The organism is Streptomyces sp. HD (genome assembly GCF_028369295.1).
Classification (GTDB): domain Bacteria; phylum Actinomycetota; class Actinomycetes; order Streptomycetales; family Streptomycetaceae; genus Streptomyces.
The window spans coordinates 56,695-113,769 of sequence record NZ_JAQMYP010000018.1 but is presented as its reverse complement, the minus strand read 5'-3'; the positions used below and the strand labels follow the sequence as shown (position 1 = coordinate 113,769).

Below are 57,075 nucleotides of genomic sequence, written 5' to 3'. Positions count from 1 at the left end.
CGTCTGGTCGCCCTCCCATCTGCCCGAGACGCCCGCGCCGCTGTCCTTCCCCGCCGAGACGCTCCTGAAGGAGACCAGCGACTTCTGGCGACGTTGGAGCGCCCAGTGCCGTTACGAGGGGCCGTGGCGCGACGCCGTCATGCGCTCCCTGATCACACTGAAGGCGCTCACCTACGCCCCCACAGGCGGCATCGTCGCCGCGCCGACCACGTCCCTGCCCGGCTGTATCGGCGGGCAGCGCAACTGGGACTACCGGTACTGCTGGCTGCGCGACTCCACCCAGACCCTGTCCTGTCTGCTGCGCAGCGGCTACCGCGAGGAGGCGGCGGCCTGGCTGGACTGGCTGGTGCGGGCCATCGCGGGCGATCCCGCCGATCTGCAGACCGTCTACGGCGTCGGCGGTCAGCGCCTGCTGCCGGAGACCGAGGCACCCTGGCTGTCCGGCTACGAGGGTTCACGGCCCGTCCGGTTCGGCCACTTCGCGATGAACCAGTTCCAGCTGGACGTCTACGGCGAGGTCCTGGACGCCCTCTGCCTGTCGCTGCGGGCCGGGATCCCGATGCCGGCCCATGTGTGGAGCCTGGTCGAGGCCCTGATGGGCTATCTGCAGCGCCACTGGCGGGAGCCGGACCAGGGGCTGTGGCAGGTGCGCGGACCGGGGCGGCAGTTCGTCCACTCCAAGGTCATGGCCTGGGTGGCCGCCGACCGCGCCGTGCGGATGGGCGAGTTGCTCGGCCGCAACGGCTCCTCGGGCGAGTGGCGTGCCATGCGCGACGAGGTGCACCGGCAGGTGTGCCGGGAGGGATGGGACGCCCGCCGGCGGTCCTTCGTGCAGTCCTACGGCTCCTCGGCCCTGGACGCCTCGGCGCTGCTGATGCCCCGGCTCGGCTTCCTGCCGGCCTCGGACGAGCGGGTGCGCGGCACCGTCCGCGCGATGCGGGGGCTCGACCACGGCGGCTTCGTACGGCGATACGTCACGAACGGCGACGGCGCGCACGAAGTGGACGGCGTGGACGGTATGGACGGCGTCGACGGCGCATCCGACCCGGAGGGCGCGTTCGTGGCGTGCTCCCTCTGGTATGCCGACGCCCTCGCCACGACCGGGCGTCCGGAACAGGCCCGGGACGCCTTCGAGCGGGTGCTCGCCATCCGCAACGACGTCGGTCTGCTGTCGGAACAGTGGGACCCGGACACGGGCCGCCAACTGGGCAACGCACCCCAGGCGTTCAGCCATATCGCCCTGGTCGAGACGGCGTTCACTCTGAGCGCCTCCGGCCTCGACGCTTCCGGTCCCGACGACTGACGGCCGGCGACTGATGCCGGTACCGGCGACACGGGCTCCGCACCGCCGGTACTCAGCGCCACCGCCGATACCTCAGTGCTTCGGGTTGGGACGGCGCGCCGCGCCCGCGTACCCGTGCGGATTGACCTGCTGGAACCGCCAGGCGTCCCGGCAGATGGCCCCCAGGTCCCGCCTGGGCCGCCAGCCCCAGTCACGCGCCACGGCGCTCGCGTCGGCGACCAGTTCGGCCACGTCGCCGGGACGGCGGGGCACGACGTCGTACGGAATCTCCCGGCCGCTCACCTCGGCGAACGCGGCGATCACTTCCAGGACCGAACTGCCCCGGCCGACGCCCAGGTTGTACACGCGCATGCCGGGTGCGTCGGTGAAGTGGTCCAGGGCCACTCGGTGCGCCTCGACCGCGTCCATGACATGGAGGTAGTCGCGGACCGCGGTGCCGTCGGCCGTCGGATAGTCCCCGCCGAACACGCGGAGCCGCTCCTGGCGGCCTATGGCCACCTGGGCGACGTACGGCATCAGGTTGTCGGGGTCGCCGGCCGGGTCCTCGCCGAGCAGTCCGCTGGGGTGGGCGCCGACCGGATTGAAGTACCGCAGGCACAGCACCGAGTACTCGGGGAGGTGCCGGCAGACGTCGGCGAGGATCTGCTCGCACCGCAGTTTGGAGGCCGCGTACGGGTTGGTGGGCCGGGCGGGGGTGTCCTCGTCCAGCGGGCCGTGGCCGGCGTCGCCGTAGATCGAGCAGGACGACGAGTAGACGAGCTGGTACACCCCGTGGTCCTGCATGGACCGCAGGAGGGCGGTCAGGCCTCCGACGTTCGTGTCGTAGTACTCGACGGGCATGCGGGTCGACACACCCACGGACTTCATACCGGCGCAGTGCACGACGGCGTCAACGGCGTGCCGGTCGAACACGGCCGACAGGGCCCGCCGGTCCCGGATGTCCAGCTCGTAGACGGCGCCGACGAAGCGTCCGGCGATGCGTTCCACGCGCGGGAGGACCTGCGGGGAGCTGTTGGAGTAGTCGTCGACGACGATCACCTCGTAACCATGATCCAGCAGCTCGACGCAGACATGACTGCCGATGAAGCCCGCCCCGCCGGTGACCAGGATGGTCGAGGGCGGGCCGGGCGATCCGGTTCCGATGCCGAGAGGGTCCACCGGTACCGGCTTGCTGGGCGCCATGGCACGAGGTCTCCTGACTGTGACCCGACGCCGTACGTTTACGACGTACATGTACAACCCTGCCCCCATTCCCCGCGGGCGTCAAGGCGGGCCGCCCAACGGTGCGGGTTCACCAGTGGCCTGGCGAGACCTCCGATCACCCACGTACGGTGTGATCTTCCGCACCCACTCTTCGCAAAGGCGGTCCCAGATGGCCCTGTTCGACCTCCCGCTCGACGAACTGCGCGAGTACCGCAGCAAGTCAGTCGAGCCCGAGGGCTTCGACGCGTTCTGGTCCAAGACCCTCGACGAGGCCCGCGAGCACGATCTGGACGCCCGCTTCGAGCCGGTCGAGACGGGGCTTTCCACGGTGCGGGTGTACGACGTGACGTTCGCCGGGTTCGGCGGTCACCCGGTGAAGGGCTGGCTGCGGCTGCCCGCCGGGGCCACGGAGCCGCTGCCGCTGATCGTGGAGTTCATCGGCTACGGCGGCGGGCGTGGGCTGCCGCACGAGGATCTGCTGTGGGCGTCCACGGGCCGCGCGCACTTCGTGATGGACACCCGCGGTCAGGGCAGCGCATGGGGCAGCGGTGGCGACACGCCGGATCCGGTGGGGTCCGCGCCGGCCTACCCCGGCTTCATGACCCGTGGCATCGAGGCGCCGGAGAACTACTACTACCGCCGGGTGCTCACGGACGCGGTCCGTGCCGTCGAGGCGGCCCGCTCGCACCCGCTGACCGACGCGTCGCGCACGGTCGTCACCGGCGGGAGCCAGGGCGGCGGCATCACCATCGCCGTGGGCGGTCTGGTGCCGGACCTGACGGCGATCGTGCCGGACGTGCCGTTCCTGTGCGACTTCCCGCGCGCGGCGCACCTCACGGACCGCAACCCGTACCGCGAGATCGCCCTCTACCTCAAGACGCACCGGGGCCGCGCCGAGGACGTCATGCGCACCCTGTCCTACTTCGACTGTGTGCACTTCGCGGCCCGCGGCCGGGTGCCCGCCCTCTTCTCGGCGGCCCTGGAGGACCAGACCTGCCCGCCCTCCACCGTCTTCGCGGCCTTCAACGCCTGGGCCCACGACGAGAAGGCCATCGAGGTGTACGACTTCAACGACCACGAAGGCGGCGGCCCGTTCCACGAGGTGGCCAAGCTGGAGTGGCTGCGCTCGCACGCCTGAGAGGGGGCCACGTGGAGACGTCTGAGGCCGCGGAGCGGTTCGTCCGGGTCTGGGAACGGGGCTGGGCCGAGCATGACGTGGACGCGCTGCTGGAGCTCTACGCCGAGGACTGCGTCCACCGCTCGATGCCGTTCCGCGAGCCGCACCGGGGGCGGGCCGAACTGGCCGCGTATCTGACCTGGTCGTTCGCCGAGGAGCGGGTGACCGACGTGCGCTTCTCCGCGCCCGTCGTCGGGCGGGACGGTGTGGCCGTGGCCGAGTTCCGGGTCCTCGCGGAGGAGGGGGGCGCGCCCTCCACGCTCGCCGGCTGTGTGTTCGTGCGCTTCGATGCCGCGGGGCTGGCCGTCGAGACCCGCGACTACTGGCACACGGCCGAGGGGCACCGGGAGCCGGAAGGCGCGCGGTTCTTCGTCTGAGTTCGGTCCGTCCGGCACCTTCCGTCCAGTCCGACCAGTCGGTACGTTCAGAGTGCCCGGGTCGCGGTGTCGCGGCCCGGGTTTCCGACGGACGACGAGGGACGGCCCATGACGGAGCACGAGGCGCAGGTGCAGGGGCACTGCGATCCGCGGTTCGCGGCGGTGCGGACGGCGTTCGAGACGAACTTCCGGGAGCGCGGGGAGCTGGGCGCCGCGGTCACCGTCACCCTGGACGGCCGGACCGTCGTGGACCTGTGGGGCGGCTGGGCCGACGCGGCCCGCGGCCGCCCATGGGAACGCGACACCCTGGTCAACGTGTGGTCGACGTCCAAGGGCCCGACGGCGCTGTGCGCCCACCTCCTCGCCGACCGGGGCCTGCTCGACCTCGACGCGCCGGTCGCCGGGTACTGGCCGGAGTTCGCCGCCGCGGGCAAGGAGCAGATCCTCGTGCGGCATCTGCTGTCGCACCGCGCGGGCCTGTCCGGTCTGCGGGAGCCGCACACGCTCCAGCAGCTCTGCGACTGGGAATTGACGACTCGGCGGCTCGCGGCGATGGAGCCGTGGTGGGCGCCGGGGACCCAGTCCGGGTATCACGCGCTCACCTACGGCTTCCTGGTCGGGGAGGTCGTACGGCGGGTGTCCGGCATGCTGCCCGGGGCCTTCCTGGAGCGGGAGGTGACCGGGCCGCTCGGGATCGACTTCGCGATCGGGCTGCCGGAGAAGGACTCCGGGCGCGCGGCCGAGCTGGTCCACTCGCCGGTCGCGGCGTCCAGTGAACAGGCCGCCGTCTTCGCCCAGTTGGCGCCCGCCGCTCTCGCCGCACTGACCAACCCCGTCGTGGGGGCGGCTCAGGCCAACTCGCCCGAATGGCGGGCCGCGGAGATCCCCGCCGCGAACGGTCATGGCACGGCGCGTGCGGTCGCCGCCCTGTATGGGATCTTCGCGGGCCGCGGATCGTACGACGGGCGTCGCGTGATCTCCCCCGAGGCTGCCGAGCGGGTGCGTGAGGGGCAGGGCAGCTGCCGCGACCTGGTCGTCGGCGCCGGGTTCGAGGACGAGACGGAGGCCGGGCTCGGCCTGTGGCTCAGCGGGCCGAACGGCTCGTACGGGCCCAATCCGCGGGCTTTCGGGCATGACGGCTTCGGCGGCTCCTGCGGACTGGCGGATCCGGAGGCCGGGGTGTCACTGGGCTATGTGATGAACCGGATGGGGCCTCATATCGCCAACGATCCGCGGAAGATGGCGCTGGTCGACGCCCTGTACAGCGCTTTGTGAGGACCGGCCGGCGTGGGCCGTTGTGAGGACCGGCCGGCGTGGGCCGTTGTGAGGACCGGCCGGCGTGGGCCGTTGTGAGGGCCGGTCGGCGTGGGTCGTCCTGACCGAAGTGACAGGCCCCGCCTACGAGTTCGAGGTCCCGTCGGCCGGCCGGGCGCGTACCACCCGCGACTGCCGGGCGAGCGCCACCAGCCTGCCGTCCGCAGACCAGACCGCACTGTCGTCGACCGCCCACCCACTGCCCGCGTGCTCGGTGCGGATCCGGACGAGCGCCCAGCCGTCGTGGGCGCCGTCGTCGAGGGCGTCGGTGAGGTGGACGGTGAGTTCGGCGGTGGGTACCGGGCGTGGGGTGCGCCAGCGGGCGTACAGCGCGGGCGGGAGGGCGTCGGTGAGGGTGACGGCCGTCGGGGCGTCGAGAGGGCGGCCGTCCTGGAAGCGGATCCAGGCCGTGAGCTCGGCCCTGTCGCCGCCGCCGAGCGGGCGGTCCTCGGTGGCGGGGCGGATCTCCAACTGCCGGGCGAACGGCGACAGTTCACCGGAGAGCTCCAGGCGGCGGCAGTCCTGGGGCCCGGGGACCTCCGGGGCCGGATGCCCGTCGTACGACGACCCTTCGCGCCCTGAGCCGAACAGTGCCGAGCCGAGGAGGACGGGTACGCCGTTCTGGTGGCCGGTGAAGAGGCAGGTGGCCGTGCGGCGGCCGGGGGCGGCGGGCGCGGTGCCGGAGAAGTGCAGCGGGCTGTCGTCGACCGGGGCCAGATAGTGCGTGGTCAGCATGCGGACCGGGCGGTCGCCGCAGGCGAACCGGTCACGTACGGCGGCCAGGGCGAGGGCCGCGACATGGCCGCCATGTGCTCCCTCCCAGGACCACCACTGGGGGTCGATACGGATCGCGGTGTCGTTCGTCAGGGTCACGCGCCCACCATAACCACGTGAGTTTGAAAAACAAACCCTCTCGAAGGATCCAAGTTGGAAAGTCCAACCCACTCGCCCCCCGCGGCCCCCGCGACCCTCTCCACCTGTTCAGTCCGGGAGGCGTCGCGCCACCACCATCCGCACCCGCGGACTCCCGTCGCGCCGCCGCCCGAACTCGGGCAGTGCCCGGAGCTCCACCTCGAAGCCGGCGCGTGCCAGCTCGTCCCGCACCTCCCCGAGGCGGAAGGCCCGGTAGTACATGACGAACGGCGGCCGCCACACGGCGTTGCGCACCCGCATGACCGCGTCGAAACCCAGCAGCATCCAGTAGCCGAGGGAGGCCGGACGCTGCGGTGCCACGACGGGGAAGACGAAGCACCCGCCGGGCCGCAGCACGGAGTGGACCTGGGCGAACAGCCCCGGCAGCTCGCGCGGCAGGAAGTGGCCGAACGCCCCGAAGCTCACCACGAGGTCGAAGGAAGGGGCGAACGGCAGAGCACGGGCGTCCGCGCGGACCCAGGCGACGCGCGGCTCCTCCACTCCCAGTCGCACCCGCTGCCGGGCGACGTCGAGCATGCCCGCGCTGAAGTCGACACCGGTGACGCTGCGCCGGCACACCCTGGCCAGCACATCCACCCCCGCGCCCGTCCCGCAGCACAGGTCGAGGCCGTCGTCGTACGGGCCCGTCCGTGCGAGCGCCTTCGTGACGGCGGAGAGCACCGAGTCGGGTGTACGGAAGGGGGTGTGGTCGAACTTCGGGGCGAGCAGGTCGTATCCGCGCTGGACGGACGACAGGGCCTGGACGGCGAGTTCGCGCAGCGAGGGGCCTTCGGGGCTGAACATCCGCGTCACCCCAGCGCGACGCGCTGCTTCAGGACGGCGAGAACCCGCTCGCACCAGCGCAGGTTCTCCTCCTCGAAGGAGATGCCGCGCAGCAGCGTCAGATACGGGCCGACGCGGTCGGACTCGCGCAGGTACTCCTCCTCGGTGCGGCCGTCGAGCATCCGCTCGCGGACACGTTCGTACCGGTCCAGCTTGCCGCGTGCCCACGTCATGCGCTCCTCGATCATGGCGCGGGTCGGCTCGGGATCCCCCATGGCCTGGAGTTTGATCAGGAGTTCGTCGCGCACGGCCGTGGGCCGCCGGGGCGGCTCGGCGGCGAAGGTGCGCAGGTCCTCCCGTCCGGCCTCGGTGAGCGTGAACATCCGCTTGTTCGGCCGCCGTTCCTGCTGCACGAACCGGGCTTCGACGAGGCCGTCCTGCGCGAGACGCTCCAGCTCCCGGTAGAGCTGTTGCGGGGTCGCGGGCCAGAAGTTGGCGAACGAGACGTCGAAGGCCTTGGACAGCTCGTAGCCCGAGGCCTCGCCCTCCAGAAGGGCGGCGAGGACGGCGTACTTGAGGGACATGTGGACACATTAACAGCAGGTGATTATTGTCATCCGCACCTACTCAACTAATTGACTATGAGGTGATCCGATGCGAGCGTTCCGCGAGGCGGTCGAGACAGGCGACATCGACGCCGTCGAGGCCCTGCTGGCCGAGGACGTCGTCTTCACCAGCCCGGCAGTGTTCAAGCCGTACACCGGCAAGCCGATCACGGCGGCGATCCTGCGCGGTGTCGTGCGGGTCTTCGAGGACTTCCGCTATGTGCGCGAGATCAACGATCCGGGCGGCCGTGATCACGCGCTGGTCTTCACCGCTCGGGTGGGCGACCGGGAGATCACCGGCTGCGACTTCCTCCGGGTCAACGAGGACGGCCTGATCGACGACTTCATGGTCATGGTCCGTCCGCTGTCGGGGGCGCAGGCTCTGGCCGAGGCGATGGGGGCGCAGTTCGACCGGATCGCGAAGGAGGCAGCGGCCCGGTCGGCATAGGGCCCGCACCTGGGCCTGCTTCCTGGGCCCCTACGCGGATCGGCATTCCGCGAGCCGCCGTTCGAGGAACCTCCGTTCCGCGTCGTTCTCCACCAGTTCCAGTGCCCGCCGGTACGCCTCGGCCGCCTCCTGCGTACGACCGCTGCGGCGCAGCAGATCGGCGCGGGTGGCGGGGAGCAGGTGGTATGCGGCCAGCGCGCCCTCGGCCTCCAACTCGGCGACCAGGGCGAGCCCCTCCTCCGTGCCCTCGGCCATGCCTATGGCCACCGCGCGGTTGAGGCGGACGACGGCGGAGGGCACGAAGCGGGCCAACTCGCCGTACAGGGCGGCGATGTCGGCCCAGTCGGTGTCCTCTGCGGTGGGTGCGGTGGTGTGGCAGGCGGCGATGGCGGCCTGGATCTGGTACGGCCCGGGGCGGCCGCGCCGCAGCGCGGTCTCCAGCAGGGCGGCGCCCTCGTCTGCCTCGGCCCGGTCCCAGGCCGTACGGTCCTGCTCCTCCAGGGTCACCAGGTCGCCCGCGGCGTCCACGCGCGTGTGCCGGCGCGCGTCGTGCAACAGCAACAGCGCGAGCAGGCCCAGCACTTCGGGTTCGTCGGGCATGAGGCGGGCCAGGACTCGGGCCAGCCGGATCGCCTCGGCGCAGAGGTTCGTACGGACGAGATCGGCGCCTGTGGTGGCCGCGTACCCCTCGTTGAACAGCAGGTAGATCACGCCGAGCACGCCCGTCGTACGCTCGGGCAGGAGGTGTGCGGGCGGTACCCGGTACGGGATTCCGGCGTTGCGGATCTTCCGTTTTGCGCGTACCAGCCGCTGCGCCATGGTCGCCTCGGGGACGAGGAAGGCGCGGGCGATCTCCGGTGTGGTCAGTCCCGCGAGCGTACGCAGCGTCAGGGCGACTCTGGCCTCGATGGGCAACGCCGGATGGCAGCAGGTGAAGACGAGCCGCAGCCGGTCGTCCTGGACGCCGCTGCCGTCGCCGTCGTCACCTGCGTCGTACGACGGTTCGTCGCGGGCGAGCACCGCCACCTCCCGTAGTTTCGCCGCCCCCGCCGCCTCCCGGCGCAGTACGTCCAGGGCGCGGTTGCGGGCGGTCGTGGTCAGCCAGGCTCCGGGGCGGCGCGGCACTCCGTCGCGCCGCCATCGGTCGAGGGCCTGGGCGAAGGCGTCCTGCGCGCACTCCTCGGCGAGGTCCCAGTCGCCGGTCACCCTGATCAGGGTGGCGACGACCTGGCCCCATTCCGCACGGAAGGCCGCGGCCACGGCCTCCTCGATGCCGTTCGTCTCGCTCACTCCCAGACCGGCCGCACTTCCACGGAGCCGCCGCCGAGGGCCGCCGGATGACGGGAGGCGAGGGCGATGGCCTCGTCCAGGTCGGCGACCTCGATGATGTCGATTCCGGCGACGTACTCCTTGGACTCCACGAAGGGCCCGTCGCTGAGCAGCACCTCGTCGCCCTGGACGCGCACCGTGGTGGCGTCGGTGTGCGGCCGCAGACGGGCTCCGCCCTTGACGACGTCGCGGCTGCGGACCTCGTCGATGTACGCGGTGAACCGGGGGTCGTCGGCGATCTCCTCGGGGCTGAGTTCCTCGCCGCCGACCGGCGTGCAGATGAACAGGACGTACTTCATGACCGCTCCTCGGTGGTGCGGGATACGTGTTCGTGTGCGATCAGCCAGCGCAGACCGGCGTCGCGGTAGCCGGTGGTGACGCACATCAGGTCGTCGATCCGCGTGCCGTCCGTGCGGGTGGCACGCAGGCGGACGAGGGCGCGCCCGAAAGCGATGCTCTCGTCGACGTGGACGCGGAGGTCCACTACCTCGCGGGTGACGGGGCCGGTGACGCCGGTGAGCAGTTCCTCGATCGACTTGCGCACGGCGTCGGCCCCGCGGTGCTCCCGGCCGTCGACGAACGCCGTCGCGTCCGGGGCGTAGCAGGCCGTCATCCGGTCGGCGTCACGCTCCCGCGCCGCGCCGGTCAGCTCGGCGTCGAGCGCGCGGATCCGCGCCTCGGCGTCCTCGTCCTCCCAGAACGGCCGCACCTCCATGGCGCCGATGCCGGCCACGGGGTGCCGCGCCGCCGCCTCGATCGCCTCCTCCATGCCGGCGCACTCAAGGATGTCGAAACCGGCGACGTACTCCTTCGTCTCCGCGAACGGCCCGTCGCTGCGCAGCACATCGCCGCCACGCACGCGTACGGTAACGGCCCGGTCCGGGGGCGCCAGCCGGTGGCCGTGCAGGCGTACGCGGCGGTCGCCGAGGTCTTCCACCCAGGGTTCGACGGGGGTCGTTCCCGAGGCGTCCGCGGTGTCGTCGCCGCAGACCAGCAGCATGTACTTCATCGGTCCTCCCGGTCCTCATGAGCTTCCTACACCCCACCGACGAACGGGACCGGCCCGAATCGACACCCGGGCGCCCCGTTTTTTCGAGGTGGCCATGCGCTCAGCCGCCGTGGTATCTTCCAGACAGCACCTGTGTACGCCCGTTCGAGGGCGCCGGTGCCAGTTCTCTCTCAATTCGCCGGTCGGTGTACCGGCTTCGCCTCACCACCTCGTGACCAGCGGTTCTGCCGTACCCGAGGTGATGTTCCGCCGCCCCGAAGGCGCTCCGTTCGCCTTCCCCGAGTCCGCGGCACACCCCTTCCTTCTGCATGTCTCATGCCTTCCGTCCGTGAAAGGACCGATCACCGAATGACCACCACCACACTCGAAAACCCTCCCGTGGAGCAGCAGCCCCCGGTCCGTGCCGTCAGCGGTGTCCTCGACATCGACGCGAACGGGAAGGGGCACCTGCGCGCCGAGAACCTGCTGCCGTCGCCCGCCGACCTTCAGGTCTCCCCCGCGCTGATCCGCCGGTACGGCCTGCGCAAGGGCGACCTCGTCGACGGCGTACGCGGTACCCAGCGCGCCCTCACCGAAGTCGCCCGCGTCAATGGGCGCGCCCCTGACAAGAACCGCCGCCGCTTCGGCGAGCTGACGCCGCTTCACCCGCGGGAGCGGATCCGTCTCGAACACCCGGCGTCCGGTCTGACCGGCCGGGTCACCGACCTGATCGCTCCCGTCGGCAAGGGCCAGCGCGGGCTGATCGTGGCCCCGCCCAAGACCGGCAAGACGGTCCTCCTCCAGCAGATCGCGGCCGCGGTCGCCGGCCATCATCCCGAGTGCCGGCTGATGGTGGTGCTCGTCGACGAACGCCCCGAGGAAGTCACCGACATGCGGCGCTCGGTGCGGGGCGAGGTGTACGCCTCGACCTTCGACCGGGCGCCCCGGCAGCACATCGCGCTGGCCGAGCTCGTGATCGAGCGGGCCAAGCGGCTCGTCGAGGCGGGTGAGGACGTCGTCATCCTGCTGGACTCCCTGACCCGGCTGTGCCGGGCCCACAACAACGCGGCCGCGTCCAGTGGCCGCACCCTGAGCGGCGGCGTCGACGCGGCCGCGCTGCACGGGCCGAAGCGGTTCTTCGGCGCCGCGCGTCTCGCCGAGGAGGGCGGTTCGCTCACCATCCTCGCCACGGCCCTGGTGGAGACCGGCTCGCGGGCCGACGACTTCTACTTCGAGGAGCTGAAGAGCACCGGCAACATGGAGCTGCGGCTCAGCCGGGACCTCGCCTCCCGCCGTGTCTTCCCCGCCGTGGACATCACCCCGTCCGGTACCCGGCGCGAGGAACTCCTCCTCCCCCAGGCCGAGTTGACCGCCGTACGCGGCCTGCGCCGGGCGCTGCACACCCGGGACAGCCAGTCCAACCTGGAAACCCTCCTGGAGCGCATGCGCGAGACGCCGGACAACGCGGCGTTCCTGCGGCGGATCCAGCCGACGCTGCCGACGGACGCGGCGTGACGGCGCAGCCGGTACGCCCTCGAACACCTCAGCGGAGCCAGGCCCTCCGGGCCAGCGCGACGACGCTCAACTCCCGTTCGAAGTAGTCGACTTCCGCTCCCTCCTGAAGGGTCCGGGCGGCCTTGAGTCCCTGCCCCAGCGCCTGCTCCCAGGCGCTCCAGCGCAGCCCCGCAGCGAAGGCCGGAGAGGCCGCACGGGCCAGCTTGACGACGTTCCTGATGTGCTCCTCCGACGCATACGACGTGGACGTGGTCTTGGGCATCCCGTCGGTCCCCGCTGTCGGGGCACCCAGCGCGGCCAACACCGCAGCGGACTCCGCCACCACCCGGTCGGACACCACCGACGGATGGCCCGCCCACCAGGCGTAGTGCTCGGCGGCCCGCGCACGGCGCACCGCGACGGCAGGGGCGTGTCCGGTCAACGGCAGTTGCTCCGCGACCCCGGCCGCCAGCCGGTAGTGCGAGTCGGACGCCGTGACCAACCCCTTGACCAGGAGTTCGGCGACCGCCGTGTCGGCATGGGGGTGGCCCACCAGGGCGGGGAGGTGCACGGGGTTCGGCAGCTCGCCGCCGAGTGCGAGCCCATACTCCAGTGCGGCGCGGCCGGGCTCGCTCGTGGCCGCGAACAGATGATGCAGAACGGCGGCCGGGTCGGCCGGCCAGGGCAACGACACATCCCCCGGCCCCAGCACCGCCGCTGCCTGAACGAAGGACAGTGGCAGCCCGGCGCACTCGCGCCACAGGTCCCTGGCCCACACCCGCTCCTCGTCCGCGATCCACCGGAGCAGGCGGCGGTTGAGGAGCTCCATGCAGGAAGCCTCGTCCAGTCCGCCGAGCACGACGTCCTCCAGAGAGTCGTCGGCGGACGTGGACGCCGTCGCGGGCGTGGGACAGACGAGGACCGCGCACTCGGGCAGGCAGTCGAGAAGCGACCCGAGATCGCTGCCACCGATCTCCAGGTCGTCGATGATGACGATCGCGCCGATGTCACCTGCGAGAGCGAGCAGTTCGCTCTGGCAGGGCCGCTGGAGCGGGCTCCAGTACGCGGCGGTGAAGACGTCGTGGAACAGGTCCTGTGACGTGCGTCGGTTGCCGGACAGCCGGATGACCCCATCCGGTGGGAGGTCGGCGACGTCCTCCTCGATGCAATCGAGCAGTGCTGTGCGACCGGAGCCACGAGGACCGAGGAGCCGGACGCTGCGGCCCCGGGAGAGCATCCGCACGAGTTCCTCGCGCTCGTCCTGTCGCCACAGAGGCGGCATGCGGGGCAGCGGTGGTTCGGGCAGCACAGGAGGGCGAAAGACCTGCTCCCACTCCGCTCGCTGCTGCGCGGTACGTTTGCGGATGGACTGGGCCGGCGGGCCCGCCGAGCGTGCGCGCGCCCTGGTGCTCTCCCCGGGTGCGAACGTGAGCAGCAGGTCCCCGGCGACCAGTGCCGTGCGCCGTGACTTCGAGGAGGGCTCCCGGTCCGGGGCGCGGTCGCCGGTGGGCTGCGACGCCGGGGCGGGCCGCGCACCGCTGGTGATGGAGGTCGGCGAACCGTCGAGACACGCTTCGATGTCCGAGCGCATCGCGTCCGCGGACTGGTAGCGCTCGTCCGGCCGCTTGGCCAGTGCTGTGAGGACGACGGCGTCGGTCTCGGGAGCGACCGCCGGTTCGAGAGAGCTCGGCGGCGGCGGGTCGTCCAAGACGTGCCGGACCACTGTCGACGTCTCGGACTCACCGCTGAAGGGAGGGCGGCCCGTCAGCAGCGCGTACAGGAGACAGCCGGTCATGTACAGGTCGGAGCGGGCGTCCGTCGGCCGTCCCAGTGCCTGTTCCGGCGAACAGTAGTCGGGCCGGGGCACCACGGCCCGGTCGTCGTCCGAGGGATGCGGGGAGCCGAAACCCGTGACCTTCGCGTGCCCGTCCCGTGTCAGCATGACGTTCGCCGGGCTGATGTCGCGGTGCACGATGCCGTTGCGGTGGGCGTGTTCCAGGCCCTGGAGGATGTCGGAGGTCACCTTCAGGGCGTCGGTGGGTGGTAGTCCACGGCCGCTGTCGAGGAGTTCGTCCACAGTGGAGCCGTCCACGTGTTCCATGACGATGTAGGGGACCAGGACTCCGTCGACGTATCCCTCGCCCCTGTCGTGGACGGCGACGATCGCCGGGTGATTCAGCGAGGCGGTCGACCGGACGTCGCGCCGGAACTCCGCCTGGAGGCGCTGGTCGTGTGCGAATTCCGCGCGGAGGGTCATCACCACCACGGTGGAGTCGAGGCGAGTGTCGTGCGCGAGGCGGATCTCCGAGATGCCGTCCTGTCCGAACTCTCGGTCCAGCTCGTACCGTCCGCCGAGGAGATCCACCGTCGGTGCCTGCCGTCGGTCGTTCCCGAAGGGCGTGTGCGCGATCACGACGCGGTACTCGAACTCGGCCCACAACAATGGTCGCTGCTTGGCGCCGATGGCGAGGATCCGTTCGTAGACGTATTCGTAGAGGTCCCCCACGGTGATCAGCCCGTCTCGGTTGGCGTCGGCCTCTCCCGACCGCAGCCCTTCGATCACCAGGCCCGTGAAGCGGGAGGGCGCGGGGTCCAGTTCGCTCAGGTGGTCGCCCTCCCAGGCGTATTCCGTACGGTTCGTGGCCGTGAGTACCGCACGACCGTACCCGGCCAGTTCGTCCTTGAGGTGGACGGCGGTGTCGCCCTTGCTGCCTGGCAGGAAGGCACCGCTGTAGCAGCAGTCCAGAAGCAGCACGATCGATCTGGCTCGACAGCGGCGCATCTGGGTCTGGAGGAAGGCCGCCGAGACCGCGGTGGATCCCAGGAGCTCGCGGTCGGTGTCGCGGGCGGCGAAGTAGAGCTCGCCGTTGTCGTTCTTGATGCCGTGACAGGTCAGGTGCAGCAGCAGTACGTCGTCCCTGCTGCGGTTGCGGAAGAAGGTCTCGATGGCACGGTTCACCTCGTGGTGTCTTGCGTCCAGGACACTGCTTACCTCGAAGTCGCCGATGGATCGGTCCTGGAGCACCTCGGCCAGGCCCGCGGCGTCGCGTGCCGGTGAGCGCAAGTGTCGTAAGTCCGCGTTGTCGTAGGAGCCCGTGGCGATGAGAAGGGCGAAGCGGCCGGCGGACATGACCGGGGTCTCAGGCGCCCTCGGCGGGGGCGTCCTGCGCGTCGAGCCCCGCCGCGACCGACGGAGGCCGCTCGTGGGCCGCGAGGAAGGCGTCGATCAGTCGCCGCTGCTCCGCCGACGACACCGCTTCCACGTCCAGTTGGGCGTCTCCCAGGGTGATGCTGGCCCGGCGAACGGGCCGGTTCTGAAGCCAGGTCTCCAGCAGGCTCAGGACGCCGCGCAGCGCGAGCGGTGCCAGGGTCACGGCGAGGGCGCCCACGGCGATCGCCGCACCGGGTTTGGCGCCTTCGGGAACGGTCCGTCCACTTGCCAACTCGACGCGGTCGACGTCGAGTTCGAGGAGCCGCTCACGCAGCAGGAGGGTGAGCGCGTCGAGCTCCTCCTGATCGCTGTCCGGCCTCCCCTCCAGCACGATGTTCAACCGAGATGTTCCGTCGTCGCCGCCCACGCTCGCCCCCTGCCCCCCGCTGCCCCCGCCGCAGCTGATGGCCGGTCATTTTAATCCACTCGACCCCGTTATGGGCCCTGCGTGCGGCATCCGGGTGCTCGCTCGGCGACCTCGGCCCGGGCAGCACGGTGTCCGGCGTATGCATTCCTACGTTGGCGGTATGACTGTCGGACTTACCTCCCGGGTCTTCGCATTCACCGGCGCGCTGTGCGCGGCCGGCCTGCTCGCGCTCGCGCCCGCCGCCGCCGTCGACCACGCACCCGACCCCGACACACCGGGCGGGCCGCGGGCGGTGACTCCGCGGCCGGCCTTGCTGTACCGGCCCGACACACAGGTGCGGCCGACCAGTGGGACGCCCCGGCTGCCGCGGGTCTCGGCGCTATCGTGGCTGGTGGCCGACGCCGACACCGGGCAGGTGCTCGCCGCGCACGACGCGCATCGGGAGCTGCCGCCCGCCAGCACCCTGAAGACGCTGTTCGCCCTCACCGTGCTGCCGGCCCTGCCCGCCGGCATCCGGCACCGGGTGAGTGAGGAGGAACTGGCGGGGATCGGGCCGGGCAGCAGTCTGGTGGGCCTCGCCGAGGGGCATACGTACCGGGTCGCCGATCTGTGGCGCGGGGTCTTTCTCAGTTCCGGCAACGACGCCGTGCGCGTGCTGGCCACGCTGAACGGCGGCTGGCGCGCCACGGCGGCCCGGATGCAGGACAAGGCCCGTGCGCTGGGCGCCCTCGACACGCAGGTGATGTCGCCGGACGGGTACGACACGCCCGGCCAGGTCTCCTCGGCTTACGACCTGGCGGTGTTCGGCCGGGCGGGGCTGCGCAACGCGGAGTTCGCGCGGTACTGCGGCACGGCCGAGGCGTGGTTCCCGGGCCGGAACGGGTGGTCGTACGAGATCCGGAACACCAACCGGCTGTTGACCGGCGCGGCCGGGCTGGACCCGTATCCGGGGCTGATCGGTGTCAAGAACGGCTACACCAGCAAGGCGGGCAACACGCTCGTCGCCGCCGCGCGCCGGGGCGGTCGCACCCTCGTCGTGACGGTGCTGAACCCCCGGGCGGGCGGCTTCGCCGTCTACGAGGAGGCCGGCGAGTTGCTCGACTGGGGGTTCGACGCGGCCGGACGGGTCGAACCGGTGGGGTCGCTCGACGCCTTGCGGGTCAAGCCGAGACCGGGTCCCGTGACGGAGCCCGTCGTCGCCGACGTGGCGCCGGAGGGCGGACCGGCCGGGCCGGGCTGGGCGGAGGCGTGGGCGATCGCGGGCGCCGTCGGGATGGGGGCCGGTGCCACCTCACTGGTGCTGCGCTGCAAGGTCTTCGAGCGGGTGGAGGAGGACTGACCGACCGGCAGCCACAGCAGCAGGCCGAGGGTGATCCAGGCGTACGTGTTGCTGCCGAGGAAGCCGTCCACGCCGGACGCGTCGTCGAACCACAGCCACACCACGCTGGTGCACAGCACCGCGTACAGCGTGCCCGCGATCCGTATGTGCCCGGCGCGGACGAGGACGGCGAAGGACGGCAGCAGCCACACCAGGTGGTGGACCCAGGTGATCGGGCTGACCAGACAGGCGGTCAGCCCGGTGAGGGCGAACGCCGCCGTCCAGTCTCCGGTCACGACCGCACGACGGGTGCGGGCCGCCCAGACGCCCAGCACCAGCAGCACCACGACCGCCCAGACCGCACGGCTCGACACGTCCAGACGGGCCAGGATGCCCTGCAACGACTGGTTGGAGACGTAGTCGAGTCGGCCCACCCGGGTGGTGTCCCACATCGCGTGCGTCCAGTAGAAGCGGGACGCGTCGGGAGCCACCCAGGCCGCCAGCGCCGTCGCTGCGGCGGCCACGGCGGTCGCCACGGCCGCGGCCCGCCAGCGCCGGGCCACCAGCAGCAGCCCGATGAACGCGGCCGGCGTCAGCTTGATCGCCGCCGCGAGACCGATGCCTACGCCCGCCCAGCGCTCCCGCCCCGTGGCCAGCAGCCAGCGGTCGAGCAGCACGAGAGCCAGCAGCAGGATGTTCACCTGGCCGAAGCTGAAGGTGTCCCGCAGCGGTTCGAAGAGGGCCAGCGCGCAGACGGCGAGCGCCCAGCCGTACCAGCCGTAGCGCTGCCAGGCCCGTCCGGCCAGGACGCGCAGCGCGAAGGCCAGGGCCGCCAGGTTGAGCAGCAGCGCCACGGCGATCGCGACCTGCAGGTCGACCAGGGCCATGGGCAGCATGACGACGGCGGCGAACGGCGGGTAGGTGAACCCGTACGTCGTGCCGGGCACCTGGTAGTCGTAGATACGGCCGCCGTGGTGGATCCAGCTGTCGATGGTGCCGTAGTAGACGCGCAGGTCGAACCAGTCGCGCAGCAGCGGCACGGTCGCGGTGAAGACGGTCACGGCGGCGGCGAGCACGAGCACCAGGGCGAGCCGGCCGCGGTCGGTACGCGGAAGTCTCATGCGGTGCGCTCCAACGCCGGGGCCTGCGCCGCCAGGTGCGCCTGCCACAGGACGACCACGGCGAGTACGCCGCCGGACACGGCCAGCACCAGCTGTCCCACGTCCGCGGGGCCACCGCTGGGCAGGACGGCGAGCGCGAGCACTCCGGTCAGGGCCGCCACCCGGTGCCGTACGGATGTGCTGGGCGCCGCGGCGGCGATGAGGAACAGGCCCCACAGCGCGTACCAGGGGCGGATCGCCGGCCCGAAGGCGGCCACGGCAGCCAGGCTCAGGCCCAGCGCGTACACGGGGCGCGGACGCCAGCGCCACCATATGAGGACCACGAGCACCCCGGTGAGCACCATGCCGATGGCGTGCCACGCCGGGACGGCCAGCGGCGCCAGATCGCTGCCGACCTCGTCCAGCAGCGAGGCGGTGGCCCGGCCGAGCAGGCTGGTGAGCGCCCAGTTCTGGGTGGACACCGGGGTGTCGAGGGCGCCTATCCAGCCGTATCCCGTGCCCGCCACGGCCGTTGCGGCGACCGTGGTGGCGGCGGACGCGGCGACCGTGGTGAACACGGCCTTGGCCGGGTGGTGGCCGGCCCGTATCTGCAGCAGCACCACCGCGGCGAGGCCCAGCGCGGCGGGCGCCTTGACCAGGGCGGCGAGCGTGACGAGTACGGCGCCCAGGATCGGCCACCGGCCGAGCGCCGCGACCAGACCGGCACCGAGCAGGCCCAGCATGATGGCGTCGTTGTGGGCACCCGCGACCAGGTGCAGCAGCACGAGCGGGTTCAGGGCGCCCAGCCACAGCGCCGCGGCCGGGTCGGCGCCGCTGTGCCGGGCCAGGCGCGGCAGCGCGGCCGCCATCAGCGCCACCCCGAGCAGCGCTATCAGACGCATGCCGAGGAGCCCGGCGGGGAGTTCGCCGCTGGTCAGGGCGGACAGGGCGGAGGCCACGCCGAGGAACACGGGGCCGTACGGGGCACCCGTGTGCCGCCACAGCGGGGCGACCTCGTCCGCGAGCGGGCCGCCGAGGTGGGAGGGGCCGTACGCGTACACGTCGATGTGTGCGTCGACCATCGCCCCTTGGGCCAGGTAGCTGTACACGTCCCGGCTGAACAGCGGCGGCGCGATCAGCAGCGGGGTGGCCCAGACCGCCAGCACCAGCAGCAGGGCGCGCGGGGTGGGCGGATCGGCGCTGCGCACGAGCCGGCCGAGCAGCAGCCATGCCGCTATCAGCAGGACGACGCCGAAGTACACGCCGACCAGGCCCAGGGCCGCGTGCACCGAGGACGGGGCCAGGAGTTCCCGGACCGGTAGCGCACCGGCCGTCTCGCCGCCGAGGGCGAGGAAGGCGGTGCCGGCCAGACCGAGTATCTGGCAGCGGCGGAGATCGACGGGAAAAGCCATGGCCAACACTCGTTCAGCGTGTCAACGACGAGTGGCCGGAAAGCGAAGGGGGACCCTCGGGGCGGCGACCTGCGCATGACCGCCGTGTGATCCATCCCGGTCAGAGCGTCACAGGAACCGCGAACTGGCCACCGGTCCCGACGACGTGAGGCCGGCCCGGTCGCCCCGGAGCCAGCTATCGCGCACGGCGCTGACGAAGTCGGTGAGCGCCTCGGCTCCGTCGGCGGGGGTCTGGCCGTCGCCCTCGTCGGGCGAGGCGTCGGCCGCCAGAATGTCGGCGGCGATCTCCCGCTCCGGCCGGTCGTCGGGGGCGCCGCGCTCCACGCTCCCGTCGTCGTCCGCGCGCAGCTGCCCCTCCCAGGGTGCCGTCGCCGACTGGTGCAGCAGGGCGACGCTGTCGGCGGTCACCACCGGCGGGTCGGTCCAGTTGCTCGCGTGTTCGTGCAGGACCTGTCCCGGAGCCCGTTCGTACAGCCCGCCGATGATGTCCGGGCCCTCGTCGGCGGCGGCCACCTCGTTCAGGTCGTAGGCGACGACGACGGTGTCCTCCCGGGTGGACGTGAACGGCTCCGCCGGCAGCTGAAGCACCTCGGCCGCGGCGAGACCGAGGATCCTGCTGCTCCGGTCGGGCAGCAAGGACACCGACGCGGGGCGCACCCCGGCGGCGTCGAGGACCGCCTTCAGCCGCAGCAGGCCCCGCAGGCACTGGCCGTGGGAGTCCTGCAACCAGGCGTACCGCCCGGCCATGCCCGCGTCGAAGCCGTAGGGGGACATCGAGCCGAGCACGGTGCCGCCGATGACGTACTGCCAGCCCCGCAGATCGCCGCGGTCCAGCGGGCTCACCGGCTCGGCGCTCACGGCCCGGTCCAGCATGCGGCGCTGGCGGGCCTGGGTGGGCAGCCACATGGCGTCGTCGGGGTCGGACAGCCGGGCGTGCTGCCGGCGGGCCAGCGCGAGGTCGCCGGACATGAGGGCGTTGTAGACCAGCAGATAGCGGTCCGGCCAGTCGGTGAGCCCGCTCTCGCGCGCGGCCAGGAGGTCCGAAGCCTCGCGGTGGCGGCCCTCGCGCTCGTAGGCCGAGACCAGCTCCCGCAGGACCGCCACCGACTCGGGCGCCTGGTTCAGTGCCACACGCAGGGCGGGTATCGCCAGGTGGGGCACGCCGCGCTCGATACAGGCGTACCCGAAGTCGTAGAGTGCCCGGGGCTTTTCGGGGCGGGCGGCTAGGGCGTCGGCCGCCTCGTGGAGGTCCTGGAAACCGGCCGCTCCGGCGGCCCGGGCGACCACGAGAGCGACCTCGCCCAGGGGCAGGTCGTCGGCGCCGTGCCGCAACTGGCGCAGGGCGCCGGGGATGTCACCCTCGTCGAGCGCTTCCCAGGCCTTGAGGAGTTCGGGGGTCTTCGGTCGGCGATTCCTGCGCGAGAACATGAGGAGGATCCTCACCGAAGATCCGAATCCTCCACAACCGGATTACGGTTTACGGAAGAGTCAGAAGACCGACAGCCCGGTGAGCGTCGTGAACCGGTCGAGGGCCGCCACACCGGCCACCGAGTTGCCGCGCTCGTCGAGCCCGGGGCTCCACACACACAGCGTGCAGCGGCCCGGTACGACGGCGATGATCCCGCCGCCGACGCCACTCTTGCCCGGCAGCCCGACCCGGTACGCGAAGTCACCCGCCGCGTCGTACGTCCCGCAGGTCAGCATGACCGCGTTGACCTGCTTGGCCTGGCTGCGGGTGAGCAGGCGGGTGCCGTCGGCGCGGACGCCGTGGCGGGCCAGGAAGGACGTGGCCAGGGCGAGGTCGGCGCAGGACGCCGTGAGGGAGCACTGGCGGAAGTACTGGTCGAGCAGGACCGGCACGGGGTTCTCCATGTTGCCGTAGGACGCCATGAAGTGGGCGAGCGCGGCGTTGCGGTCGCCGTGGGCCGTCTCGGAGGCGGCGACGTCCTTGTCGAAGTCCAGGGCCGGGTTGCCGCTCTCGGCGCGGAGGAAGGACAGGAGTTCGCCGGCCGCGTCTCCGGTACGGGTCTGGAGGCGGTCGGTGACGACGAGGGCGCCCGCGTTGATGAACGGGTTGCGGGGGATGCCGTTCTCGTACTCCAGCTGGATCAGGGAGTTGAAGGGGTTGCCGGAGGGCTCGCGGCCCACGTGCTCCCAGAGTTCGTCGCCCTCGCGGGCCAGGTCGAGAGCGAGGGTGAAGACCTTGGTGATGGACTGGGTGGAGAACGGCTCGCGCCAGTCCCCCACGCCGTACACCGTGCCGTCGAGTTCCGCGACGGCCATGCCGAAGGCCCGTGGGTCGCGGGCCGCGAGCGCCGGGATGTAGTCGGCTGGCCGGCCACGGCCGGGGGTCCGCCCGATCTCCTCCGCGATGCGCTCCAGGATCGGCTGGAAGGTCAGTGACGACGTTGACGCTGCCATGATCACCATTGTGCCTCCGTGCCGGTCCCGGTGCGCATCGACGGATCCTGGAAGGGGTCAGGCCAGGGCCTGGCCGCTGCCCGCGACGACCTCCGGGCGGAGCAGGTCGGCGAGCCTCTCGGCGGGCAACAGGCCCTTCTCCAGGACGAGTTCGGCGACACCCCGGCCGCTGGCGAGGGCCTCCTTGGCGATGTCGGTGGCGGCCGTGTACCCGATGTGCGGGTTGAGGGCGGTGACCAGGCCGATGGAGTTCTCCACGGTCCGGCGCAGCGCCTCGGTGTTGGCGGTGATGCCGGAGACACAGCGCTCGGCCAGCGTCACGCACGCGTTCCTCAGATGCGTGACGCTCTCCGACAGCGAGTGCAGGATGATCGGCTCGAAGGCGTTGAGCTGGAGCTGTCCGGCCTCGGCCGCCATGGTGATGGCGACGTCGTTGCCGATCACCTCGAAGGCGACCTGGTTGACGACCTCGGGGATCACCGGGTTGACCTTGCCGGGCATGATCGACGAGCCGGCCTGCACGGGCGGCAGGTTGATCTCACCGAGGCCCGCGCGCGGCCCGGAGGACAGCAGACGCAGGTCGTTGCAGCTCTTGGAGAGCTTGACGGCGATGCGCTTGAGGACGCCGGACATCTGGACGAACGCGCCGCAGTCCTGGGTCGCCTCGACCAGGTTGGCGGCGGTGACCAGCGGCAGCCCGGTGATTTCGGCGAGGTGGCGACGGGCCGACTCGGCGTATCCGGCCGGTGCGTTGAGGCCGGTGCCGATGGCCGTGGCACCCAGGTTGATCTCATGGATCAACTCGACTGCCTCGGCAAGACGGGACCGGTCCTCGTCAATCATGACGGCATACGCGGAGAACTCTTGACCGAGCGTCATCGGTACCGCGTCCTGCAACTGTGTACGGCCCATCTTGAGCACGTCGCGGAACTCGACGGCCTTGCGGGCGAACGCGTCCTGCAGTACGGACATCGCCTTGAGCAACCCGCGCACCGCGAACACCGTCGCGACCTTGACGGCGGTCGGGTAGACGTCATTGGTGGACTGCCCCAGGTTCACGTCCTCGTTGGGGTGCAGGTGCCGGTACTCGCCCTTCGCGTGTCCCAGCAGCTCCAACGCCCGGTTGGCGACGACCTCGTTGGCGTTCATGTTGGTCGAGGTGCCGGCGCCGCCCTGGATGACGTCGACGACGAACTGGTCGTGCAGCTTGCCGGTCCGGATCTCACGGCAGGCGGCGACGATCGCGGCGGCCTTCTTCGGCTCCAGCAGCCCGAGCTCCTCGTTGGCGAGGGCGGCGGCCTCCTTGACGGCGGCAAGCGCGTCGATGAGGTGCGGGTAGGCGGAGATGGGGGTGCCGGTGATGTGGAAGTTCTCGGTGGCACGCAGGGTGTGGACACCCCAGTAGGCGTCGGCGGGGACATCCCGGTCGCCGAGCAGATCGTGCTCACTACGAGTGACGGCGTTCATGAGGGAACGGTTCCTCTTTCAAAGGGGTTGAGGGTGAGCGCGCCCCATAGGGGCGCGGGGAACTGCGCGACAAGCCACAACGGACCCGCAGCCGCTGGTCGCGGCAGCCGGCACTTCCTTAGGCGCAGGCCGAAACAACAACCGGCTCCAGCGAACGAACGGGCTGCACACACCCGACCGCCTGCCCGCCCCCGAGAAGCGCCTCTCCCTGGAACTCGCTGAGCAACGCCGGATCAACCCCGGCCCACGCAAGCGCCGCCGCAGCGACCGGCACTCGCGCCCGGTTCGCCCCGTCGGCGATCTTCACGGCGATGGCCCGCCCGTCCGGCAGCGCAGCGACCTGAACGCCTTCGAAGCCGTCCTTCACCAACAGCCCCGGCACGGCCCGCATCAGCGCGGCCACATCCCGCCCGGAGCCAGAGGCCATCTCGGCATGCTCACGCATCGCGTCGGCGACCCGCGCCTCGGGCGTACCCGGCACCGCGGTGGTGATCCGGGCGGCGGCACGGGCGAGGCCGTGCAGCGACACGGAGAACAGCGGGGCCCCGCAGCCGTCGACGGTCACCTGGGCGATCCGCTGACCGGTCAGGTCCTCGACGATCTCCGCGATGGCCTGCTGGAGCGGGTGCCCGGGGTCGAGGTAGTCCTCCAGGGACCAGCCGTTCAGCCGGCAGGTGTACAGCATCGCCGCGTGCTTGCCGGAGCAGTTCTGGGCGAGGCGGGAGGGCAGGCGGCCCTCCCGCACCCAGGCGTCCCGGACGACCGGGTCGTACGGCATGTCCGGGACGTTGCGCAGATGGTCCTCGGTGAGTCCGGCGAGTTCGAGGATGCGCCGGGTTCCGGCGAGGTGGCGTTCCTCGCCGGAGTGGCTGGCGGCGGTGAGCGAGAGCAGCTCACCGTCGAGCGGGAGCCCGGCCCGTGCCATGGCGACGGCCTGGACGGGCTTGAGTGCCGAGCGCGGGTAGAAGGCGGCCTCGATGTCACCGAGCTGGAACCGGACCTCGCCGTCGTCACCGAGGACGACGACGGAGCCGTAGTGGATGCCTTCGATCATTCCGCCGCGTATGAGGTGGGCGACGGGGGCGTGGAGCGGTGCGCGGACAAGGGGTGCGTCCGCTATGGAACTGCTGTACATCACTGCCTGGTTGTGTTGAGTGGTCGATGTGGAGTCGTCGACCGGCACGGGTTTCACGCGTCGGCCTTCAAGGAGGTGCGGGCGACCCGACGGCGAATGCCGTACCAGCCCGCGACCAGTGCCAGGACGATCAGCGGCAGGCACTGCACTGTGGTGCGGCCGGCGCCTCCGTCGGCGTACATGAGGACCAGGACGGAGGCGAGGAAGGCCAGCGTCACGAGTTCGGTCCAGGGGGAGCCCGGCAGTCGGTAGCCGGGCCGGTCGAGTTCGCCCTTCTGGGTCTTCTGCCAGAAGAGCAGGTGACAGATCATGATCATGCCCCAGGTGGCGAGGATGCCGATCGCCGCGAAGTTCAGCACGATCTCGAACGCATCGGCCGGTACGACGAAGTTGAGTCCGACGCCGAGGACACAGATCCCGCTGGTCAGCAGGATGCCGCCGTACGGGACCTGGCTGCGGCTCATCACCGAGGTGAACTTCGGGGCGGAGCCGGACATCGCCATGGAGCGCAGGATGCGGCCGGTGGAGTACAGGCCGGAGTTGAGCGAGGACATGGCCGCGGTCATGACGACCAGGTTCATGACGCCGCCCGCTGCCGGGATGCCGATGTTGGACAGCACGGTGACGAAGGGGCTCTCACCGGCCTTGTACGACGACCAGGGCAGCAGCATCGAGAGAAGGAGGACGGAGCCGACGTAGAAGAGGCCCACGCGCCACATGATCGAGTTGATCGCCTTCGGCATGATCTTCTCGGGGTTCTCGGTCTCACCGGCGGCGACGCCGACCAGCTCGACGGAGGCGTAGGCGAAGACGACGCCCTGGACGATCAGCAGCATGGGCAGCAGGCCGTTGGGGAAGAGGCCGCCGTTGTCGGTGATCAGGGACGGGCCGGGGGTGTGGCCGTCCACGGGCTGCTGGGTGACCAGCAGGAAGATGCCGATGAGCATGAAGACGACGAGCGCGCCGACCTTGATGATCGCGAACCAGAACTCCAGTTCGCCGAAGAACTTCACCGAGATCAGGTTCACGGTCAGGACGACCGCGAGGGCGATCAATGCGATCACCCACTGCGGGATGTCGGAGAACATGCCCCAGTAGTGGGTGTAGGTGGCCACCGCGGTGATGTCGGCGATGCCGGTGGTCGCCCAGTTGAGGAAGTACATCCAGCCCGCCGTGTACGCGCCCTTCTCACCCATGAACTCGCGGGCGTACGACACGAAGGCGCCGGAGGAGGGCCGGTACAGGACGAGTTCGCCGAGGGCGCGGACGACGAGGAAGGCAAAGATGCCGCAGACCGCGTAGGCGATGAACAGGGACGGGCCGGCGTCGGCGAGACGCCCGCCGGCACCGAGGAAAAGGCCGGTGCCTATGGCTCCGCCGATGGCGATCATGTTGACGTGCCGGGCCTTCAGCGACTTGCTGTAGCCGTGGTCTCCGGCGTCTACGTGACCGGACTGGGGGCGCGTCTCTTCTTTGAGGTGCTGTTCGCTCACGCCTCGGGTCCGCCTTCCGTGGTGCTGTCCGTGCGCGGGGGGCGCACGATGTCGGTGAGGGTGGTCTCGACGCGATCCAGGTGGTGGGCCATGGCGTCGGTCGCGTCGAGTTCGGAACCGTCGATCAGGGCCTCCACGATCGCCCGGTGCTCCCGGTTGGACTGCTCGCGGCGACCGCCCAGTTCGTTGAGGAAGGCCGACTGACGCGCCAGTGCGTCACGGATCTCCTCGATGACCCGGCGGAACACCGGGTTCTGGGCGGCCTCGGCCACGGCCAGGTGGAAGAGGGTGTCCATCGCTACCCACGCGGTGGTGTCCGTCTCCCGCTCCATGCGGTCGAGCAGGTGAGCCAGGTGGTCGAGGTTCTCCGGGGTGCGGCGCAGCGCCGCGTACCCGGCGACCGGGATCTCGACGTGCCGGCGCACTTCCAGCAGGTCGCTCGCCGAGTAGTCACCGAAGGTGGGGTCCTCGACGGCGTTGGCGACGACGAAAGTGCCCTTGCCGGTCTTGGAGACGGTCAGGCCCATGGTCTGCAGGGCCCGCAGGGCCTCGCGCAGGACGGGCCTGCTGATCTCCAGGGTCCGGCACAGCTCCGCCTCGGAGGGGAGCTTGTCGCCCACGGCGTACTCGCCGCGCTCGATGGCGTCGCGCAGATGCGCCAGCACCGCTTCCATGGCGCTGACACGTCGCGGCGGCTGTCCGGCTGTCCGGCTGTCTGACAGGTTCACGGGAGAGATACTCCGGGTGAGCCGTGGGTGGTGTCAAGGGATGCGAATGGAGAGATTCACCGGGCGTGACGCCTGAAAGCCGGCATCACGCCCGGTCTGCTGCCCGGCATCGCGCCCGGCCCCGGGTCAGCTGTGGATCGCGCCGGCGCCCAGCAGCCCGAACAGCAGCAGGCCGACGACGATCCGGTAGATCACGAAGGCGTTGAAGGAGTGCTTGGCGACGAACTTGAGCAGCCAGGCGATGGAGGCGTACGCGACGGCGAAGGAGACGACGGTGCCGACGGCCAGCGGCAGCGCGCCCGTGCCCGTCGTACCGAGGGCGTCCTTCAGCTCGTAGATGCCGGCGCCGGTCAGGGCCGGGATGCCGAGGAAGAAGGACAGCCGGGTGGCGGCGACGCGGTCCAGGTCGAGCATCAGCGCCGTGGACATGGTGGCACCGGAACGCGAGAAGCCCGGGAAGAGCAGGGCGAGGATCTGGGAGCTTCCGACCAGCATCGCGTCCTTGAAGGAGGTGTCGTCCTCCCCGCGCTTGTGCCGCCCCGTCCGGTCCGCCACCCACATCACCCCGCTGCCGACGATCAGCGAGCCCGCGACCACCCACAGCGAGGCGAGCGGCCCCTCGATGAGCGGCTTGGCGGCCAGGCCCACGACGACGATCGGGATGGTCGCGCAGATCACCCACCAGGCGAACTTGTAGTCGTGGTGGTACCGCTCCTCCTTGTCGCGCAGCCCACGCAGCCACGCCGAGACGATCCGCACGATGTCCTTGAAGAAGTACACGAGCACGGCGGCGATCGCGCCGACCTGGATGACGGCCGAGAACCCGACCACCGCGTCGTCGTCGACGGGGATGTTCATCAATCCCTCGGCGATCTTCAGATGGCCGGTCGAGGAGACGGGCAGGAACTCGGTCACCCCCTCGACAGCTCCGAGGACGACGGCCTGACCGACGCTGATGGCGCTCATGGGATCCAGTTCCGGGGAGTGGCGGGACAGTGGCGCGCACTGTCCTACCAGTTCCGGGTGTGGGCCCGTGGCGTACGACGCGGGGTCTGGTCGGCTACGACCACACCGCCTGGGCGATGGAGACGCCGAGGAACGCCGCGCCGAGGCCCGCGGTCACGCTCCCCACGATGTTGACGACGGCGTAGAGCCCCGCCCCGGTCTCGGTCAGCCGCAGGGTCTCGTACGAGAACGTCGAGTACGTGGTCAGCGCTCCGCACAGACCGGTGCCCAGCAGCAGCTGGAGGTGGGAACTCGCGACGCCGGCGACCGCCGCGCCGGTGAGCAGGCCGAGGATCAGGCAGCCGGTGACGTTGACCGCGAGCGTGCCCCAGGGGAACACCGAGTCGTGCCGGGACTGGACCGCACGGTCGGTGAGATAGCGAAGGGGGGCACCGACCATGGCACCCGCGATCACCAGGAGCCAGTTCACGACGACTTCTTACCTTTCGTGTCCGATGTGCGTGGACTGTCGTCGCGGCCGACGTACCGGATGACCTCGCAGTCGTCGAGGACCACCAGCCCTTCGGTGACGAGTTCGTCGAGCTGAGGCAGGAAGGCCCGTACGCGTTCCTCGGTGTCGACGATCACGACGGCGACCGGCAGGTCCTCACTCAGGGACAGCAGCCGGGAGGTGTGGATCAGCGAGGAGGCGCCGAACCCCTCGATGCCCCGGAAGACGCTGGCGCCCGCGAGTCCGGCCGCGTGGGCGCGGTGCACGATCTCCGCGTAGAGGGGCTTGTGGTGCCAGGTGTCGTTCTCGCCGATGAAGACGGTGACGCGCAGGGCGCGCCCGGTCAGCCTCGTCATGGCTGCCTCCACTTCAGGACACGGCGGGTGGTGGCCACCGCGAGCCACACCGCCGTCAGGGCCGCGGCGAGGGTCGCGGCGAGGTAGGCCAGTCCGGTACTGGGATGGCCGCTGTCCACGAGCTTCTGGATGTCGACGGCGTACGTCGAGAAGGTGGTGAAGCCGCCGAGCACGCCGGTGCCGAAGAAGGGGCGGACGAGGCGGTGGGCGGCCCACACGTCGGTGATGACCACCATGAACACGCCGATCACGGCGCAGCCGACGACGTTGGTCCAGAAGGTCGCCCAGGGGAAGCCGCCGGGCTGGGCGGGCCACCACAAGGCCCACGCGTAGCGTGCCGTGGCCCCGACCGCTCCGCCGAGTGCGACCACCACGACGATCGGCGCCTGGGTCCGCCAGGCGTGCCGCCGTGGGGCGGGGGCGGGGGCGCGGAGGGTCTCGGTCTCCGGGGCTGTCATGGTCGTACGTCTCCTGACTGGCCCTCGTCACCGCTCCTCGCGGGGTGATCGCGGCCGGTCAACAGGGTACGCCGGGCTCATTTGAGGACGGGCGCCTCGCAGACCGCGATGCCCCGCTCCCAGATGCTGCCCAGGATCAGCCGGCCATCCGTTTCACACACGCCGGTGACCATGCGGAACCCCGACCGGCGCCGCGCCAGGTGGTGGACGACCCGGCCGGTGTCGTCGACCGCGAGCACGCCGATCGTGCCCGTGGGTCGGAAGGGGGCGCGCACGGCGACGCGGGCGGCGCTGCGGCGTACGGCCGGGGCGGCGCGGTGGAGCAGGTCCAGCGGGGGTACGCGCGGGCCGGCCAGCGCCACCCAGATCGGGCCGTCCGGTGCGCCGCGCCAGAGGTTGTCGGGCATGCCCGGCAGGTTCTCGGCGAAGGGCTCGCCGTGTCCGGCGCGGGGTCCGGTGAGCCAGTGGCGGGTCAGGCGGTACGCGCCCGTCTCGGCGACGACCAGGAAGGACTCGTCGGCGCTCGCAGCGAGGCCGTTGGCGAAGTGCAGCCCCTCCAGCAGCACCTCGGGGCTCTCGCTGCCGGGGGCGAGGCGCAGCAGGCGGCCCGTTCCGGTGTGCTCGACGATGTCGCCGATCCACTGGTGCAGGGGGTAGCGGCGGCTGGAGACGGTGAAACAGACGCTTCCGTCGGACAGGGCGACCACGTTGCTGCAGAACCGCAGCCGCTCCCCCGCCACCGAGTCGGCCAGGACGCGCACGACGCCGTCGTCGAGGCCGACACGCAGCAGCCCGCGTTCGGCGTCGCACACCAGCAGGTCCCCGTCCGGGAGGAGTTCGAGGCCCAGCGGGCGGCCGCCGGTGTCGGCGAGCACCTCGACGCGGGCCGCTGACGGCTCCATGAGGCCGTCGACACGCAGGATGCGGCCGTCCTCGACGCCGGTCAGCACCCGGCCCCGGGCATCGGCGACCACGTCCTCCGGGCCACGGCCGCCGATCGCCACGTACCGGTGCGGGACGAGCTCGGTGGGTCGGTCCATGGAACGTGTCTCCCCTTCGGTGTCGCGACAGTCGGTCCTTGCAGGCACGCACCCCGGTGCGGGCGTCACGGCGACGCGCGCTCGGGTACCCGGATCACGCCGTGTCATCCGCTCTGGTCCGCGAACTGTATGCCACGGTTTACGAAGAACGTCCCCTGGCCACTCGGTCAGGCGCGCACAACAGACGGAGAGAGGGTGGTCGTATGTCACGTCCGCCCCGGTGGCGCGCCGGCCGCCGCTCCGGTAGAGGGGTCCGTGACCTGCGGCGGTCTCGTTGAACGCCCGGCGCTCCCGGCCCCGTACGACATCGCACCGGCTGGGGTTCGCGGAGCTCTACCGGCGGGGCAGAGAGCTGGAGTTGCTGCACCGCGCCATGGGCTTCGCCGCGCTCGCCCTGGTCACGCTGGCTCCGCTGCTGATCGTGGTGGCGGCGGTGGACCCCCTGGCGCACGGTGGCTTCGCCCTGTGGCTGGTGGATGGCATGGACCTGTCCGGCCGGTCGGCCCACGCCCTCTCGCAGGTCTTCACTCCGCCTCGCAAGGTCCTCAGCACGACCAGCGCGCTGAGCGTGGCCCTGCTCGCCGTGTTCGGTGTGTCCTTCGCCGCCAGCGTCCAGAACGGCTACGAGCGGATCTGGCGGCTGCCCGCGGGGCCCTGGCACCGGGTGTGGCGACAGACCGTCTGGCTGATCATGCTCATGGCGTACGTGTACGCGCAGGTGCAGACCCGCACAGTGTTGCAGGGCACGCCCCGCATCCTGCTGAGCATGGCGCTCGGCGTGCTGTTCTTCTGGTGGGGGCCGCACTTCCTGCTCAGCGGCGAGGCGCGCTGGCGTGACCTGCTGCCGGGTGCGCTCGCCACCATGGCGGGGCTGGTCGGGCTGCGCTGGTTCTCGTTCCTGGTGTTCACCCCGCTGCTCGTCACCAACGCGGTCAGTTACGGCCCGGTCGGGACCGTCCTGGTGGTGGAGTCCTGGCTGGTCGGCGTGGGGTTCGTGGTCTACGGCGGTGCGCTGGTCGGCCGGCTGCTGTGCGAGCGGTTCGAGGACTTCGACGAGCCGGACGGCACAGCCCCGTAGCGACGACATCGCGGGCGAGGGTCCTCGGCCGGCCGCACCACGGACCAGGCGCGGCCCGATGCGCCCGAGCAGACGTACGGGCCGGTCGGGCAGGACGGGCAGGACGGGCAGGACGGGAACCGGGTTCCGTCCCCCGCCTGCGGCACACGGCCCGGACAACGCCGCTACCAGCCCTTCTCGAACATGCGCGCAACCTCGGCGATCCGCACCTCGTCACGCCGGTAGTAGGTGCGCCGCCGGATCCGCTTCGTGCGCAGCACTCCGATGGCCACCAGGAGCCCGAGGTGGTTCTCGGCGACCTTGCGCGGCACACCGAGCTTCGTGGCCACGGCGTCCGCGCTGACGCCGTCCTCGACCGGGTCGCCCTGCCGCTGCTTCGGGAAGTGCGCGGCCGGGTCCTTCAGCCATTCCAGGATGTCCAGGCGCCTTGCGCCGGCGGGAGTCCTCAGCATCTCGTCCCTCCCTCCTTCGGGCCGCGTCGTCACGCGTTCCCCCTACTGTCCCGCAGTCGCAACCACCGCGTCCGGGACTCCCGGACCGTTGTCCGATACCGAACGGCCGTACGGCACAGGGCTGTTCGCCGCTGACGCGTCGGGGCCCGGCCGCACGGATGCGGCCGGGCCCCTGCGGCACAGAACTCAGCGGTGGCTGAACCACGCCATCGACGACAGCGCCGCGTCGTCGTAGCCGAACAGGGCCTGGTTCTCCCAGCCGTTGCCGGAGGAGGCGTCGGTGGGGTCCCAGCCGTTGCCGGAGACGGCGGTCCAGGTCGCCTCCCAGTAGAAGACACCGAGACCCCGGCCGTTCGGGACGGCCTCCACGATGCTCGTCACGTCGTTCATCCATCGGCGCTGCCCGGCCGTGTTCGCCGGGTAGCCGGAGACCAGTTCACCGGTGGTGTTGATGATGTTCTCGTGCGAGTCCTCGCTGTCCAGCCGGAACGGGTAGGCCGTCTCGGCGACGAAGACCGGCTTGCCGTAGCCGGGAGGCCGCGTCGTCCAGGGTCGTCTGGAAGTCGTAGAGCGAGCCGTGGCAGTAGCCGTAGTACGACAGGCCGATCGCGTCGAACTTCACTCCGTTCGCGACCGCGCTGTCGAACCACCAGCGGGTGCCGGACAGGTCACCGCCCTTGGCGAGGTGCAGGACGACCGTGGTGGACGAGTTGACCGCCTTGACCGCGTCATGGCCCGAGTTGAGCAGGCCGGCCAGCTGCGAGAAGTTGCTCGTGGAGCCCTCGTTCCACAGCATGCCGCCATTGATCTCATTGCCCACCTGGACCATGTCGGCCGTGGTGCCTTGAGCCTTCAACGCGTTCAACACGTCGTACGTGTGGTTGTACACGTCGGTCTTGAGTTGACTGTACGAGTGGCCCGCCCAGGCGGCCGGTTTGCTCTGGGCGCCCGGGTCGGCCCAGGTGTCCGAGTAGTGGAAGTCGACCAGCAGCTTCATGCCGGACGCCTTGATGCGCTTGGCCAGGGCGAGGACGCGCGTCTTGTTGTTGTAGCCGTCGGCGGGGTTGACCCAGACCTTCAGGCGCGCGTAGTTCATGCCGGCGTTCTTCAGGATGGTGATCGCGTCGCCGGCCGAGCCGGAACCCGTCCGGTAGACGCCGCCCTTGGCCTCGCTCTTGGCGAGGGAGGCGATGTCGGCACCGTGGATCGACGTGCCGCCCGCACCGGATGCGAAGGTCAGATCGTCGACATTGATCCAGTTGCCCGCGTTGGCGTCACTGTTGATGCTGATCGTGCACTGGTTGTTGGTCACATCGACCGGCACGACGACACGGATCCATCCGCTCGCCGAGACCGGAAGGTCGGTGCGCTGTTCCGCACCGCCGCAGTTCCTCAGCGCCAGGTACGCCGAGTTCTGACCGCCGCCGGAGCGGACCCAGGCGGTGAGCTTGTAGTTCCCGTTGGTCAGTCCGGACAGGTACTGGTACGTCTCCACCTTGTAGGCGGAGGACGCGTAGTGGGTCAGACGGTAACTGCCGCCGTGGCCACCGGACTCGGTGAAGGAGGCGGAGTTCTGCCCAGCCGCCGAGTACGTGGACCAGCCGGCCGGAGTCGCGGTGCCCGTGCCGCCGGACTCGAAGCCGCCGTTGGTGAGCGTGCTCGCCGCCGAGGCGGTCTGCGCGGGCAGGGCGGTGAAGGCGAGTCCCGCGGTGAGCGGTATGAGCAGGCCCCGGAGGGAGCGGGTGCGGGTGCGTCTGGATGGAACATCGTCGTCCGTCGTCCCTTCGACGTAAGTGAGGTCGGGGGTGTCCTCACCGGACATCGGCGAGGCGCCCCTCCGCCCACGGCTCGCGGCACGCACGGGCGGAGGGAAGTCGGCTCAGCCGTCGAGTTGTACGACCCGGACGGCTCCCGCGGGCACCTCAAGGCGGCCCGCGGCACGTTCACCGGTCAGCAGCTCGGTGCCTGGCGCCTCCAGCGCACCGAGGCGGGCATCGAGCTCGACGACCGGCTCGTCGTGTCCGGCGACTGCAGCCGGGCCAGCGGTGAGGCGGGCGCCGAGCGGCTGCTCGGGCAGGCGCCGGACATGGACGCCGTCTTCGTCGCGTCCGACCTGATGGCGCAGGGTGTGCTGACGGCTCTGGAGCGGGCCGGGCGCCGGGTGCCGCAGGACGTCGCGGTCGGCGGATTCGACGACTCGCCCGCCGCGCTGCCCGCCCGCCCCGAGCTCACCACGATCCGGCAGCCCTGGGACCGGATCAGCGCGGAGATGGTGCGGGTGCTGCTCGCACAGATCGGCGGTGAGGATCCGGCGGCGGTGATCCTGCCGACAGAGCTGGTGAAGCGGGAGTCGGCATGACGGTGTGAGCCGGGCACGAGGGCGCGTCGCGCGGTGATCGAGCCGTCGGCGCGCCCTCGGCGTGCGATCGGCGTGTCGATCGGTCAGGAATCGAGAAGTCCGGGCCCGCTCCCCCGTCCTAGCGTGAAAGCACCGACGGAACACGTCGGACCACGCTTCACCGAGGAGTACGCCATGACCGCCGGAGTCAACACGATCATCTACCCCGTCAAGGACCTCGACCGGGCGAAGGCCCTGTTCAGCGCCCTGCTGGGCACGGAACCGTATGCGGACGAGCCGTACTACGTCGGCTTCAAGGACGCCGGACAGGACGTCGGCCTGGACCCCAGCGGGCACGCGAAGGGCATGACCGGCCCGGTCCCCTACTGGCACGTGACGGACATCAGGGCGACCCTCGCGGCCCTGCTGGCGGCAGGAGCCGAGACGCTGCAGGACGTGAAGGACGTCGGCGGCGGCAGGCTGATCGCCTCCGTGAAGGACGCCGACGGCAATCTCGTCGGGATCCTCCAGGATCCGGCCGCCTGAGCTCGTGCCCGGCGGCGGCCCAGGGCGATTGCACATGCACTAGTTGCACAGTCAATAAATGGCCGAATTGGTGCTACCGTGCCGGTATGGCAGCGAAGACGGCCGACGCAGGGCTCGAAGACCGGTGGCGGGACATCCTGTCGGTGCACGCCCGCACCATGTGCGAGATCGACCGCGTGCTGCACCCGCACGGGCTGGGCGCGAGCGACTTCGAGGTGCTGGACATCCTGGCGGCCGCCTCGCCCGAGGAGGGCGACCAGTGCCGGGTGCAGAACCTGGTCGGACGGGTCCATCTCAGCCAGAGCGCGCTGTCCCGGCTGATCGGCCGGCTGGAGAAGGACGGCCTGGTGGAGCGTTCCGTCTGTGTGGAGGACCGGCGTGGCGTGTTCGTCACCCTGACCCGCAAGGGCCGCGATCTGCACAGCGAGGTGCTGCCCCTGCAGCGCGGCGTGCTCGCCCGGATGCTGAGCGGCTGACGTCGTAGGTCGCAGAACGAAGGCGCGGGCGGCTAGAGCACGAACTCGGTCCCGTCCGGCAGGATTTCGACACCTGTCCCGGACACCTCTGAGCGGGCCGGCGAGCCGGGGTCCAGCAGGGGGTTCGTGTCGGCGAGGTGGGTGTAGATCCGGCGGGCCTGTGGATGGCGGGCCAGGGCGGTGAGGCTGCCGCCCGGTCCCGAGACGGGCAGATGGCGCCCGGGCTGCCCCGCCTCGTCCGTCGTGAAGTGCGTGCCGTCAAGGACGGCACAGTCCGCGGAAGCGACGAGGTCGTCCAGCGTCGGGGTCCAGGTGCTCACGCGGGGCGCGTACACGAGGACCCCTCCGGTGGCCAGGTCCTCGACCCGGTACGCCGTCACCCAACGGCGGTCCTTCGCCCGGCCCGGCACATACGCCGGCGCCGCACCGGCGACGGGGTGCGCCGTGACGACCAGGCCGCCGGCCAGCACGAAGCCGCCCTCGGTCAGGCTGTCCGCCCACTCCCACGGGGTGTGCCGGTCGAGGGCCGCCCGCGCCGGGGCCAGGGCGGCGAGCACCGGCGGGGCGGCGTAGGTCTTGAGCCCGGCGGCCGCCCGCAGCACGGCCAGGCCCGCCACATGGTCGGGCTCGGCGTCGGTCAGCAGGACTCCCCGCACCGGCGTGACCTGCGGGCCCGGCCAGAGGGCGGACGCGGCGGTGAGCTGGCCGCGGATGTCGGGCGAGGTGTTCAGCAGCCACCAGTCCCTGGAGTTGCCGGTGACGGCCGCGCACTCCGGGGTGCGGGTGGGCAGCTTGCCGTCACGGGCGGCGGCACACCGCGCGCAGCCGCAGTTCCACCGCGGGAAACCCCCACCTGCGGCGGTGCCTAGCAGGACGACCCTCACGACGACCCCCATCCCTTCGCGTCGGCCCTCCCGGTGGGATCTTCCCTCTCCATACGGCCGGACCACCCCGCGACAGGGAGCAGTTCCGGCCGACCTTCACGGGCCGGCCGGGACGGGGGACGTTCAGTGACGTTCAGGGGGCGTTCATCGACGGCAGGGGATACCGATGGTGCCGGTGCCCCCGGGGCCGTCGCCCGCCCTCGGTGTGATCACGGGCGGGCGAGCAGGGTCCGCACGCCCTCCGAGGTCAGGGTGAGGGGGTGGGGCGAGCCGGCGTCGATGGTCAGGGCCAGTTCGTCGGCCGGCCACTGCGAGGCGAGGGCGCCGAGCGGTACCAGGCGGTAGCGGGAGACGAACGGCAGCAGCTCCGCCATGGCGGGCTCGGAGGTGAAGACGGGGACGACCGGCTCGCCGCCCGCCCGCTCTATGACCGGCAGCGCCACGGCGCCGGGGTCGGTGGCGTCCGCCTCACTGGCGTCGTCGGGCACGGGGACGAGGACCTCGCTGCCGGCGAGCGTGTCCATCGCTGTCCTGTCCTCGCTGTTCCCGGCCAGTACGTCCAGCGCCCGGCGGGCCGGAGTGGCGGTGTAGTCGTTCGCGGGTGTGTCCATGGCAGATCCCCTGTCAGCGGCGGTAGTGCGGTCCGGCCGGGGCATGATCGCGGGAGCGGTGCCCGGCCCCGGCGCGGCCCTGCTCACGTACCCGATCCGGACTGGAGCATTCCTACGACCGACCACAGGTCGGGGCGGCCGTTGTGCACAGGTCGCGGGAGCATCCGCAGGTCACGGGATCAGCGGGATGTCGCCGGACGGGAGCCCCAGGCGGTCGCAGCCGACCCGGCGGGCGAGGGGCTCGGCCATGCTGGGGCCCACATGGGTCCAGTACGTGGCCGCGTCCCGGAAGTAGCGCTGCATCCGCTCGCCGTCGCGCGCGTGCCGGGATCCGGCCGTGCGGAAGAGGGTGCCCTGGAGGATGTCCCAGGCCATCCGGCCCGCGTTCAGGAACATGAGCGCGAGGCGGTTGTCCTCGACGACGGTGAAGGGGGCGTCTCCGGTGACGTTGCGCCGGCAGGTCTCCATCCATTCCTCGGCCGTGTGCCGCAGTGCCGCCTCGGCCGTGTGGATCACGCCGAGGGCCTCGCCGAGGTGTCGCTGGTAGTCGTGGAGTTCGGCGCGGGTGCGGTGGGGTTCGAGGAGGAGGGGGCGGTCGGTGACGGCGCGGGCGTACTCGTCGGCGGCGGCGTGGGCGGTGCCGATCATGATGGCGGCCAGTTCGCCGTGGAAGAAGCTCGGCGCCCGGCCGGCGTACATGGGGTTGCCGTGCAGTTCGTAGCCGACGCTGCCGCCCTCGACGGGCAGGTCGAGCAGGCTCGCCTCGCAGGTGAGGTACTCGGGGATGCGGGCCTTTTCCATGTGCACGCTGTTGGAACCGCTGCCGCGCAGGCCGAGGACGCCGTGCCAGTCGTCGAGGACCGTCCACACCGAGCGCGGGGCGACGAACAGCACCGGCGGTCCGGGCGGGGCGCCGGGCCGGTCGGGGGCGCGCAGGGTCTGGCCGACGTAGTGGGTGGAGTACGGGGAGCCGGAGGAGTACGGCCAGGTGCCGTCGAGCATGACGTGCCCGTCGCCGTCGGGCTGTGCGATGCCGATGGGCGCCACGGTGGACGCCGCCCGGAAGTCGCCGTCGGTGCCGAAGATCTCGTCCTGCGCCTTCTCCTCGAAGAGCGCGGCGACCTGGAGGACGTGGGCGGCGGTGAGCGACAGGGCCCAGCCGGTGGAGGGGCAGCCGCGGGCGATCTCGGTGACCACGCGGTAGAAGGTGGGCAGGCCGAACTCGTAGCCGCCGTACCGGCGCGGCTGGAGGATCCGGTAGAAGCCGGCCCGCAGGAAGTCGTCGTGGGTGTCCTTCGGGTAGTGGGTCAGCCGTTCGGTCTCCGGCTGACGTTCGAGCAGCACGGGCCGCAGGTTCGCGGCGCGATCGACGATGTCGCGTTCGGTCAGTCCGGGCTCGGGAGCGGCGATCACGATGCCTCCTGACGTGTGGGGCCGTCCGTTCGTGCCGTGATGCGTGACGCGATACAGGTGATTGAACACGGCAACTGCCGCGGGGTACCGACGCGAAATCGCCAAGTGCCGAGGCGGCGGGACGGGGCGCGCGGTCCCCGGATCAGCGGCGTGCCTCAGGGTCCGGGCAGACCGAGCCCGGCAGCAGGTCCAGCCCGTCCGGCCCGCTTCGGTCGCGGGCGAACAGTCGTAGCCTGAGAAGGACGGGACAGGCTCCCGCCCTGGTGGGCGCGGGAGGCGGTGTATGCGTTACGACGACCGCAGGACGGCCGGGCGGCTGCTGGCCGGGCGGCTGGAGGAGCTGCGCGGTCGGGATGTGGTGGTGCTGGGGCTGCCGCGGGGCGGCGTACCCGTGGCGGCCGAGGTGGCCCGGCGTCTCGGCGCCCCGCTGGATGTGCTGGTGGTGCGCAAGCTGGGGGTGCCCGGGCAGCCGGAGTGGGGCTTCGGGGCGATCGGCGAGCACGGGGTCCGGGTCCTGAACCGGGATGTGATCGACGCGGCCGGGCTGAACGCCGGCGAGCGGGAGGCCGTGGAGGAGGCCGAGCGGGACGAGCTGGAGCGGCGGGTGCGGAGCTACCGGCAGGAGCGGGCGGCACTGCAGCTCACCGGGCGCACTGCGGTCGTCGTGGACGACGGGCTCGCCACCGGCGCCACGGCCGAGGCCGCCTGTCGCGTCGTACGGGATCAGGGCGCGGCACGGATCGTGCTGGCCGTACCGGTCGGGGCCGGCCACAGCGTGGCCCGGCTGCGGCGGGTGGCCGACGACGTGGTCTGCCCGCACACGCATCAGATCCTCGGCTCGGTGGGCGCCTGGTACCGGGACTTCGCCCAGGTCTCGGACGCCGAGGTCACGTCCCTGCTCGCGGAGGCCGCCCGCGCCACGCCCCGCTCCCCCGCCGCGCCGTCCCCCGGGGTCCCGGCTCCGCCGGAGCGGGCCGGGCACGCCTCGCCGTCGGACCGCGAGGTGCGGATCCCGGCCGCGGGCGCGCGGGTCGGCGCCCGGCTGGTCGTGCCGGACGGGGCGGCGGCGGCCGTGGCGTTCGCGCACGGCAGCGGGAGCAGTCGGCACAGCCCGCGCAACCGCTATGTCGCCACCGCCCTCAACCGCGCGGGCCTGGCCACCCTGCTGCTGGATCTCCTCACCGACGACGAGGCGCACGACCGGCACAACGTCTTCGACATCCTGCTGCTGGCCCGGCGCCTGCACGCCGCGTCCGTGTGGCTGCGCGGTGAGACCGGTCTGCCCGTCGCCTACTTCGGGGCCAGTACCGGAGCCGCCGCCGCGCTGGAGGCGGCCGCGCTGTCCGGGTCCGACGTCCGCTCGGTCGTCTCCCGGGGCGGCCGCCCGGACCTCGCCACTCCGGCTGCGCTGACCCGTCTGCGGGCGCCGACACTGCTGATCGTCGGCAGCCGGGACACCCAGGTGCTCAGCCTCAACCGCCTCGCCGCCGACCGGATGCACTGTGAGCACCGGATGGCCGTCGTCCCCGGCGCCACCCACCTGTTCGAGGAACCCGGAACCCTCACGACCGTCGCCGAACTGGCCCGCGACTGGTTCACCGCCCACCTGGGCCGGCCCACCACGGGGGCGCCGCGCCGTTCCGCGTAGGTCCGGCGGCTGGTTCTCGACTGCCCGGCAGCCCTGGTCCGGTCATTCCGGGGAGCTCATGGAGATTGCATGCAGAGGATCTGTTTGAATTCTGAACATCCGCACGGAGAAGGGACCCCATGTGCGCGAGCCGAACGGCCCTGTCTGCCCCGAGTGCGGCACGCCCCGGGCCTCGGACGGCACACCGGCCTGCTCCTGCGGCCGACTCGCCTCCGACGCCCGCCGCGAGACGCGCTCGGCGGAGGCGGCGGCCGCGGAGGACTTCGACCCGGTGCGGATACGGCCGTTCGTGGAACTCGGCGACCACGCCGACCCGGACGCGGACGAAGTCCCGCAAGAACCAAGTGAGCCGGCGGCCCCGGACGACGGCGCCGTACACACGTCCGCGGACACCGCGGAGGCACCCGCCGGTCAGGCCCCCCTCCTCGACGTGGATGTTCGGCCAGGTCCTCGGCGCAGGCGTCGCACGCTGCTGGTCACCGGAGCGGGTGCCACCCTGGCCGTACTGCTGACCGGCGCGTTCCTGGGCGGGCTGTTCACCTATGACAGCCCGTCACGGGACGGGTCCGTGCCCGACGACATCCGGGCGCCCGTCCCGGACGGCTCGGCCGAGGCAGGCCTGTCCGGCGAGGTCCGGCCCTCCGGAACGTCGACCGCGTCGCCGTCCAGCAGCTCGACGCCGTCGCCGAGCACGACCCCGGCCGACGGCTCCCCCACACCGTCCGACGCCTCCGCCACCCCCACCCCGGCCCCCTCCTACGCGGGTCCCACCCCGACCGCCACCGCCCCGGAACCGAGCGGCACGGCAGGCCGGCCCCCGGTCCTGCGCCACGGCGACCGGGGACCGGAGGTGGTCGAACTACAGCTCCGCCTGCGCCAGATCGGCTTCTACGGCGGTGACGACGACGGCGACTACGACCGCACGGTCGAGAGCGCGGTCCGCAGCTACCAGCTCACCCGCGTCGTTCTCGCCGACGAGTCCGGCGTCTACGGCACGGCGACCCGAGCCTCGCTGGAGTCCGAGACGTCGGAGCCGTGACTAGGGCCTGTCGTTTGGATCATGTCGGCGTCGCGGGGTCTGGCACGCGCTCCCCCAGAGGGGGGACCCCCAGCCGCGTTGTCGTCACTCGCCGACGCTCCGCGTCGACTCCTCCTCCGCCTTGCAGCTGCACGCACCAGACCCCGCTCGGCTCGGCTGAAAGGCACAGTCTCTCTCAGCCGACCTGATCCAAACGACAGACCCTAGGCCGTCGCTGCCAGCAGCTCGGCGACCGTGGTCACCCGGATCAACGGCCGGTACAGGTCCAGCACCTGCAACGCCTTCGCGTGCGTGTCGTCGTCCGCACCCGCGCAGGCGTCGGCGACGACCCGTACCTCGACGCCGGCGTCCGCGGCTGCCAGGGCCGTCGACAGGACGCAGCAGTCGGTGCTGACGCCGGTCAGGACCAGGCGGCCCCCCGGGGCGGCGCGGTGGGCCAGCTCCGGGGTCCACTTGCTGAACGTGTCGGCGTCCAGCACATGCCGTGCGTGGGGGGCGAACTCGGCCGTCAGCTCCCAGAGTCGGGCGTGCGGGGGTTGCAGGGCGAAGGGCCAGCGTTCGTAGTACGCCCGCCAGGCGCCGTCCGGTTCGGCGGGTGCCACGAAGCGGGTGAACGTGACCCGGTCCCCGAAGGCCGGCAGCAGACGGCGTACGCCCGTCGCGGCATCGGCGAACCGGGGGGTGGCCCAGGGGCTGTCGGGCTCGGCGAAGACGCGCTGCATGTCGATGACGGTGAGCAGTCCGGTGGTCATACCGTCGCCCCTTCGTCCGCCGTCGGGCTCGGTGCCTGTGCCTCCTGGGCCCGGACCCGTCCGCGCCGCAGCACCAGCGTGCCGAGGAAGCCGAGCGCGAGGGCCGCGAGGACGCCGAGGTTGGCGTAGGCCCAGTCGCCGGACCTGCCGCCGAGGCCCAGCGGGCCGAGCAGATAGCCCTGCCACTCCAGCCAGTTCGCCGTCGCGTTGGTGACCAGGCCCCAGCCGAGGGCGGTGGCCGTGAGGGTCAGGAGCAGCGGAGTGAGCGGTACGTCGCCGTAGCGGCCGGTCGGGCGGTAGAGGTCGGGCTCGTCGTAGTCGCGGCGGCGCAGCGCCAGGTCGGCGAGCATGATGCCGCACCAGGCGGCGATGGGGACGCCGAGCGTGGTGAGGAAGCCCATGAACGGGCCGAGGAAGTCGTCGGCGACGAACACGATGTAGATCGAGCCCGCGATCATCAGGACGCCGTCGACCAGCGCGGCCACGTAGCGCGGCACGCGCAGGCCCGCCGAGAGCAGGGCCAGACCGGAGGAGTAGATGTCCAGGACCGCGCCGCCGACCAGGCCGAGGACGGCGACGACGGCGAACGGGACCAGGAACCAGGTCGGCAGGATCGTCGTCAGCGCGCCGATCGGGTCGGCGGCGACGGCGGCGTTGAGCTCGCTGGAGGAGCCGGCCAGCAGGAGTCCGAAGACCAGCAGGAGCAGGGGTGCCAGTGACGCGCCGAAGGCGGTCCAGCCGATCACGCCGCGGCTCGACGCGGTGCGCGGCAGATAGCGGGAGTAGTCGGCGGCGGCGTTGACCCAGCCGAGGCCGAAGCCGGTCATCATGAAGACGAGGGCGCCGATGAACTCCTGGGCGGAGCCGGCCGGTACGGCGCTGACGGTGGACCAGTGGACGTGGTCGGCGACGAGGGCGACGTAGACGACGGTGAGTACGCCCGTGACCACGGTGATCAGGGTCTGCAGCCGCATGATCAGGTCGAAGCCCATGACGCCGACGCCGACGGTCAGCGCCCCGACCAGGACGAGTGCGACCACCTTGGTCTCGGTTCCGCCGCCCCAGCCGAGCCGGTCGAACACCGTCGCGGTGGCCATGGTGGCGAGGGCGCAGAGCACCGTCTCCCAGCCGACGGTGAGGATCCAGGAGATCACCGACGGCAGGCGGTTGCCGCGCACCCCGTAGGCGGCGCGGCCGAGCACCATCGTCGGGGCGGAGCCGCGCTTGCCCGCCACGGCGATGAATCCGCACAGCAGGAACGAGAAGACGATGCCGACGACTCCGGCGGCCAGCGCCTGCCAGAAGGAGATCCCGAAGCCGAGTGCGAAGGCGCCGTAACTCAGGCCGAGGATCGACACGTTGGCGCCGAACCAGGGCCAGAACAGGGTGCGGGGCGTGCCTTTGCGGTCGGCGTCGGCGATCACGTCGAGGCCGTGGGTCTCCACCTGGAGTCTTCGGGCCGGGGGTCGGTCGTCGCGTGGGTCGGGCGTAGTGATCACCCCGGCATCGTCGCATCGCTCACCCTGCCGGGGAAGACGCGGATGGTCAGCCTGCGGTGGTGGGCCGCAGCGCATGGGTGCGCAACGCCAGCAGTGCCTCGAACCGGAAGCGCGGGTCGCCGAGCCGGTCCCCGAACAGCGCCTCCAGCTGGCGCAGTCGCTTGCGGGCCGTCTGCGGATGGATGCCCAGCGCCTGGGCGACCTCGGGGGCAGTACGTCCCCAGGACATCAGCAGGGCGTCCAGGGTCTCGGCGAGTCGGGCGGCTCGTCCGCGGGGCAGGTCCGCGAAGACGCCCAGCACCCGTCGGCCGAGCAACTGCCCGATGGGGGCGCCCCTGAGCAGATGCAGTTCCGCCAGTTCGTCGTCGACGCGCAGGAAGGTCCCGTCGGCCGGTTCCGCCGGCAGTTCGGCGCGCCGGTCGAGGGCGAGGCGGGCGCACTGGAGGGACAGCCATGTCTCGTGCGGGGGAACGGCCGGGCCCACCACGGCAACCCGGCCGCGGGCGGCGTCCCGCACCCGGTGGAGCAGCCCGCCGGTCTCCGGTTCGGGCACGATCAGGACGAGGTCGCTGCCCCGGCTGAGGGAGAGCAGTTCACCGTCCGCGCCGGGCACGGAGAAGGGCCCCGCCGACCGCACCACCACCGCCGCGACGGCGTCCGGCACCGCCCAGCGGGCGCGCTCGGCCAGCGGTCCCAGTGGTGCGCGCTCCTTCCCCCGCGGCGGCTCCAGCAGCCGTTCCACCAGCGCTCGGCGGGCACGCTTCAGCTCGCCCTCCGAGCGCAGCTGCGCCGCGAGGAAGCCCTTCACCGACTCGTTGGACAGGGCGTTGATATGGATCAGCACGGCTTCGTGCAGGGTCAGGACGGTCCCGGGCGGCAGCGAGGCCTCCTGCACGAACTCGGCGTAGCGCCGGCTGCCCACGCGGGCGCCGACCCGGAAGGCGGCCTGGAGGGCGTCCGTGGTGCGGCCGTTGAGGAACTCGATGCGGCCCAGGTGCCGGAAGTGGTGGAGGTGATGGTCCTGCGCGCTGTCGGGGTGCTCGGTCAGCTCCGCGAACTGCAGCACGGCCCGGCGGATCGACTCGGTCAGGTCGCGGCCGACGGCGGAGTCGAGCGGGCGTCGGTAGGCGGGCACCTCGTCGCGGATCGCCCGGGTCATGTCGGCGACGATGCCTTCGGCCCGGGAGCGGATGAGCGCGGCCAGCACCGGGGGAAGTTCGTGCCAGGGCTGACGCGTGAACGTCTCGGCCGGTGCCGTCATCGCGGTGACTCCGTCTCGGGCGGGGGGGGCTCGCCGTGGGTGGCGGGCGCGGGCGATGCGCTCGCCGTCGGTGGCAGGTTCGGGGCAGTGTGCTCGCCGGGACGGCGGGCGTGGGCGGGGGTGCTCGGCGCGGGTGGCCGGCGGTGGTGCGCAGGACTGCCCCCGGTGAGGCGCGGCCCGGGAAAGGTGTCACGCCCATGACACCTTTCTCCACTCCCGCCGCGGCTCTTCTGGTCGGCTCCCGCGGGCGACGCGAGTGTGGATCCGACGTTACGCGCCAGTAGCTTCCGTGTCTCGCCCTTGTGACAAGGCTTCACACCGTCCTGACCTGTCCCCTTGTGACCAGGGCACACGGATCTGCTGCCGCTCCCCACGAACAGGCGGAGGAGACTCCTCATGCAGACCCCCAGACTCCGGCGCACCCGGCGCCGGCGCCTTGTGTTCTCGTCCCTGGCCGGACTCACGGCGGCCGTCTGTATCGGCGTCGCCGGCGTCGACCGGTCCCAGGCGGCCCCGGACCCGGGCGACGCCGCGCCGGTCGCGGCGACCGATCCGGAGGGCCCGCCCAAGGACGACTTCGCGTCGGCGTTCGCGTACTCCCTGGCCCACCCCACGGCCGCGCCCTCCGGCGCCAACGACTTCACCTGCCGTCCCGACGCCGCGCATCCGCGTCCCGTCGTCCTCGTGCACGGCACCATGGAGAACCGCTACGACAACTGGGCGGCGCTGGCTCCGCGGCTCAAGGAGGCCGGGTACTGTTCCGGCGCCCTGCTCGGCACCGAGGACATGGTCGTCTCGGCCGGGCAGCTGGCGGACTTCGTCGACCGGGTCCGGGCCGCCACCGGCGCCGCGAAGGTCGACCTCGTCGGACACTCGCAGGGCGGCATGATGCCGCGCTACTACATCAAGAACCTCGGGGGCGCGGCCGAGGTGGACAAGCTGATCGCCCTCACCCCGTCCAACCACGGCACCACGTTCTCGGGCCTGGGCCTCCTCGCCCTGGCGATCCCCGGCGGCAACGCGGTTCTCGGAGCGGCCTGCAAGTCGTGCAGCCAGCAGCTCATCGGCTCGGACTTCCTCCGGGCGCTGAACTCGGGCGGTGAGACCGACCCGGGCGTCACCTACACGGTGATCACCACCCGGTACGACGAGGTCGTCACCCCGTACACCTCGGCCTATCTCGGCGCGGCCCCGAACGTCAGCAACGTCGAGCTCCAGGACGTGTGCCCCGCCGAGACCGTCGACCACATCGGCATCAGCTACAACGCCCTGGCCGGACGCCTGGTCCTGAACGCGCTCGACCCCGCCCACGCCCAGCGCCCGACCTGCTGAGGCACTGCGCGGCCCCATGTCCGTGCTCGGCTGCGCACGGACATGGGGCGCGTTCAGTACTTCTTCGCACCCGCCACGATCGCCTCGCGGATGCGGTGGTACGTCCCGCAGCGGCAGACGTTGCGGATCTCGTCGAGGTCGGCCTCGCTGATCTCACGGCCCTCCTCACGGGCCTGTCGGACCTTGGCGACGGCGGTCATGATCTGGCCTGGCTGGCAGTAGCCGCACTGGGCGACGTCGTACTCCAGCCAGGCCTCCTGCATCGGATGGAGTTCCCGGCCGACCGTGGCGGGCAGGCCCTCGATGGTGGTGACCTCGTCGGTGGGGCCCAGGTCCTTCACGGGGACCGAACAGGGGTTGAACGCCTTGCCGTTGATGTGGCTCGTGCACGCCTGGCACACGCCGAGGCCGCAGCCGTACTTCGGGCCGGTGACGCCCAGGACGTCCCGCAGCACCCACAGCAGCCGTACGTCGTCCTCGATGTCCACGGTCACGGACTCGCCGTTGAGGATGAAGGTGTGTTCGGGCACGGTGGCTCCTAGAAGGCGCGGCTCAGGCCGTCGGTGGGGGACGCGGGGATCGGCGGTGTGGTGGGCAGCGGTTCGAAGCCGAGCGGTTCGCCGTGGTTGAGGGGGAAGGTCGTCGGCATCCTGCCCGTCGCGCGTCCGTAGGCGCAGGCCACCGCCGCCATCGCGCCCGCGACCGCCAACTCGCCTGCTCCGCCGGGCGTTTCGGTGGTCGGCGGCATCACGACGATCTCCAGCTCGGGCGGGGTGTTCCACTGGCGGGTGTAGAAGTAGTTGTCCCAGCTGCCTTCCTGGAAATGGCCGTCCGCGAGATGCAGCCCGGAGCTCAGGGTGATCGCGATGCCGTCCATGATGCCGCCCATCATCTGGGCCTGAAGGCCACGGGGGTTCACCGCCAGACCCACGTCCACGGCACACACCACCTTGGTCACGCGTGGGCCCGTGTACGCGTCGGGGATCTCCCGTCCCGTGGTCTGCGGACGGCAGTCGATCTCGGCGAGGACCGCGACGTACGCGTGGTACTCGGGGTGCAGCGCGATGCCCTGCGCCGTCCCCGCCGGCATGCTCCGGCCCCACTCCCCCACCTCGGCGACCTTGTCGAGGACGGCCCGCGCCCGCTCGTCCTTCAGGTAGGACCGCCGGAACCGGTAGGGGTCCTTGCCCATGCGCCCCGCCAGCTCGTCCACCACCAGTTCCTGAGCGCACCGCACGTTGGGCGAGTAGATGTTGCGCATGGAGCCGGTGTTGAAGCCCTTGTCGGTCTCGCCGAGGAGTTGGGTGACGACGCCGAAGTGGTACGGGGTCTGCTGGGTGAGCGTGAAGATCGTCTCGGAGAAGGTGAGGTCACCGACGGGCAGGCGGGCCGCCTCGGCCGTGATGATCTCGCCGACGCCGTGGCCGAAGTCGGTGGCCACGGAGGTGTGGCGCTGGTCGTAGGTGAGCACCTGGCCGAGGGCATAGGTGGCGCGCACCCGGGAGGTGGACATGGGGTGGGTGCGGCCCTGCCGGAAGTCGTCGGTGCGGTGCCACATCAGCCTGACCGGCTTGCCCATGGCCCGCGAGACCTCGGCGGCCTCGGCGGCGGCGTCGTGGAAGAGCTTGCGGCCGAAGGAGCCGCCGCCCTCCGTCACATGGACCTTGACCGAGGTCACCGGGAGCCCGAGCTTGAGGGCGATCTCCTCCTGCGCGACGATCGGGGACTTCAGACTCGCCCAGATCTCGGCCGAGTCCTCGCGTACGTCGGCGACGGCGCAGTTGGTCTCCAGGGCGCTGTTGCTGGCGAAGTGGAAGGTGAAGCGGGCGTCGACCGACTTGGTGAGCAGGTCGAGGCCGGGAAGCGGGAGTTCGGCCCGGCGGAGTTCGGCGCGGACGGTGTCGTCGGTGGCGCCCTCCGCCGTTCCCGGACCCCAGGTGACCTTGAGCGCGCGTACCGCGTCGATGCACTGTCCGAAGGTGCGACCGCGCACCGCGACGCCGGTGGAGACGCGTACGACGTCGGTGATACCGGGCATGGCCCGCACGGCGTCCAGGTTGTCGACCGAGCGGACGGTGCCGTTGATCGTCGGCGGGCGGCACACCATGGCCGGCAGGGCTCCCGGCACCTGCACGTCCATGGCGAACTTCTTGCGGCCGGTGACCGCGTCCAGCGCGTCGATACGGCGTCGCGGAGTGCCGATGACCTTGAACTCGGCGGGTTCCTTGAGGGTGACGGGGACCTGCCCGGTGACCTGCGAGGCGGCCTTCTCGGCGAGTTCGCCGTAGGTGAGGCTCTTGCCGGTCACGGTCGAGGTGATGACCCCCGTCTTGGCGGTCAGGGTGTCGACGGCCTCCCCCAGTTCCAGCGCGGCGGCCCTCAGGAGTCGGCCGCGTGCGACGGCCGCCGCCACCCGGATCGGGGTGTAGGTGGAAATGGTGGTGTTGGAGCCGCCGGTGATCTGGTTGAAGAGCAGCTCGGGCCGGGCGTCGGCGAGGGTGACGTGGATCTTCTCCAGCGGGAGACTCAGTTCCTCTGCGATGAGCATGGCGCTGGAGGTGGTGATGCCCTGGCCGACCTCGGCGCGGGGCAGGGCGAAGGAGGCCGTGCCGTCGGGGTCGAGGCGGATGGTGATCAAGTTGGCCGTGGGCAGTGCGGCGTGGGTGAGCATGTCGTTGAGGTCGTAGATCTCGGCCGGGCCGGGCACCGAGGGGACCGCCGCGGCCGCCTCGGTGGGCGCGAGGAGCGTCTCGCCGAGCGGGGCCGCCACCGTCAGGGTCGAGGCGGCCACCACGTATCCGAGGAATCCACGGCGGCTGATGCCGTCGGGGCCGGCCGTGGACGCGATGTCCGGCCCCTCCGTGTGGTGCTGGGCTCCCATCGGCTGGCCTCCCGACGACGTGGTGTGCGGCCGTACTCGGCGGCTCCTGACTGTGCACGGCCCGCGCGCGTTCCGGAAGATCCTCGCGGCGCTTCAACACGTAACGCCCACAACACGCCTCACCTGTGAAACTCCGGGCGCCCCCGGATCCCGGCCCGCCCTGGTCCCGGCTCAGAAACCGCCCGGGTTCCAGCGGGACGCCCGAGTGACCGGGGCGATGGGGTGGTTCGGTGCCCTGGAGCGGCACCGTGAGGGCGTCCTGCTCGGCCCGCGGGGCGTGCCGGAGGGCGACTTCGTCGGCGCCTGCCCGGCACACGCCCATCTGCGCGGGCGCAGATCAGGACGGGCCCTCACGGTGGATCCGCGCTCGGGGGAGCTGATCAACGTGCAGATCCCCGAGACGTCTCTCGACCGACGGCCGGCGCCGCCGCGCACGCGCCCGCGGCGCACGCCGTCAGCCACTCGTCGAAGTCGGCGTCGTAGCGGGTGCCGATGCCGGTGGCGTAGACGGCGTAACCGCCCGCGTAGTCGCCCACCCGGAAGCGGGCGAGCATCCGCTGGACGTCGGCCGGGTGTTTCTCGAACATGTAGCGGACGGCGAGATAGCCCCAGGGGTAGGTGCGGGTCACGTCGCTGTTGCCGTACGTGTTCTGGAACAGGGTGCTCAGCCGGTACGTGTGCCGGCCGGCCTCCTCGACGGCCTGGTCGTAGGTGACGCGACGGTAGCCGTACGAGACGTACTCGGCGACGCCCTCGATCCACCAGACGTCCGGCACCGAGGTCTGCTGGGCGAAGTCGCCCTTCATGTCGTAGCGGGCGTCCAGGTAGTGCGTGTACTCGTGGTTGAGGTTCCAGATCCGGGCGGCGTGCCCGGTGTCCTGGCTCTTCTGGTACATGACCGCGAACGGCCGGTTGGCCGAGTCCTTCGGGTCGCCGATCACGGTCATACCGCCGTTGTCCGTACTGATGCCGAAGATCGCTCCGGCGTACGTCCGGTAGTCCTGGGCGCTGGCGAAGACGGCGAAGTCGAGGGTCGACAGGTACTGCCCCGGGATGGGTCCGTCGTCCTTGACGATGTCGTGAAGGTAGGCGTCCTGGCCCAGCACACTGGCGCACGCCGCGGCGAGGTCGGCCGAGGTGAGGGACTGCGCGCGGATGGTGCGCGTGGCGTCGCAGTCATGGGTGGTCGGCAGGGCCGCCCGCATCAGCTGGCCGGACAGGTCGCAGACGCCGTAGTAGGCGCAGTTCGCGCGGTCGTAGGCGTCGGCCTGCGTCGCCACGGCCACCCAGAGTCCGGCCGTGGGCCCGGTGATCCGGGACGAGTCCAGCAGCTGCTTGGCCAGGGGGCGGACCGTCGGCTGCAGCGCGGTGTGTCCGACGTAACGGCCCAGGTTCATCCCGGCGTTGGAAGTGAGGTAGGAGCGGTCGGTGCCGAGCAGGTCCAGGTGGGCCAGTGCGAAGGCGTCAAGGGTCCGGGCCACGGACGGATCGGCGGTGACGGCCTTGACGTAGTCCGGGTTCCAGTTGCCGCGCCACAGCGGGGTGTAGACGGCGTTGACGGCCACGAGCATGCTGCGGATGGCGTCGTAGGAGCTGTTGTAGGCGTTCAACAACCGCTGGTAGACCCGCAGATAGCGGGCCTGCTGGTCGCTGCTGTCGGTGAGGATGACGACCTCGCTCAGCACGTCACCGTTCGCGGCTGTGACGTCCCCGGAACGCGGGCGGGCGAAGAAGGTGTCGAGGCCCCGGGTGGTGTTCCGGGTCAGTGACGTGCCGTACGGGCCGACGTCGTCCGGGTGGTTGAACTGCACGAAGTAGCCGGCGCGCAGGAACAGCACGAGTTGCAGCACACGGGAGGAGTTGTCGCCGTTGTAGGTCCCGGCCGTGCTCGTGAACGCCTGCGCGACCGTGATCATCTGGGGCTCTCGGAAGACGGCGCGGGCGTCCGAACCCGTCACCGAGAACAGGCTGTTGACGCACTGGGTGGTGGAGGCCTTCACGAACGCGACGAGTGCGGCGCCGGTCCGGCCGCCGAAGTCGCCCGGAGAGCACGAGAACTTGTCCCGGGTGGCCCCCGCACGCGGCGGTATCCGGGCAGGCGTCGCTGTCAGGGGCGGGAGTTGGGCCGGAGTGAGGGCCTCCTTCTGTACGGCGGTCCGGACGCCGGAGGTGGCGAGCGAGCCGGTCGGGGACGGGGGTGGCGCGGCCTTCCGGTGCGGGGTCACGGAGGCGGTGGGGTCGGTGCCCGGCGGGGGTGCCGCGAAGGCCGGGCTCCACAGCAGGCCGGAGAGCGTTGCGCAGACGGCGAGTGTGCCCAGCATACGTCTGGGCAGCACGGAGCGGTAGCGCATCTGGATTCCTCATTCCTGAACGGAACGGATGGGGATGCGCCTCGGGAGGGGTGCTGAGGCGTATCAGGCACTGTCTCAACGCCCACCCGCCCCAACAATGGTGTGTGACATAGCACATTGCGCCGTGGAGCCATAACGCCCGACGGGCCGCCGATCGCACCGCCTACGCCTTCGACACACTCCAGGTGCGTGCCGCCCAGTCCCTCAAGTGCGGTGAATGCGCGGCCAGTTGACGGTAGGCGACAGTGGCGCACTGCAACAGCGCGTCGGCCGTCCGCTCGGTCACCGCGTCACGCCGCCAGGCCAGTACGTAACGGCACCACAGCGGCGTACCGGTCAGCGGTTTGACGACGATCTGCGGGATCGGCCGCGTGGTCGCCTGGACGACGGCCACGCCGAGACCGTCGGCGATCATCCCCTGCAACTGGAGCCGGTCGCCCAGGAATTCGTGCACCACCGACGGCGTGAAACCGGCAGTCGTGCAGGCCGCGTAGAAGACCCCGGGCCACCCGGCTCCGTCGTCCGGCGTCACGAACCACGCCTCCTCGGCCAGATCGGCGAGGGAGATCTGAGCGCGACGCGCGAGCGGGTGGCGGGCCGGCAGCGCGACGAAGTTCGGCTCGGTGACGATCCCGCGGTGGGCGATCGTGTCCGGGTGCGCCAGCTCCCTGCCGGGGTAGTCCGCGGCGATCGCGGCGTCCACCGCGCCACCCTCCAGGAGCTCCACGATGCGCGAGGAGGCGTACACGCTGCTCACGGAGAGCGAGACGTCCGGAAGCCGGGCGCGGACCCCCGAGACCATGCCGGCCAGCACCGGGGAGTTCGTCGCCGCCACCCGCAGGATCCGGCGCCCGGAGGTCGAGCCGAGTGCCGGGCGGCGGCCGATCATGGCGGCCCGGGCCAGCACGTCACGGGCCTGGCCGACCACCTCGGCGCCGTACGGCGTCGGCCGCACCCCGCTCGGTCCGCGCTCGAACAGCGGCTCACCGAAGTGCCCCTCGATGCGCCGGAGTTGGGTGCTCACGGCGGGCTGTGAGTACCCCAGGTCCGACGCGGCCCGGCCCACGCTGCCCGCGTCGGCGACCGCACACAGCACCCGCAGATGCCGCAGCTCCAGTTCCACGCGCCACTCCCCCTATCCGCATTTCGCGTGAATTACCGCAATGTCGGGCATCTCGCCCTACGCGAGACCCCCCTTTGAATGACGGTCGCACCCTGCGGTTAGCATATGAGCGCCTCCTAGCTCGAAAGATAGGCCTGTGACTGTCAACGACGACTCGTTCACCAACTGGAAGAACCGCGAGGAGATCGCGGAGTCGATGATCCCGATCATCGGGAAGCTGCACCGTGAGAGGGACGTCACCGTTCTCCTCCACAGCCGCTCCTTGGTGAACAAGTCGGTGGTCAGCATCCTGAAGACCCACCGGTTCGCCCGGCAGATCGGCGGCGAGGAGCTCTCGGTCACCGAGACGCTGCCGTTCCTGCAGGCCCTCGCCGCGCTCGACCTGGGCCCGTCCCAGATCGACCTCGGCATGCTGGCCGCGGCGTACAAGGCCGACGACCGCGGTCTGTCCGTGGAGGCGTTCACCGCCGAGGCCGTCGCCGGTGCCACCGGCGCCAACAAGATCGAGCGCGGCGAGGGACGCGACGTCGTCCTGTACGGCTTCGGCCGCATCGGCCGCCTCGTGGCCCGCCTGCTGATCGAGAAGTCCGGCTCCGGCAACGGTCTGCGGCTGCGCGCCATCGTCGTGCGCGGCGGCGGCGATCAGGACATCGTCAAGCGGGCCTCGCTGCTGCGCCGGGACTCCATCCACGGCCAGTTCCAGGGCACGATCACCGTCGACGAGACGAACAGCACGATCTTCGCCAACGGCAACGCGATCAAGGTCATCTACGCGAACGACCCGTCCGAGATCGACTACACGGCGTACGGCATCAAGAACGCCATCCTGATCGACAACACCGGCAAGTGGCGCGACCGCGAGGGCCTGTCCGAGCACCTGCGCCCCGGTATCGACAAGGTCGTGCTGACCGCGCCGGGCAAGGGCGACGTCCCGAACATCGTGCACGGCGTCAACCACGACACGATCAAGCCGGACGAGCAGATCCTGTCCTGCGCCTCCTGCACCACCAACGCCATAGTCCCGCCGCTGAAGGCGATGGAGGACGAGTTCGGCGTGGAGCGCGGCCATGTGGAGACCGTCCACTCCTTCACCAACGACCAGAACCTGCTGGACAACTACCACAAGTCCGAGCGCCGCGGCCGCAGCGCGCCGCTGAACATGGTCATCACCGAGACCGGTGCCGCCTCGGCCGTCGCCAAGGCGCTGCCCGACCTCAAGGCGAAGATCTCCGGCAGCTCGATCCGGGTCCCGGTGCCGGACGTCTCGATCGCGATCCTCAACCTCCAGCTGAAGCGCGAGACGAGCCGCGAGGAGGTCCTCGACTACCTGCGCGACGTGTCGCTGACCTCGCCGCTGCGCCGCCAGATCGACTTCATCACGGCGCCCGACGCGGTCTCCAGCGACTTCATCGGCTCGCGGCACGCCTCCATCGTGGACGCCGGCGCCCTGAAGGTCGACGGCGACAACGCGATCCTCTACCTCTGGTACGACAACGAGTTCGGCTACTCCTGCCAGGTCATCCGAGTCGTCCAGCACGTCTCCGGGGTGGAGTACCCGACCTTCCCCGCACCGGCCGTCTGATCCGGCGCGTCCGCCCCGTCTGCCGCCGCCGCGCTGTTGCGCGGGGGCGGCGGGCGGGTCGGTGTCGTGGTGGCGGTCGCCCGCCGGGCGGTCAGTGTCCGCGGAACGCCTCCTCCAGCCACCAGGACCCACGGTCCGCGACCACCTTGGCATCGATGAGCAGCGGCGCCGATCGCGGGCCGGCGACCCAGTCCACCACGGCCTTCAGGTCGGCCCGCGTCCGAACGGTCACCGCCTCGAAGCCATAACCCCGCCCCACGGCCGCGATGTCCGTCGGCGGGAAGCGGACGGTGTCCAGCGGATGCCCGTCGGGACCGAAGTGGTGCACCTCGGCACCGTAGGCCTCGTCGTCGTACACGACGACCACCATGGGCAGCCCGAGCCGTCGCACCGTGTCCAGCTCGGCGGCCCCCATCAGCGCGCCGCCGTCCCCGAGCACGGCCACCGGCAGCCGGTCCGGCCGGGCCAGCGCCGCCCCGATCGTGGTCGCCAGGCCGAGCCCGATCGACTGGAAGGCCTGCGTGAAGCAGAAGCCCTTCTCGTCGGGCACCGACAGATACGCGCTCGGGTAGCCCATGAAGTTCCCCGAGTCCACGCCGACCACCCGTTGCGCGGGCAGGATGTCGTCGAGCGCGATACTCAAGGTCCGCGGGTCGATCCGCTCACGGGTGCCGATGTCCTGGTACGGCACGTCCCGCAGACGCGCGCGTGCCGCGATGGCCGCGCCGTTCTCCGGGGTCCGGTAGCCCTGCCGCCGCTCACCGGCGGCCTCGGACACCCGGTGCGCGGTGAGCCGGACGTCGCCGGTGACACCGAGGTGGACCGGCCGGTGCGCGCCGAGCGCGGATGCCTCGTCGTCGACCTGTACGACGACGGCGTCGGCGCCGATGAGGCTGCCGTGCCGCATGGTCCACATGTTGAGGGCGCAGCCCCAGCCGACGATCAGGTCGGCGCCCTGGATCAGTTCGGAGGCCAGGGGTGAGGCGAAACCGCCGGAGATGTCCAGGGACCAGGGGTTGCCGTGGAAGAGCCCACGGGCGACGGCCGAGGTCGCCAGCAGCGCGCCGCAGCGCTCGGCGAGCGCCTCCAGGGCCTCCCGGCTGCCGGTGTCGCGTGCTCCGCGTCCGGCCACGAAGACCGGCCGCCGGGACTGCGCCAGGAGCGCGCCCAGAGCCGTCACCTCGACCGGGTCCGGCTCGACCGCGGCCCGCGCCTCGGGGGGCGCGGCCTGTGCCATTGCACCGTCGGGCACCTCAAGCGCCTGCACCGGCAGCGGGAGATTGAGCAGGACGGTACGCCGCTCCCGCACCGCCAGCCGTACCGCCGTGCAAGCCTGCTCGACCGCCTCATCGGCCGAGGTGACCCGCACCGTGACCGCGCCCACCGCACGGGCCAGCGTCTCTTGGTCGACGTAGAAGTTGGACCTGGGCTCGGTCACCTCGGCCGCGAGCACGACGAGTGGCGTACGGCTCTTCGCCGCCTCCGCGATCCCGGTCATCGCGTTCGTCAGACCGGGCCCCTGGTGCACGCTGACAGCGGCGACCTCGCCGCTGGTGCGGGCGTAGGCATCGGCCATGGTCGCCGCGCCGCCCTCGTGGCGTGCGGCGACGAACCGCGCGCCGGCCGCGACCATGGCGTTCGTGACGTGGAAGTTGCCCGATCCGACGACTCCGAAGACCTGGCCGATCCCGGCCGCGCACAGCGCCCGGCCGACCGCTTCCGCGACCTTCATCGGCGCTCCACCAGTGCGAGCACGCGCGCGGGAGCACCGGAGCCGGTGACGATGGGCAGCGGTCCCGCGATGACGACGGAGCCGGTCGGGGGCAGTGCGGCGAGGTTCTGCAGCTGGGTGAGCCCGTACTTGTCGCTGCCCATGAGGTAGGAGTGACAGGGATAGGCGGGGTCGAAGGAGTGGGCGCCCCCGGCGTCCGTGCCCACCGTCTCGACGCCGAGGCCGATGACCGGGGCCTCCTCGGCGACCCAGCGGGCGCACTCCGCCGACAGGCCGGGCGTGTGCGGGCCGTTCTCGTCGGCGTTGAGGAACGCCTCCTGGGAGTGCGAGCGGGCGTCCCAGCCGGTGCGCAGCAGCAGCCAGCCGCCCTCGGGCAGCGGGCCGTGCTCGGCCTCCCATGCCCGCACATGACCGATCTCGACCAGGAAGTCGGGGTTCTTGGCGACCTCGGCGGTGAAGTCCAGCACGGCCGCGGGGGCGATCAGCCGACCTGCCGGGACCGAGGCCACGTCGGTGAGGTCCTTGCCGGTGACCCAGTGGTTGGGGGCGTCGAAGTGGGTACCGGTGTGCTCGCCGCTGCGGAAGTTGTTCCAGTACCAGGCCGGTCCCCGGTCGTCGTACCGGCTGATCTCCTCCAGCTCGAAGACAGCCGTCTGCCCGAACTGGGACGGCAGTTGGATCACCGGTGTCGACGACGACAGGGGCGAGGTGAGGTCGACGACTTCGATCGAGCCGCCACGCAGAGCGGAGACCAGCGCGGCAAGGACGGACGGTTCGGGCATGGGCGCCTCCTCGATGGATGCTGCAACCGACAGCATCGCAGGCCGATGTGACGGCTGTTCAGAGGGATGCGGCCACGTGTTCGGCCACCCAGGCCAGGAAGGCCCGTACCTCGTCGACGGGCAGGGCGGTCGCGGCGGTGCGCGACGGGCGTTCGTAACTGCGCAGGGCTGCCTCCAGAAGTGGCCGGAAGCGTTCCTCGGACGCCGCGACCGACTGCGCCGCCCGGCGCTTGGCCGTCCAGTGGCCGGTGCGGCAGTACTGCACGGAGCGGCAGCCGTTGAGCACGCGGTTGTCGGCGAGATGCCCCTCGCCGGTGCTGTGCTCGCGGACCGAGGCGCGGATCGCGGTGAGCACATCGGCGCGGGCGGGTTCGGCGATCGTCTCCCGGGCCGGTCTGCCGTACAGCGCGCGCCCGGCCTGATGGGCGACGGAGCGGTCGATGACGTACCAGAAGGCCGGGGACTCGGCCGGGTCGAGGCTGACCCGTTCGGGCAGCAGCGGTCCGCTGTTGAGGTCCAGCAGGTATCCGGCTCCGTCGGCCGGCCGGGCCGCGAAGTCCTCGTCGTAGACCACCAGTTCCAGTCCGGCCGCGGGGCAGGGCAGCGCGGGATGGGCCAGCGCGGCGGCCAGGTCGGGCAACGCCCGCTCGGGAAGGGACGCGTCCACGACGACCGTCACGTCGGTGTCGCTGCGCCCGTGCCGGTAGTCGCCGAGCGCGACGGAGCCGACCGCGACGACGCTCACCAGGTGGGATCCGCAGACGGTACGGGTGCGACGGACGAGCTCGTCCAGGTAGGGGCGCAGCTCGGCGGGGACGGAGTGGGGGCCGGTGAGCGTCCGGGTCATGGGGTCAGTGTCGCGCAGGCCGGAAATCGACGAATGCCCGAGAACATTCGCGTCACGGGACGCCCCGTGGCTCGCGGCGCACCCGGATCACGCCAATATCGGCATACGGCTGCTCGGGGCGGAGGACAGTTCCGTCGTCGCTGCGGGATTCACTCCCCCTGTGATGCCGTGTGCATATGCACCCCGACAGCGCTTTCACATTCTCGCCACGCCGCCATCACATCGCGAACACATTCGGCCGATCGGTGCCCGAAACACTCCTCGCGGTGCAGACGGCGTGTGCGCCGCATGCCTAGCCTCCTGCCGATCCTCACCCCCTCAGGCGCGGGTGGATCGCGCCTGGCACCGGACCGGCGGGCCAGCCGGACGGCCCGCCGAAAGCCCCGCGCAGAAGCCTCCCTCTGCGCGGGGCTCGACGGCGTTCACCACCGTGTCTCCCAGGATGCGGCTCAGGCGAGTTCCACGAGCAGGTCCCCGCCCTCGACCTGCTGGATGCGGTTGATGGCCAGCCTGGCCACCCGGCCGGACTTCGCGGCGGTGATCGAGGCCTCCA

At 71.4% G+C, this 57,075-nt stretch carries 50 protein-coding genes and 3 pseudogenes (2 of these 53 cut by a window edge); 15 read left to right on the top strand and 38 right to left on the bottom strand.

The window, feature by feature from the left end:
• Positions 1-1,303: the 3' portion of a glycoside hydrolase family 15 protein gene (locus POF73_RS19280; RefSeq protein ID WP_272116923.1), read on the top strand. 536 nt of this gene lie to the left of the window's left edge; the window shows 1,303 of its 1,839 coding nt (coding positions 537-1,839); its start codon lies off the left edge, out of view; it ends in the stop codon at positions 1,301-1,303.
• A 72-nt stretch (positions 1,304-1,375) separates the two neighbouring features.
• On the opposite strand, the gene galE is transcribed toward POF73_RS19280, so the two are convergent.
• Entirely contained in the window at positions 1,376-2,413 is a 1,038-nt protein-coding gene (gene galE / locus POF73_RS19275) for a UDP-glucose 4-epimerase GalE (protein WP_272117029.1), read from the bottom strand.
• Between the two features lie 262 nt (positions 2,414-2,675).
• Here galE and POF73_RS19270 point away from each other — a divergent pair, with 262 nt between their 5' ends.
• From POF73_RS19270 to POF73_RS19260, 3 genes are all read left to right on the top strand, one after another.
• Positions 2,676-3,644, top strand: a complete 969-nt coding sequence (locus POF73_RS19270; protein WP_272116921.1) for an acetylxylan esterase — start codon at positions 2,676-2,678, stop codon at positions 3,642-3,644.
• Between the two features lie 11 nt (positions 3,645-3,655).
• Positions 3,656-4,060 carry a nuclear transport factor 2 family protein gene (locus POF73_RS19265; RefSeq protein ID WP_272116918.1) on the top strand — a complete coding sequence of 135 codons (405 nt, stop codon included), beginning with the start codon at positions 3,656-3,658 and terminating at the stop codon, positions 4,058-4,060.
• Positions 4,061-4,168: 108 nt separating this feature from the next.
• Entirely contained in the window at positions 4,169-5,335 is a 1,167-nt protein-coding gene (locus tag POF73_RS19260) for a serine hydrolase domain-containing protein (protein WP_272116916.1), read from the top strand.
• A gap of 123 nt (positions 5,336-5,458) precedes the next feature.
• Here POF73_RS19260 and POF73_RS19255 read toward each other — a convergent pair whose 3' ends face one another.
• The 3 genes from POF73_RS19255 to POF73_RS19245 form a co-directional block, all read right to left on the bottom strand.
• The gene (locus POF73_RS19255) at positions 5,459-6,247 is read right to left on the bottom strand and encodes an acyl-CoA thioesterase (RefSeq protein WP_272116914.1); all 789 of its coding nucleotides are present in this window, start codon (positions 6,245-6,247) and stop codon (positions 5,459-5,461) included.
• Positions 6,248-6,355: 108 nt separating this feature from the next.
• Complete coding sequence (locus POF73_RS19250) at positions 6,356-7,090, bottom strand: class I SAM-dependent methyltransferase (RefSeq protein ID WP_272116912.1); 735 nt, start codon at positions 7,088-7,090, stop codon at positions 6,356-6,358.
• Positions 7,091-7,095: 5 nt separating this feature from the next.
• The gene (locus POF73_RS19245) at positions 7,096-7,653 is read right to left on the bottom strand and encodes a PadR family transcriptional regulator (protein WP_272116910.1); all 558 of its coding nucleotides are present in this window, start codon (positions 7,651-7,653) and stop codon (positions 7,096-7,098) included.
• A gap of 70 nt (positions 7,654-7,723) precedes the next feature.
• On the opposite strand from POF73_RS19245, the gene POF73_RS19240 reads away from it, so the two are divergent.
• Positions 7,724-8,122, top strand: coding sequence for a nuclear transport factor 2 family protein (locus tag POF73_RS19240; protein WP_272116908.1), 399 nt, complete (start codon positions 7,724-7,726; stop codon positions 8,120-8,122).
• 30 nt (positions 8,123-8,152) lie between these two features.
• Here POF73_RS19240 and POF73_RS19235 read toward each other — a convergent pair whose 3' ends face one another.
• Genes POF73_RS19235 through POF73_RS19225 form a run of 3 tightly spaced genes read right to left on the bottom strand, consistent with a single transcriptional unit; the run spans position 8,153 to position 10,460 of the window.
• On the bottom strand, positions 8,153-9,412 hold the full coding sequence (locus POF73_RS19235) for an RNA polymerase sigma factor (RefSeq protein ID WP_272116906.1): 1,260 nt from the start codon (positions 9,410-9,412) through the stop codon (positions 8,153-8,155).
• On the bottom strand, positions 9,409-9,750 hold the full coding sequence (locus POF73_RS19230) for a YciI family protein (RefSeq protein ID WP_272116904.1): 342 nt from the start codon (positions 9,748-9,750) through the stop codon (positions 9,409-9,411). Before POF73_RS19230 ends, POF73_RS19235 begins: the two co-directional genes overlap by 4 nt.
• Positions 9,747-10,460 carry an SgcJ/EcaC family oxidoreductase gene (locus POF73_RS19225; protein WP_272116902.1) on the bottom strand — a complete coding sequence of 238 codons (714 nt, stop codon included), beginning with the start codon at positions 10,458-10,460 and terminating at the stop codon, positions 9,747-9,749. The genes POF73_RS19230 and POF73_RS19225 overlap by 4 nt, the downstream gene beginning before the upstream one ends.
• Positions 10,461-10,808: 348 nt before the next feature.
• Between POF73_RS19225 and rho the strand changes: the two genes are divergently transcribed.
• Positions 10,809-11,954, top strand: coding sequence for a transcription termination factor Rho (gene rho / locus POF73_RS19220; protein ID WP_443049552.1), 1,146 nt, complete (start codon positions 10,809-10,811; stop codon positions 11,952-11,954).
• Positions 11,955-11,982: 28 nt separating this feature from the next.
• Here the strand turns inward: rho and POF73_RS46035 are convergent, their stop codons facing one another.
• Both POF73_RS46035 and POF73_RS19205 read right to left on the bottom strand, forming a co-directional pair.
• Complete coding sequence (locus tag POF73_RS46035) at positions 11,983-15,063, bottom strand: caspase, EACC1-associated type (protein ID WP_334313612.1); 3,081 nt, start codon at positions 15,061-15,063, stop codon at positions 11,983-11,985.
• 10 nt (positions 15,064-15,073) lie between these two features.
• The gene (locus POF73_RS19205) at positions 15,074-15,484 is read right to left on the bottom strand and encodes a hypothetical protein (RefSeq protein WP_443049551.1); all 411 of its coding nucleotides are present in this window, start codon (positions 15,482-15,484) and stop codon (positions 15,074-15,076) included.
• Between POF73_RS19205 and POF73_RS19200 the strand changes: the two are divergent.
• Positions 15,477-16,502: pseudogene (locus POF73_RS19200) on the top strand (D-alanyl-D-alanine carboxypeptidase family protein); the annotation flags it as partial. The gene POF73_RS19205 and the pseudogene POF73_RS19200 overlap by 8 nt on opposite strands.
• 83 nt (positions 16,503-16,585) lie before the next feature.
• Here the strand turns inward: POF73_RS19200 and POF73_RS19195 are convergent.
• The 13 genes from POF73_RS19195 to POF73_RS19135 all read right to left on the bottom strand — a co-directional run bounded on the left by POF73_RS19195 (position 16,586) and on the right by POF73_RS19135 (position 29,895).
• Positions 16,586-17,950, bottom strand: coding sequence for a glycosyltransferase 87 family protein (locus POF73_RS19195; RefSeq protein ID WP_272116898.1), 1,365 nt, complete (start codon positions 17,948-17,950; stop codon positions 16,586-16,588).
• Positions 17,947-19,341, bottom strand: a complete 1,395-nt coding sequence (mptB, locus tag POF73_RS19190; protein ID WP_272116896.1) for a polyprenol phosphomannose-dependent alpha 1,6 mannosyltransferase MptB — start codon at positions 19,339-19,341, stop codon at positions 17,947-17,949. Before mptB ends, POF73_RS19195 begins: the two co-directional genes overlap by 4 nt.
• A 108-nt stretch (positions 19,342-19,449) precedes the next feature.
• Positions 19,450-20,769: a hypothetical protein gene (locus POF73_RS19185; RefSeq protein WP_272116893.1), complete on the bottom strand. Its 1,320-nt coding sequence runs from the start codon at positions 20,767-20,769 to the stop codon at positions 19,450-19,452.
• A 60-nt stretch (positions 20,770-20,829) separates the two neighbouring features.
• Positions 20,830-21,771, bottom strand: coding sequence for a glutaminase (locus tag POF73_RS19180; RefSeq protein WP_272116891.1), 942 nt, complete (start codon positions 21,769-21,771; stop codon positions 20,830-20,832).
• Between the two features lie 48 nt (positions 21,772-21,819).
• A complete protein-coding gene (gene aspA, locus POF73_RS19175) occupies positions 21,820-23,229 on the bottom strand; it encodes an aspartate ammonia-lyase (RefSeq protein WP_272116889.1) in 1,410 nt (469 codons plus the stop codon).
• 118 nt (positions 23,230-23,347) lie between these two features.
• Positions 23,348-24,364, bottom strand: coding sequence for an asparaginase (locus POF73_RS19170; RefSeq protein ID WP_272116887.1), 1,017 nt, complete (start codon positions 24,362-24,364; stop codon positions 23,348-23,350).
• Between the two features lie 53 nt (positions 24,365-24,417).
• Entirely contained in the window at positions 24,418-25,857 is a 1,440-nt protein-coding gene (locus POF73_RS19165) for an amino acid permease (RefSeq protein ID WP_272116885.1), read from the bottom strand.
• Positions 25,854-26,531: a FadR/GntR family transcriptional regulator gene (locus POF73_RS19160; RefSeq protein ID WP_272117025.1), complete on the bottom strand. Its 678-nt coding sequence runs from the start codon at positions 26,529-26,531 to the stop codon at positions 25,854-25,856. Before POF73_RS19160 ends, POF73_RS19165 begins: the two co-directional genes overlap by 4 nt.
• Positions 26,532-26,711: 180 nt before the next feature.
• Complete coding sequence (locus POF73_RS19155) at positions 26,712-27,551, bottom strand: undecaprenyl-diphosphate phosphatase (RefSeq protein ID WP_272116883.1); 840 nt, start codon at positions 27,549-27,551, stop codon at positions 26,712-26,714.
• Between the two features lie 94 nt (positions 27,552-27,645).
• Complete coding sequence (gene crcB, locus POF73_RS19150; protein WP_272116881.1) at positions 27,646-28,020, bottom strand: fluoride efflux transporter CrcB; 375 nt, start codon at positions 28,018-28,020, stop codon at positions 27,646-27,648.
• Positions 28,017-28,397, bottom strand: coding sequence for a DUF190 domain-containing protein (locus tag POF73_RS19145; RefSeq protein WP_272116879.1), 381 nt, complete (start codon positions 28,395-28,397; stop codon positions 28,017-28,019). Before POF73_RS19145 ends, crcB (POF73_RS19150) begins: the two co-directional genes overlap by 4 nt.
• Positions 28,394-28,855, bottom strand: a complete 462-nt coding sequence (crcB, locus tag POF73_RS19140) for a fluoride efflux transporter CrcB (protein WP_272116877.1) — start codon at positions 28,853-28,855, stop codon at positions 28,394-28,396. Before crcB (POF73_RS19140) ends, POF73_RS19145 begins: the two co-directional genes overlap by 4 nt.
• Before the next feature lie 77 nt (positions 28,856-28,932).
• Positions 28,933-29,895, bottom strand: coding sequence for an SMP-30/gluconolactonase/LRE family protein (locus POF73_RS19135; RefSeq protein WP_272116875.1), 963 nt, complete (start codon positions 29,893-29,895; stop codon positions 28,933-28,935).
• Positions 29,896-30,169: 274 nt separating this feature from the next.
• On the opposite strand from POF73_RS19135, the gene POF73_RS19130 reads away from it, so the two are divergent.
• Entirely contained in the window at positions 30,170-30,973 is an 804-nt protein-coding gene (locus tag POF73_RS19130) for a ribonuclease BN (RefSeq protein ID WP_272116873.1), read from the top strand.
• Positions 30,974-31,137: 164 nt separating this feature from the next.
• Here the strand turns inward: POF73_RS19130 and POF73_RS19125 are convergent, their stop codons facing one another.
• Both POF73_RS19125 and POF73_RS19120 read right to left on the bottom strand, forming a co-directional pair.
• Positions 31,138-31,425, bottom strand: coding sequence for an ArsR family transcriptional regulator (locus POF73_RS19125; protein WP_272116871.1), 288 nt, complete (start codon positions 31,423-31,425; stop codon positions 31,138-31,140).
• Positions 31,426-31,611: 186 nt separating this feature from the next.
• Positions 31,612-33,151, bottom strand: a pseudogene (locus tag POF73_RS19120) (glycosyl hydrolase 53 family protein).
• Between the two features lie 135 nt (positions 33,152-33,286).
• Here POF73_RS19120 and POF73_RS19115 point away from each other — a divergent pair.
• The 3 genes and pseudogenes from POF73_RS19115 to POF73_RS19105 form a co-directional block, all read left to right on the top strand.
• Positions 33,287-33,784 (top strand): annotated as a pseudogene (locus POF73_RS19115) (LacI family DNA-binding transcriptional regulator); the annotation flags it as partial.
• A gap of 174 nt (positions 33,785-33,958) precedes the next feature.
• Positions 33,959-34,309 (top strand): VOC family protein, encoded by a 351-nt coding sequence (locus POF73_RS19110; protein WP_272116869.1) that lies wholly within the window; start codon positions 33,959-33,961, stop codon positions 34,307-34,309.
• 86 nt (positions 34,310-34,395) lie between these two features.
• Entirely contained in the window at positions 34,396-34,785 is a 390-nt protein-coding gene (locus POF73_RS19105; protein ID WP_272116866.1) for a MarR family winged helix-turn-helix transcriptional regulator, read from the top strand.
• Positions 34,786-34,817: 32 nt separating this feature from the next.
• Here POF73_RS19105 and pqqB read toward each other — a convergent pair whose 3' ends face one another.
• The 3 genes from pqqB to POF73_RS19090 form a co-directional block, all read right to left on the bottom strand.
• The gene (gene pqqB, locus POF73_RS19100; RefSeq protein WP_272116863.1) at positions 34,818-35,669 is read right to left on the bottom strand and encodes a pyrroloquinoline quinone biosynthesis protein PqqB; all 852 of its coding nucleotides are present in this window, start codon (positions 35,667-35,669) and stop codon (positions 34,818-34,820) included.
• Positions 35,670-35,878: 209 nt separating this feature from the next.
• Complete coding sequence (locus tag POF73_RS19095) at positions 35,879-36,280, bottom strand: SseB family protein (RefSeq protein WP_272116861.1); 402 nt, start codon at positions 36,278-36,280, stop codon at positions 35,879-35,881.
• Between the two features lie 171 nt (positions 36,281-36,451).
• Complete coding sequence (locus POF73_RS19090; protein WP_272116859.1) at positions 36,452-37,693, bottom strand: acyl-CoA dehydrogenase family protein; 1,242 nt, start codon at positions 37,691-37,693, stop codon at positions 36,452-36,454.
• Between the two features lie 283 nt (positions 37,694-37,976).
• Between POF73_RS19090 and POF73_RS19085 the strand changes: the two genes are divergently transcribed.
• Together POF73_RS19085 and POF73_RS19080 are read left to right on the top strand one after the other, a co-directional pair.
• Positions 37,977-39,341, top strand: coding sequence for a phosphoribosyltransferase family protein (locus POF73_RS19085; RefSeq protein ID WP_272116857.1), 1,365 nt, complete (start codon positions 37,977-37,979; stop codon positions 39,339-39,341).
• Between the two features lie 121 nt (positions 39,342-39,462).
• Positions 39,463-40,380 (top strand): peptidoglycan-binding protein, encoded by a 918-nt coding sequence (locus tag POF73_RS19080; protein WP_272116855.1) that lies wholly within the window; start codon positions 39,463-39,465, stop codon positions 40,378-40,380.
• A 203-nt stretch (positions 40,381-40,583) separates the two neighbouring features.
• On the opposite strand, the gene POF73_RS19075 is transcribed toward POF73_RS19080, so the two are convergent.
• From POF73_RS19075 to POF73_RS19065, 3 genes are read right to left on the bottom strand one after another with little or no spacing between them, the layout of a single operon-like run.
• Positions 40,584-41,132 (bottom strand): cysteine hydrolase family protein, encoded by a 549-nt coding sequence (locus POF73_RS19075; RefSeq protein ID WP_272116853.1) that lies wholly within the window; start codon positions 41,130-41,132, stop codon positions 40,584-40,586.
• Positions 41,129-42,706, bottom strand: a complete 1,578-nt coding sequence (locus POF73_RS19070) for a purine-cytosine permease family protein (protein ID WP_443049550.1) — start codon at positions 42,704-42,706, stop codon at positions 41,129-41,131. The genes POF73_RS19075 and POF73_RS19070 overlap by 4 nt, the downstream gene beginning before the upstream one ends.
• Complete coding sequence (locus tag POF73_RS19065; RefSeq protein ID WP_272116849.1) at positions 42,678-43,892, bottom strand: helix-turn-helix domain-containing protein; 1,215 nt, start codon at positions 43,890-43,892, stop codon at positions 42,678-42,680. The genes POF73_RS19070 and POF73_RS19065 overlap by 29 nt, the downstream gene beginning before the upstream one ends.
• 396 nt (positions 43,893-44,288) lie before the next feature.
• Between POF73_RS19065 and POF73_RS19060 the strand changes: the two genes are divergently transcribed.
• Entirely contained in the window at positions 44,289-45,224 is a 936-nt protein-coding gene (locus POF73_RS19060; RefSeq protein ID WP_272116847.1) for an esterase/lipase family protein, read from the top strand.
• Positions 45,225-45,277: 53 nt separating this feature from the next.
• Here the strand turns inward: POF73_RS19060 and POF73_RS19055 are convergent, their stop codons facing one another.
• The 4 genes from POF73_RS19055 to POF73_RS19040 form a co-directional block, all read right to left on the bottom strand.
• Positions 45,278-45,754, bottom strand: a complete 477-nt coding sequence (locus tag POF73_RS19055) for a (2Fe-2S)-binding protein (protein WP_272116845.1) — start codon at positions 45,752-45,754, stop codon at positions 45,278-45,280.
• Between the two features lie 8 nt (positions 45,755-45,762).
• A complete protein-coding gene (locus POF73_RS19050) occupies positions 45,763-48,105 on the bottom strand; it encodes a molybdopterin cofactor-binding domain-containing protein (protein WP_272116843.1) in 2,343 nt (780 codons plus the stop codon).
• Between the two features lie 380 nt (positions 48,106-48,485).
• Positions 48,486-50,456, bottom strand: coding sequence for a collagenase (locus POF73_RS19045; protein WP_272116842.1), 1,971 nt, complete (start codon positions 50,454-50,456; stop codon positions 48,486-48,488).
• Between the two features lie 163 nt (positions 50,457-50,619).
• A complete protein-coding gene (locus tag POF73_RS19040; protein ID WP_272116840.1) occupies positions 50,620-51,579 on the bottom strand; it encodes a LysR family transcriptional regulator in 960 nt (319 codons plus the stop codon).
• 136 nt (positions 51,580-51,715) lie between these two features.
• Here POF73_RS19040 and POF73_RS19035 point away from each other — a divergent pair, with 136 nt between their 5' ends.
• Positions 51,716-53,161, top strand: a complete 1,446-nt coding sequence (locus POF73_RS19035; RefSeq protein ID WP_272116838.1) for a glyceraldehyde-3-phosphate dehydrogenase — start codon at positions 51,716-51,718, stop codon at positions 53,159-53,161.
• Between the two features lie 91 nt (positions 53,162-53,252).
• Here the strand turns inward: POF73_RS19035 and POF73_RS19030 are convergent, their stop codons facing one another.
• The 4 genes from POF73_RS19030 to POF73_RS19015 form a co-directional block, all read right to left on the bottom strand.
• Positions 53,253-54,893 carry a thiamine pyrophosphate-binding protein gene (locus tag POF73_RS19030; protein WP_272116836.1) on the bottom strand — a complete coding sequence of 547 codons (1,641 nt, stop codon included), beginning with the start codon at positions 54,891-54,893 and terminating at the stop codon, positions 53,253-53,255.
• Entirely contained in the window at positions 54,890-55,675 is a 786-nt protein-coding gene (locus POF73_RS19025) for a cyclase family protein (RefSeq protein WP_272116833.1), read from the bottom strand. Before POF73_RS19025 ends, POF73_RS19030 begins: the two co-directional genes overlap by 4 nt.
• Before the next feature lie 58 nt (positions 55,676-55,733).
• Positions 55,734-56,522, bottom strand: a complete 789-nt coding sequence (locus POF73_RS19020) for an aminoglycoside adenylyltransferase domain-containing protein (RefSeq protein ID WP_272116831.1) — start codon at positions 56,520-56,522, stop codon at positions 55,734-55,736.
• Positions 56,523-56,971: 449 nt separating this feature from the next.
• On the bottom strand, positions 56,972-57,075 hold the end of the coding sequence (locus tag POF73_RS19015) for a pyruvate carboxylase (protein WP_272116829.1). 3,271 nt of this gene lie beyond the right edge of the window; only the last 104 of its 3,375 coding nucleotides appear in the window; the start codon falls outside the window, past its right edge — the gene reads right to left on this strand; it ends in the stop codon at positions 56,972-56,974.

Coding starts and splice junctions, on each gene's coding strand:
- POF73_RS19270 (WP_272116921.1), top strand. CDS start 2,676: ATGGCCCTGTTCGACCTCCCGCTCGACGAACTGCGCGAGTACCGCAGC.
- POF73_RS19260 (WP_272116916.1), top strand. CDS start 4,169: ATGACGGAGCACGAGGCGCAGGTGCAGGGGCACTGCGATCCGCGGTTC.
- POF73_RS19250 (WP_272116912.1), bottom strand. CDS start 7,090: ATGTTCAGCCCCGAAGGCCCCTCGCTGCGCGAACTCGCCGTCCAGGCC.
- POF73_RS19245 (WP_272116910.1), bottom strand. CDS start 7,653: ATGTCCCTCAAGTACGCCGTCCTCGCCGCCCTTCTGGAGGGCGAGGCC.
- POF73_RS19240 (WP_272116908.1), top strand. CDS start 7,724: ATGCGAGCGTTCCGCGAGGCGGTCGAGACAGGCGACATCGACGCCGTC.
- POF73_RS19230 (WP_272116904.1), bottom strand. CDS start 9,750: ATGAAGTACGTCCTGTTCATCTGCACGCCGGTCGGCGGCGAGGAACTC.
- POF73_RS19225 (WP_272116902.1), bottom strand. CDS start 10,460: ATGAAGTACATGCTGCTGGTCTGCGGCGACGACACCGCGGACGCCTCG.
- rho (WP_443049552.1), top strand. CDS start 10,809: ATGACCACCACCACACTCGAAAACCCTCCCGTGGAGCAGCAGCCCCCG.
- POF73_RS46035 (WP_334313612.1), bottom strand. CDS start 15,063: ATGTCCGCCGGCCGCTTCGCCCTTCTCATCGCCACGGGCTCCTACGAC.
- POF73_RS19195 (WP_272116898.1), bottom strand. CDS start 17,950: ATGAGACTTCCGCGTACCGACCGCGGCCGGCTCGCCCTGGTGCTCGTG.
- mptB (WP_272116896.1), bottom strand. CDS start 19,341: ATGGCTTTTCCCGTCGATCTCCGCCGCTGCCAGATACTCGGTCTGGCC.
- POF73_RS19185 (WP_272116893.1), bottom strand. CDS start 20,769: ATGTTCTCGCGCAGGAATCGCCGACCGAAGACCCCCGAACTCCTCAAG.
- POF73_RS19180 (WP_272116891.1), bottom strand. CDS start 21,771: ATGGTGATCATGGCAGCGTCAACGTCGTCACTGACCTTCCAGCCGATC.
- aspA (WP_272116889.1), bottom strand. CDS start 23,229: ATGAACGCCGTCACTCGTAGTGAGCACGATCTGCTCGGCGACCGGGAT.
- POF73_RS19170 (WP_272116887.1), bottom strand. CDS start 24,364: ATGTACAGCAGTTCCATAGCGGACGCACCCCTTGTCCGCGCACCGCTC.
- POF73_RS19160 (WP_272117025.1), bottom strand. CDS start 26,531: ATGGAAGCGGTGCTGGCGCATCTGCGCGACGCCATCGAGCGCGGCGAG.
- POF73_RS19155 (WP_272116883.1), bottom strand. CDS start 27,551: ATGAGCGCCATCAGCGTCGGTCAGGCCGTCGTCCTCGGAGCTGTCGAG.
- POF73_RS19145 (WP_272116879.1), bottom strand. CDS start 28,397: ATGACGAGGCTGACCGGGCGCGCCCTGCGCGTCACCGTCTTCATCGGC.
- crcB (WP_272116877.1), bottom strand. CDS start 28,855: ATGACAGCCCCGGAGACCGAGACCCTCCGCGCCCCCGCCCCCGCCCCA.
- POF73_RS19135 (WP_272116875.1), bottom strand. CDS start 29,895: ATGGACCGACCCACCGAGCTCGTCCCGCACCGGTACGTGGCGATCGGC.
- POF73_RS19125 (WP_272116871.1), bottom strand. CDS start 31,425: ATGCTGAGGACTCCCGCCGGCGCAAGGCGCCTGGACATCCTGGAATGG.
- POF73_RS19110 (WP_272116869.1), top strand. CDS start 33,959: ATGACCGCCGGAGTCAACACGATCATCTACCCCGTCAAGGACCTCGAC.
- POF73_RS19105 (WP_272116866.1), top strand. CDS start 34,396: ATGGCAGCGAAGACGGCCGACGCAGGGCTCGAAGACCGGTGGCGGGAC.
- POF73_RS19095 (WP_272116861.1), bottom strand. CDS start 36,280: ATGGACACACCCGCGAACGACTACACCGCCACTCCGGCCCGCCGGGCG.
- POF73_RS19085 (WP_272116857.1), top strand. CDS start 37,977: ATGCGTTACGACGACCGCAGGACGGCCGGGCGGCTGCTGGCCGGGCGG.
- POF73_RS19075 (WP_272116853.1), bottom strand. CDS start 41,132: ATGACCACCGGACTGCTCACCGTCATCGACATGCAGCGCGTCTTCGCC.
- POF73_RS19070 (WP_443049550.1), bottom strand. CDS start 42,706: ATGCGCTGCGGCCCACCACCGCAGGCTGACCATCCGCGTCTTCCCCGG.
- POF73_RS19065 (WP_272116849.1), bottom strand. CDS start 43,892: ATGACGGCACCGGCCGAGACGTTCACGCGTCAGCCCTGGCACGAACTT.
- POF73_RS19060 (WP_272116847.1), top strand. CDS start 44,289: ATGCAGACCCCCAGACTCCGGCGCACCCGGCGCCGGCGCCTTGTGTTC.
- POF73_RS19050 (WP_272116843.1), bottom strand. CDS start 48,105: ATGGGAGCCCAGCACCACACGGAGGGGCCGGACATCGCGTCCACGGCC.
- POF73_RS19045 (WP_272116842.1), bottom strand. CDS start 50,456: ATGCGCTACCGCTCCGTGCTGCCCAGACGTATGCTGGGCACACTCGCC.
- POF73_RS19030 (WP_272116836.1), bottom strand. CDS start 54,893: ATGAAGGTCGCGGAAGCGGTCGGCCGGGCGCTGTGCGCGGCCGGGATC.
- POF73_RS19025 (WP_272116833.1), bottom strand. CDS start 55,675: ATGCCCGAACCGTCCGTCCTTGCCGCGCTGGTCTCCGCTCTGCGTGGC.
- POF73_RS19020 (WP_272116831.1), bottom strand. CDS start 56,522: ATGACCCGGACGCTCACCGGCCCCCACTCCGTCCCCGCCGAGCTGCGC.